This is a genomic window from Lyngbya sp. CCY1209, assembly GCF_055795065.1.
Window position 1 is genome coordinate 1 of sequence record NZ_JAYFER010000495.1, and the last position, 44,768, is coordinate 44,768.

The window sequence follows — 44,768 nt, forward strand, 5'->3', positions numbered from 1 at the left end:
GTGCTACGTGGGATTAATGTAGCACAGGCATCTTGCCTGTTTTCACAAGCTAGAAGCTTGTGCTACGTGGGATTAATTTTGAATCTGATTGACGTATCCCCACAGACTGTAATCCCGACTCAGCCAGCCGTGGAAAAACGCCATCTGGCTGGAATTTTCCTGAACCCGTTTGTAACGGTAAAGGATGCGTTCATTGACAATTTGCAGGGCGGTATATTTGTTATTTCCCCGCTGCAACGCCGCCCGAGTGGTGGCATCGAAAACGCCCGTTTGGGGCAGTCCCAAGGCCTGCTGGAGGAACGTGATGGAATTGTTAATCCCGAAGTTGACCGCCGTATCGAACATGACGATCGCCAACGCGGGATGCATCGCCGCCGCGCCGCTGCCGTCCCAATAGCTATCGTAAATTTCCAACATTTCCGCCTCGGACATTTGGGTAACATCCAGGGGCGGCAAACCTCTTCTGGCGCGATAGGCGTTGTATTCTGTCTGCAAAATTCCCCGATAAGTGCGACCGCCGATATCAGCCGGGTGATCGCTGAAACCCCCTTCAAAATAGAGAGTAAAGGCGAGGGCCGCATCGAACAACCGCTGTTCGTAGTCGCCCGCGGCGCGGGTTCGAGCCAAACTTTGGTGGCTGACGAGGGGGATGCCGACGGCGAGGGCCAATCCCAGACCGCCTGCGATTAGGCGAGACTTGAGATTGAGTTTTTTCAACGGGTTGGGTGTCAAGTTTTGCCAGTTCATCGGTGTATGCAATTCAAGGTAGGGTTTGGGGTTTTGGGAAGAATTGATCATTGGCAATTGATAATTGACAATTCAATTTCTTTGCTCTCGACTTCCGCCACCCCGGATGTTTTCAGGGTAAAAACGAGCGGGCGCGATCGATGCACACAAAACTAGACAACAGGATAGCAGGCGGGGAGCGATCTGCCTAGGTATTGGGTTCTGGAAATTGTCGCCCGACTTCGGAACCTTTTCCCGACTCCCTAATACCGACTCCCTAATACCGTTCCCGATCGCCTTCCGAACCCACCGCATCGGCGATCGCATCGAGTCCCCGTTCCTGCAATTTCTGCAACAACCCCTCCAAAATCCGGCGCACCATCCCAGGTCCCTCGTAGACCCATCCGGTGTACACTTGAACCAAGCTGGCGCCGGCTGTAATTTTTTCCCAGGCGTCCTCGGCGGTGAAAATACCCCCCACCCCGATGATGGGGATTTCGCCCCCGGTGTGTTGCCACAGGTAGCGGATCACCTCCGTCGATCGCTCCCGCAACGGTGCACCGCTGATCCCCCCCGCTTCTTCCGCGATCGGTTTTCCCGTTTGAGTCAGCCATTGGGTTTTGAGCATATCCCGGCGGATGGTGGTATTGGTGGCGATAATTCCGGCCAAACGGTGCGTTTTCGCCAGATCGACAATTTCCGCGATCGCCTCCCACTCCAGATCCGGGGCGATTTTCACCAGCAGGGGTTTTCCCTCAGTATTGGCATTTTGCAACACCCCCAGAATTTTGTCCAATTCCGTCGCCGCCTGAAGCGATCGCAACCCCGGCGTGTTGGGGGACGAGACATTCACCACGAAATAGTCTCCGCAGTCCCGCAACAGTTGGAAACTGCCTAAATAATCATCCGCCGCCCCCTCCAAAGGGGTGATCTTAGATTTGCCCAAATTGATGCCGACGGGAATTTTCGGGGACACCGAAGAAGGTTGGCTATTTTGCAGGCGGGTGGCGAGGGTTGCCGCCCCCTGATTGTTAAACCCCATGCGGTTGAGAACCGCCCGATCGTCCAAAAGTCGGAACAGTCGGGGGCGGGGATTTCCCGGTTGGGGGTGCAGCGTCACGGTTCCCAGTTCGGTAAATCCGAAGCCAAAACTCCCCCACAAACCCGCCGCCATGCCGTCCTTGTCGAACCCCGCCGCCAGCCCCACGGGGTTGGGAAAATCCAGGCCCCAGAGTTTCTGTTCCAGACGGCGATCGCTCAGAGAAAACCCCGGTTGCAATAGGGTTTCCAGCCGGGACACCGGAAGCCGGGATTTGTTGAGATCCAGCCAGTGCAGCAGTTGCATGGTTTGGTGGTGTGCCCATTCCGGATCGACCTTCAGTCCCCGGAACAAAATCGGTTTGAGCAGCGATCGATACAGATCCAATTTCCAGCCCTCAAATTGAACAACCCTTGACCCGCTAAAATTAAGGTATCCGAAATTTAAAATTAATAAAATCCGCTATAAAAATCCAGGTCGCCGTCCTGAAATTTCACTCGACTTGTGCCGTGCAGGTTTTCATCGTTTACCGGGTCACTTCATGGATTGCCAGCAACAGCCAACCGCGTCCGACGATCGCATCATCGCCCTCGCTCGAATCCTTCAAACCCTGCGAGAAGAAGAGAACGTCGATGTTTTACTCCAAACTACCTTATCCCATCTGCGATCGCAGTTCAACTACAACTTGATTTGGATCGGGCTCTACGACCGCCTCGAACATCAGTTGGTGGGCAAAGGGGGCGTCACCCCCACGGGGGAAACGGATCTCCTCCAACAGCGATTTTCCCTGTCTCCGGGGGATCTTTTGGAGCAGGTTGTCATCCAACTCCGCCACGTCGTCGTCCCCAGCTTGCAGTCCGAAACTCGGGGGGGAGAATGGCGGAGTATCGCCGCCCGGTTCGACATCGAAGGAACCCTCCTCTACCCCCTCCGCCACCGCGATCGCTGTTTCGGGGTCGTGCTGCTGGGATCGACATCCTGGGGCATTTCCCCGGGTGACGACGAGACGAGCCATTTATCCATCGTTTTGGGGACCCTGGCCACCTCGCTGTGCCAACTCGAAACCCGCTGGCAACAGCAACAACTCAAACGCCTGGACGAACCCCTGTTCAAACTCCTGTCGCGGCTCTCTCAACCCCTCACCCCCGATCGCGCCCTGGAAGCCGTGGTGGAGGAAATCCAGCGGTTCATCGAACCGAGCCGCACCAGCGTCTACTGGTACGCCAAGGAAGGGCGGTATTTTTGGCTGCGAGCCCGGACCCAGCAGAAATTATCCGTCGGCGGCAACCACCACGCCTCCTCCGGCATCACCGTCCAGGATCTGGGGGATTTTTACGGCGCCCTCAAAGCCAACCGCCTCGTCTCCATCGGGGAGGCCTACAGTTCCCTGAGCGCCGATACCACGGGGATATTGATGGAGAAAATCCGCGCCCGATCGCTCCTAGCTGCCCCCATCGGCTCGGGGGACGACCTGCTGGGCTTCGTGGCCGTGGAGGGGCAGCAAGCCCGGATCTGGCAGGAGTCCGAAAAGTTGGGGTTGCAGGCGATCGCACAATTATTATCCCTCACCGCCCCGGTTTGGGAGCGATCGGAGAAAATCCAGCAAATCGAATTCGACCGCGCCCTCGCCTGCGGGTCGATCCGGGCGATCGCGAATTCGGCCGAGGGGGATGCCATCTTTCAGGATATCGGCGATCGCTTGAGTCGGCGCCTGGGGGGGACGCGGGTGTTGCTGCTGCAAGGTGAACCCTCGGCGGGGTTCGAGGCGATTTACCAAACCGAACCGAGCCCCGAAAAGCGCCCCGTCGCACCCTTATCCGCGCCTTTGAGTCCCCTGTCGGAGGCCGAGTGGGAAACCCTGCACTTGGAAGGGGTGCTGGCGGTGGAAAATTGGGCTGAGGAGCGGATTTTGGCGGCTTGGCGGAAACCCCTGTGGGAGGGCGGGGCGCGATCGCTGTTGGTGGCCCACGGACACCTGTCCCGGCCCGACACCCACTGTTTGCTGGTCATCTGCCACGACAGTCCCCGCAGTTGGGACAGCCTGGAACGGGATCTGGTGCGGCACGTCGGACGGCAACTCACCGCCGTCGTCCAACAGTGGCACTTGCATCAAGAATTGCACCGATGCCAACAGGTTCAAGATGCGATCGCCCGCAGTTGGGATGCCCTGCACGACACCCAAGACATCCAATCCGCCACCGGGGGCCTTTTACAAGCGATCGCCGAGTTTTTGGAGAGTCCCCGGGTGTATCTGGTCGCCCGGTCGGAAGCGCCGGAAACCGCCACAATTGCAGCCGTTTGGACGGCCGATGGCGAACCCGTCCCCGCCGGCGTCAATATCCCGGTCGCCGCCGATCCCCTGATTCAAAGCGGCCTGTCGTCAGGCGAAATAATATGTGTAGACGCCTCCCGCCTGTCCCCGGAAACCAAAAATTGGCTTCCCGGAACTGTCGATCGCCAAATGGGCGCGATCGCATTACCCACAGCCCCCCAACACCTCACCCAGACGCTATTGTTGGCGATCGATCCCCGACATCATCCCGACGAAACGGACGGTTTGCAACCCCTGCTGACGCAACTCGCCTGGTCCTGCCGCTACCTGCAACTCGGCCGGCAGTTGGAAACCCGACAGCAAAGCTTGGCCTGCCTGAACTGGTACAAACACCGCCGCCTGGATTGGCTGTGCCGCACCGTCGGATCGGGGATCAAACAACTCCAGGAACTCGACAACTCCCCTCTCAACTCTCAGGAGGGACACAAACAGCAACTCGCCCACCTCCGCCAACAACAACTGCTGCGGCAGATCGGCAACGCCCTCGCCACCACCGCCTCGGCTATCAAACAGGAACAGTGGCAACTCCGCTACACCCGGGAACCGGTCCCCATCGCCAGTTTACTGCGACACATCCGCAGTCGCATCGACCCGGTACTCAGAAAGCGGGGGTTGATACTGCCCATCCGCCGGGACTGGCAGGGGACGATCGCGGGCGATCGCATCAAACTCGAATTGGCGATCGGAGAGTTGCTACAGTTAGTGTGTTACGGATCGCGAGAAGGAGACTCCATCCAAATCGCCGTTTCCCCCCCCGATCGCCGGGTCGCGGTCGTCACCGTCGAACCCGCCTCCCCCCTCGACCCCCGCCGGTTCGACGAATCAGTCCCCGACTGGCTGGAAATGCCCCCCCTGGCGCGATCGCCCGCCCGACACTGGCTCATCTGCCGCCGAATCGTCGAACAAATGGGCGGTCAACTCCAACTCAAATCCGACACCATCCATTTGATTCTGCCTTTGGCCGATTAGGTGGAGGGGCAGGGGGGCAGGGGGGCGGAGGAGGCGGAGGAGGCAGAGGAGGCAGAGGGGGCGGAGGGGGCGGAGGGGGCGGAGGGGGCGGAGGAGGCGGAGGAGGCAGAGGAGGCAGAGGAGGCAGAGGAGGCAGAGGAGGCAGAGGCGACATCTTATATCAGATTCGTACAACCTCCCCAATCATCTGAATATGATTTTTGCTATTAGCTTGGGAATTGATTCCCAAGCGGTGCAGATGTTCTACCCGTTTCTGCACTTCCCCCGCTTCCCCCGCTCCCTCCGCTTACCGAAGCTTCCTCCGCCCCCCCCGCTCCCCACACCCCACCGAGCACACCCCACACCCCATTCCCCTATGCTCATTTCTCTGCGAATTGACAATTTTGCCCTGATCGACCACCTGGATCTCGAATTCGGTCCCGGATTGAACGTGTTTACGGGGGAAACCGGGGCGGGTAAGTCCATCATCTTGGATGCCGTCGATGCCGTTTTGGGGGGGCGGGTCGATCGCCGCAGCATCCGCAGCGGGGCGGATCGGGCGATTTTGGAAGCCGCCTTCGAGGTGAATCCGGCCCTGATGGACTGGTTCGCAGAACAGGAAATCGATCTCGTCGATGGGTCCCTGGTGGTCTGTTCCCGGGAATTGACCGTCAACCAAGATAAATTTCGCAGCCGATCGCGCTTGAATGGTATTTTAGTCAGCCGTGGGACCGTCGATCGCCTCCGCGATCGCTTCGTCGAAATTACCGCCCAGGGCCAAACCGTGCAGTTGGGGGAACCCACCTTGCAGCGGGAGTGGTTGGATTTGTACGGGGGAGCCCCTACAATTGCCCTACGACAACAGGTAACACTCGCCCACGCCAAAGCCCGAAACGCCGCGATCGCCCTGGAAAAGCGGCAGCAGGGGGAACAGCAGCGGCTGCAGCGGCTGGATTTACTGCAATATCAAATTCAGGAACTCGAAACCGCCGAGCTCGCCGATGCGGACGAGTTGGAACACCTCCAGCAAGAGCACCAACGCCTCAACCACATCGTCGAATTGCAGCAGCAAAGCTATCAAATTTATCAAGCCCTCTACCAACACGATCGCGGGGGAGAGGCCGCCGCCGACCTGCTCAGTCGCGCCGAAACCCTATTACAAGATATGGTGGAATACGATAGCGAACTCAAACCCATTCTGACAATGGTGGAGGATGCTTTAGCCCAGGTCACGGAAGCCGGACAGCAAATCGGCCGCTACGGAGAGCAACTCGAATCGGACCCGGACCGCTTGCAGGATGTCGAAGATCGGATTCATGACCTCAAACAGATCTGTCGCAAGTACGGCCCGACGCTGGCGGAGGTGATGGACTATTTTGATCGCATCCGGGCCGAATTGGCGGAACTCGAAGACGCGGATCAGTCCCTCGAAGGGCTGGAAAAAGCCTACTGCGAGGCCCAAACCCGCCTGGAAGAGGCCTGCCACCTCCTCACCGCCGAACGCCACGAAATCGCCCGCCGCCTGGAAATTCACCTCATCCGGGAGTTGAAACCGTTGGCGATGGAGAGCGTCCGGTTTAAGGTGGAGATTATCCCCACCGAACCCACGCCGACGGGAAGCGATCGCATCCAATTTTGTTTCAGTCCCAACCCGGGTGAACCCTTGAAACCCTTGAGCGACACGGCGTCCGGCGGGGAGATGAGCCGATTTCTGCTGGCCCTGAAGGCCTGTTTTTCCCAAATTGAGGGGTCGGGAACTCTGGTCTTTGATGAAATTGACGTGGGGGTGTCGGGGCGGGTGGCCACTGCGATCGCACAAAAATTGCACCAACTCAGCCACCGCCACCAGGTGCTCTGCGTCACCCACCAACCCCTGGTGGCGGCGATGGCTGATCACCACTTCCGGGTGGCTAAAACGGTGATCCCCTCCGATGAGAACGGCCAACCCGCCTCCGACAAGCGGACGGTGGTTCGGGTCGCGTCCCTGGATACGGGGGGACGGCGGGAGGAGTTGGCCCAACTGGCCAGCGGGCGATCGGTCCGGGAGGCGATCGCATTTGCGGAGTCCCTGCTGACCCAGGCGGATTCCCTGCGTCAAAATGGGGCGAAGGCTTTACAATCGTGAATGATATTTGATTTCCGTCCGCAGATGACGCAGATGACGCAGATTTCTGATTTACTATTTTTTAATTTCAGATGCGAATTTTAGTCACGATCCCCCATTTTTATAATCCCGAAGGCGACGGTAGCCACGCCTCCCTCAACAAAGATCCGCGACCGAGATTGATGGGGTTGAGCATGAGTTTGACCGCCCTGCGGGGACTCTACAGCGACAGTCAGTGCGTCATCGATATCGGCAAATGCGCCACGTTTCCGGTCAACCACTGCGGGGGTAATGCGGTGGATATCGTCATTTGTACCACCCAGAATTGTCACCTGTTGCAACAACTGCCCTTGCCCCCAGGTTTTTACCGCCACCACGCCACCGATGCCGAGCCGATGAAATTGGGGTTCGAGTGTCAGGACGTGTTGCGGAATGAGTTGGGGAAATACGATTATTATTGTTATTTGGAAGATGACTTAATTTTACACGACCCCTGGTTTTTTGTCAAGTTGAGGTGGTTTAATGCCCACGCGGGGAATGAAACTCTTTTGCAGCCGAACCGCTACGAAATTTCTCCCTACGGGAAAGTCAACAAAGCCTACATCGACGGCAATTTACTGCCCCACGTCACCGCCAAGTTTCAAAACGTGCGCGATCGCCCCCAGTTGACCGGGAAAGTCATGGAACAGCCACTCCAGTTTCGGCGCACCCTCAACCCCCACGCGGGCTGTTATTTTCTCAATGCAGAACAGATGAAATATTGGGCCGAACAGCCCTATTTTTTAGACCGCGACAGCAGTTTTATCGGACCGTTGGAAAGTGCGGCAACGTTGGGGATTATGAAAACCTTTAAAATTTACAAACCGGCGGACGAGTACGCCAACTTTTTGGAAATTCAACATTTCGGTTCCAACTTCTTGAGCTTGATTGGCAAGCAGGTCAAATTGTCCGGAGAAGAATCCTAGAGAGCGATCGCGGCTCAACTCATATCAGATCCGATTATTGAGTCGCACCAACTTCCCAATCATCTTCAGATGATTTGATCGGGTAGGGGCCCCTGGCTTGCGCCCTCTGGAATTGATTCCCAAGCGGTGTGGAGATCCAACCCGTTTTGTTCCGGGCAATCAACCGGATTTTAGATCACTATTTTTCCAATTGCCGATAGGCTTGAATGGCAAAGAAGAAGAACCCCAGCGTCCCCAGGAGGGTCAGCACCGGCTCGATCAGGCTCGGTTTGAAAATTTCGTCCATCGGTCGATCGCCCCATAACGCGACAAGATTGATCTAACGCGACCCGAAACGTGTTTCCTGAGAAGCCAAATCGAATCGCTCCCGCATTGTACCAAAATCCGCAGGGAAAGTCTCTCGATCGCGGGGGGTGTCGCCATCCATCCCCACCCGGCAGACGAGTGAGGAATTCCGGAGAGATTCGGTTAAAGTGAAAAATATCAATGCTTGAACTCAATCGGTCCATACGCAACTTATGTCAGCCCAATCTTTCAATCAATCCTTTTCCGAAATTGATGTCAGAACCCTCGCCTCCTGCCTGCAAGCCTCTCCGGAGGCGGTGCAACTGATCGATGTCCGCGAACCTCAAGAGTTGGCGATCGCGAGGGTGGATGGATTTCTCAACTATCCGTTGAGCGAATACCAGCAGTGGGCCGAACCCATTTTGACCGACCTCGACCCCCACAAGGAAACCCTGGTGATGTGCCACCACGGACGGCGATCGGCCCAAATGTGTATGTGGCTCGTCGAACAGGGATTCACCGACGTCAAAAATATCGCGGGTGGCATTGACGCCTACGCCAAAGCGGTCGATCCGAGCGTCCCGCTTTATTAATCGGGAGTCGGGAGTCGGTATTAGGGAGTCGGGAGAATTGAAAGCCCCGAGGTTCCCCCAAGCAAGTTGACGCACGAGCGCTCATTGCCATAATTGACCGCGATCGAAAAAGAGTCCGCGTCTGCGGACTCTCCTAGTTCTGGGGGTCGGCTCGGGGGGCGATACGGAGCAGAAAGCTGTCGAGTTCGATCTGTTGCGCCATCGCCGCGGAGAAACCTGACCTAGTTTGTGACTGAAAGTTCGTCTACCAGTTTGACCCGTCCCCGCAGGGTGGAGCGCAGCAGGCGATCGATGGCCCGACGCTCTTCTTCGTCGAGGGACTCATCGAGGATCGCGGCCATGAGGCCGTAGCGGTCGGCGAGGGTCAGAGATTTGGTTTCGCAGACGGAAACTGTGATTTCGTTGATGGCACCGGGAAGGAGTTTGACTGGAAACATTGGCGGGGTTTGAACTCGACACTTTAATCATCGCCCGTTTTCCCGAGTTCATGGGTGATTCACCTTCTGAGGCTCCGTGACAATCCGAGGCACTTTGAGTGAGTCAACTGACGGGTCAACTGCGATCGCCGTCACATCTTAACCCAATTTTTAGATTTAGGGAAGCCAGAACCCCCATGCATGGAGGGTTTGACCCCCCCGGGGGGGCATCTCGGAGACGGGGGGAGCATTTCTCGGATAAAATAGCCAAAATTGTGAGGCGATCGCATCCATCCCAGTCATGCAGCTCTTGACACGGTTTTCGCGGAAATTTTGGGTCGGGATGACGGCGATTTTTTTGCTGTCGCTATCGCTGAGATTTTGGGATCTCGATCGCTTCAATACCCTCGTTTTCGACGAGGTGTATTTCGCCAAGTTCGCCCACAACTATCTCACCCGCACCCCCTTTTTTAATTCCCACCCCCCCCTGAGTCAATATCTGATCGCGATCGCCCTCCAAATCGGCTCTATTTTTAATTGGGGAAGCGATGCTGTCCACGATGCGGCGGGTTATCCCCTCTCGCCCTGGAATTACCGCTGGATGAATGCGGCGATCGGTTCGACGATTCCGGTGCTGGTGGGCGCGATCGCCTACCAACTGACCCGCCGCTCCAGTTTCGCTTTCATCGCCGCCGGTTTCATGGCGTTGGACGGTTTATTTTTGGTGGAATCCCGCTACGCCCTCAACAATATTTATATCATATTTTTCGGCTTATTGGCTCAACTTTTATTTTTAATTTCATTGAGTTGCAAAAATCAGCATCGCCCGGTTTGGCTGATTCTCGCCGGGGTTTGTTTCGGGGCATCCGTCGCCGTCAAGTGGAACGGGTTGGGATTTTTATTGGGGATTTATTTATTATTGATTGTGGCAGGGTTGATGAAATGGCGATCGCCCGCTTTTTCCTCCCCCCTGGAACGGCTGACGGAATTGAAACCGATCCACATTATCCTGAACTTGGCGATCGTTCCATTTTTAACCTACACCCTACTTTGGATTCCCCACCTCCGACAAAATCCCAAATATAACCTGTGGGAATTGCACCAAAAAATTCTCACCTTCCACCAAAATTTGGGGGGTGATACGGACATTCATCCCTACTGTTCCCAATGGCACACCTGGCCCGGGACGATCCGGCCGATGGTCTATTTTTTTGAACGGGTAAACAGCCCCGAAAATATCCCCCCGTCGCTCAATAATATTTCGATTCCGGAATTCCCGATAATTTACGACGTGCACGGCATGGGAAATCCCGTTTTGTGGTGGTTTTCAATATTGGCAATTGCCGGATTTGTCGGGGTCGCCTTGAGCGATCTTGTTTCGCGCGATCGCATTCTCCCGAAGCCGGAATATTGGGTCATCCTGTACGCGATCGCCAACTGGGGCGCCAATTTTCTCCCCTGGGCGATGGTGAGTCGCTGCCTGTTCATCTATCATTATATGGGGGCGGTGGTGTTTGCGATCATGGCGGCGGCTTGGTGGTGCGATCGCTGGCTGCACAGCCGCCAACCCGACCGAAAAATCATGGGAATGACCGCGATCGTTCTGGTGGTGATGGCGTTTCTCTACTGGCTTCCCATCTATCTCGGTTTACCCCTTTCCCCGGAAGAATGGAAGCTGCGAATGTGGTTGAATTCATGGATTTAGGGTTTGTCATCGAGTCTAGTAGTGGACTGTTTCATCTTAAATGAGGCGATCCGATCTGAATCCACAGGCAAGATGCCCGATGCTCCGTTTTGAATTTTGCCTCATTTGAGCCGAAACGGTCTACTACTAGACTACAGGAAAAACCGATCAATTCTCCGTGTTCTCTGTGCCTCTGTGGTGAAATTTTATGAATTTTTAAATCTGAAAATTAGACTCTAATCCTCTTGAGAGGATTTTCGCTGTTAGCTTGGGAATTGATTCCCAAGCGGGTTTCTTCTATCGTTCTAGTATAACTCCGATTTTAATAAGATGCCAATGAGGATGGAAAACAAATCTTCAAGATCGGCGGGGACTCGGTACAAGTTCAGGTCTTGTTCGATTTGTTTTTGGCGGCGATCGAACCGGGAAAATTGCCAAATATCGCCCGTCGAGACGGCACCGTACAATGGGTTTTCGCCTTCATCAATCCAGCGATCGAGGGCGATCAGTTCCACCGCAAGCTGGGTCAGTCCCCGCGCCAGATCCGCATTTTTTGCCTCGATAATCAGCAGACGATTTTCCGAACGAAGGTAATAGTCGAGGGAGCCTTTAAGCTGCTCGGAAACATTGATAGAATATTCGATCCTGAGCTGGGCTTGGGTGTAGTCGATCAACTCCAGAACCACCGGAGCAATGAGGATTTCTCGCCGCGCCGCTTCGCTGGTGAGGCTGACAAAAGGGAGGCGGCGGCGAAGGTTCTGTTTGAGGTTGGCGATGGGGATGGCGTTGGATTCCAGATCCGCTTTGGGGAGGGTGAGGGTGTCGCGGCGGAGCGAGACTCCGAATTCGGCCAGAATGTCTTCCGGCTCGTAGATCATCTCAAAATAGCTGCGAAATGTGTAGGATTTTCCGGTTTGGAGGATGTTGGGTTTCGCCATTTTGGATTTTGGGGTGAAGCCTGGATTTACCCATAATCTAATTCAGGTTGGGCGACTCCTGTGGCAAAATGTTTAAGAACCACCAATCTGGCCACACTGTCCACGATCTGCCATGACTGCAACCATTCCGACCCTGGCGACCCAGTACGACCCCTTTTCCACCGAAGCCAAATGGCAGAAATATTGGGAAGAAAAGCAGGTTTTCAAGGCTGACCCGGCGAATCCGGGCGAACCCTACACCATCATGATCCCGCCGCCGAACGTGACGGGAAGCCTGCACATGGGCCACGCCTTCAACAACTCCCTCATCGACGCCCTGATCCGCTATCATCGGATGCGGGGCTACAACGCCCTCTACCTGCCCGGAACCGACCACGCCAGCATCGCCGTGCAGACCATTTTGGAACGGCAACTGCGGGAAGAGGGAAAAAACCGCTACGATCTGGGGCGGGATAAATTCCTGGAACGGGCTTGGGAGTGGAAGGAACAGTCCGGCGATCGCATCGTCAACCAACTGCGACGGTTGGGCGTCTCCTGTGACTGGACCCGGGAACGCTTCACCCTGGATGAAGGACTCTCCAAAGCCGTGCTCGAAGCCTTCGTCCGCCTCTACGAAGATGGGTTGATTTACCGGGGCGAATATCTGGTCAACTGGTGCCCCGCCAGCGAGTCGGCGGTGTCGGATTTGGAGGTGGAAAATAAGGAAGTCAACGGACATTTGTGGCACTTCCGCTATCCCCTCAGCGACGGCAGCGGCTTCGTGGAGGTGGCGACGACCCGCCCGGAAACGATGTTGGGCGATACGGGAGTCGCGGTCAACCCGAAGGACGATCGCTACAAAGATTTGATCGGCAAAACCCTCACCCTGCCGATTATGAACCGGGAAATTCCGATTGTCGCCGATGAGTTGGTCGATCCGGAATTCGGAACCGGATGCGTGAAGGTGACGCCCGCCCACGACCCCAACGATTTCGAGATGGGGAAACGGCACGATTTGCCGATGATTAATATTATGAATAAAGACGGCTCCATGAATGAGAATGCGGGGCCGTTTGAGGGGCAGGATCGCTTCGTCGCCCGCAAAAATGTGGTGAAGCGGTTGGAAGAAGATGGGGTTTTGGTGAAGGTGGAGGATTACAGCCACTCTGTTCCTTATAGCGATCGCGGAAAAGTTCCCGTCGAACCGCTATTATCAACTCAGTGGTTCGTGAAAATTCGCCCCCTGGCCGATCGCGCCTTGGATGCTTTAGATAATCACAATAGCCCCGCTTTTGTACCCCAACGGTGGACGAAAGTTTATCGCGATTGGCTGGTGAGGTTGGAGGATTGGTGCATTTCCCGACAACTGTGGTGGGGACATCAGATTCCCGCCTGGTATGCGGTGAGTGAAACCGGGGGAGAAATAACCGATTCCACGCCCTTTGTTGTCGCCCGGACCGAAGCCGAAGCGAAAAAACAGGCGATCGCAAAATTCGGCGAAACCGTGGAACTCCGCCAAGATCCCGACGTACTCGACACCTGGTTTTCTTCCGGATTGTGGCCGTTTTCGACTCTGGGATGGCCGGAAAATACCCCCGATTTACAAACCTATTATCCCACAAATACCCTCTCCACCGGCTTCGACATCATCTTTTTCTGGGTCGCCAGGATGACGATGATGGCGGGATATTTTACCGACCAAATGCCCTTCCAAACCGTCTACATCCACGGGTTGATCCTGGATGAAAATGGCAAAAAGATGTCCAAATCAGCAGGAAACGGCATCGATCCGTTATTGCTGATCGACAAATACGGAACCGACGCCCTCCGCTATACCCTGATGCGAGAAGTGATCGGCGCCGGACAGGATATCCGCCTAGAATACGATCGCGAAAAAGACGAATCCCCCTCGGTGGAAGCCTCCCGCAACTTTACGAATAAGTTGTGGAATGCCGCCCGGTTCGTGTTGATGAATTTGAAGGGACACACCCCCGCCCAGTTGGGGGCGCCGGACATCATTCAGCTAGAATTGAGCGATCGCTGGATTTTGTCCCGCTTCAACCAAACCGTCAAGCAAACCTGCGATTACATGGAAGCCTACGGCATGGGAGAAGCCGCCAAGGGGCTCTACGAGTTCATCTGGGGCGACTTCTGCGACTGGTACATCGAACTCGCCAAATCCCGCCTGCAGGGGGACGATGGGGCCTCCCGGCGAGTCGCCCAACAGGTGTTAGCCCACGTTTTGGAGGGGATTTTGAAGCTATTACATCCCTTCATGCCGCACATTACTGAAGAAATTTGGCACACCCTCACCCAAACCGGCGAGGAGGATTGTCTGGCGGTTCAAGCCTATCCAAAAGTGGAGGAAGATGCGATCGATCCCCAACTGGAAACGAATTTCGACCTGATCATCGGCGCCATCCGCACCCTGCGAAACCTTCGCGCCGATGCGGACATCAAACCGAAGGTCAAAGTTACGGCAATTTTACAAAGCGAAAATGCCACGGAACGGGATATTTTAGAAGGGGGAGAAACCTACCTAAAAGACCTCGCAGGCGTGGAAAATTTGCTAATTGCCGAGGCTTTGAAAGGCGATGAAGGTCAAAGTATTGCCGGTGTGGTGGGCACGGTGCAAGCCCTGATTCCCCTAGCCGGCGTAGTGGATTTGGAAGCCCTGAAAAAGCGCACGGAGAAAAAACTGGCGAAAATCCAGAAGGAAATCGACAGTTACAACAAGCGGTTGAGTAACCGCAACTTCGTGGAAAAAGCCGATCCCGCCGTGGTTCAGGGTGCGCGGGATGCCCTCGCAGAAGCCGAAAAACAGGCAGAAATCCTGCGAAATCGTCTGAGCGGTTTCTAATTGTAAACAAGTCGAAGGGCGCAAACCTTGCGCCCCTACCCATCCCCCAATTAAATCTGTGTCATCTGCGTAATCTGCGGAAGATCCAACACCCCGAATTTTGGCAACCTGAGACGGTTGCCCCCACAGAAAAGGAAAACAATAAATAATTATCAATTATCAATTATCAATTATCAATTATCCCCCCACCCCCAATGAATCATTATCAAGTCGGTGGCAGTTTAAGTACAGAAGCCCCCAGCTATGTGGAACGGGGGGCCGATCGCGAACTTTACGAAGCATTAATTCGCGGGGAGTTTTGCTACGTTTTGAACTGCCGCCAGATGGGGAAATCTTCCCTTTTGGTGCGGACTTCCTACCGGCTACAACAGCGGGGGTTCAAATGTAGCAGTTTGGATATGACCTGCATCGGCAGCGAGAACGTGACGCCGTTGCAGTGGTATAAAGGCATCCTGACAAAGCTGTGGTTCGGGTTCAAACTGTCGCGGAAGTTCAAGGTCAAAACCTGGTGGCAGGAACGGGAAGAACTCTCTTTATTGCAGCGGTTGAGTCAATTTATCGAAGAGTTGTTGAATCAGTTTCCGGAAGAACGGCTGTTTATTTTTGTGGACGAAATCGACAGCATTTTGACCCTCAATTTTCCGGTGGATGATTTTTTCGCGTTGATCCGGTACTGTTACAATCAGCGGGCGGTGAATCCGGAGTACAATCGGATCACGTTTGCGATTTTTGGAGTCGCCACGCCTTCGGATTTGATTCGGGACAAAAAACGGACGCCGTTCAATATCGGGACGGCGGTGGAACTGACGGGATTTGACGACAATTGTATTGACGCTTTGATACCGGGTTTGGAGGGAAAATTTGCCGACCCGAGGGCGATTTTAAAGGCGGTGTTGGAGTGGACGGAGGGCCAGCCGTTCCTGACGCAAAAATTGTGCAACCTGCTGGTTTCGTTTGCGGAGAATGACAAAAAATCGAGTTTTGGAATTCTGCCCGGTTCCGAAACTTTTTTTGTGGAATATATCGTGCAGACTCGGGTGGTCAAAAATTGGCAATCCCGGGACGAACCGGAACACTTGCGGACGATCCGCGATCGCATTTTGCGAAATGAAAAGTGGGCGGCGCGGCTGCTGGGGATGTATCAGGCGATGTTGCGGGGCGAGGCGATCCGGACAGACGACAGCCGGGAACAGATGGAGTTATTGTTATCGGGAATTGCGACAAAACAGGAGGGTTTGATAAAGGTCAAAAATCCCATTTATCGAGAAGTTTTTAATTCGGAATGGGTGGGACGAAAATTAAACGAGTTGCGCCCCTATTCCCAGGCGATGGATGCTTGGATTGCCTCCGAAAAAACCGATAACTCTCGTCTTTTAATTGGTCAAGCGTTGCAGGATGCGAAGAACTGGTCGAGGGGGAAAAGTCTGGGGGATGACGACTATCAGTTTTTGGCGGCGAGTGAGAATCGCGATCGCCGAGAAGTGCAGCAAAAATTGGAGTTGGAACGCGCCCGGGCCCTGGAAAAAGCCTCGCAGGTTCAGCGGCGGTTGCTGGCATTTTTGGGGGCGACTTCGGCGGTGATTTCCGGGCTGGCGATCGCCACATTTTTACAATATCGCCAAGCCTTAGAAAGTGAAAGATTGGCAAAAATTAGCGCAATAAAAGCGACGATTTCATCCTCCGTCGCCCGTTTCGAGTCCCACCAAAGACTCGATTCTGTCTTCGATTTATTGAAGGCAAAAAGACAGCTAAAAACCCTCAAGAATTATTCCCCCCAATTGAAAGAAGATATCGAGTCAAATTTGAAGCGATCGCTGTTTTGGGTTCACGAAGTCAATCGCATCGATGACACGCCGTTTTCGCTGCTGGATGTGGCGTTCAGCCCGGACGGGCAATTGGTCGCCGGGGCGGTGAGTAAGGGACAGGTAAAAATTTGGAAAGCGGACGGAACGCCCGTCACAACTTTGGACAGCCACGCCACCGTCTTTACCGTCGAATTTCACCCCAATTTACCGTGGGTTGGCGCGACCCATTTGGACGGGACGGTGAAGCTGTGGAATTGGGAAACGGGGGAAGTCAAACAAGCGATTAAAGCCCACGAGGGGCCGGCGTGGAGTTTGAGTTTCAATCCGGACGGAAAAACCTGGGTTTCGGCGGGGGGCGATCGCCAAATTAAAGTCTGGGATATAAACGGGAATTTGTTAAAAAATTGGACAGGACACGAGGGCATGATCTGGGATGTGGACTTCAGCCCGGACGGTGAAAAAATCGCCACGGCGAGTATCGACAATACCGCAAAATTATGGACTTCGGACGGCCGACTCCTGCAAACCTTCGAGTCCGAAACCGATGTTTGGAACGTGGCGTTCAGTCCCGACGGCGAAACCCTCGCCACCGGGGATGAGAAGGACGTGAAACTGTGGAAATCGGACGGCACATTCATCAGAACCCTGGCTGGACACGGACAGCGGATCGAAGATTTAGTCTTCAGTCCGGACGGACAGAGAATCGCCTCCGCAAGCCAAGATCGGACCGTGCGAGTTTGGCTGGCGGACGGCACGTTATTGAGAACCTTTTCCGGACACACTGGCATCATCCGGGGGGTGGCATTTTCCCCCGTCAATTCCAACTTAGTCGTCTCGGGCAGCGAAGATCATTCGATCCGGCTGTGGCATCCCCAAACTTCCCTCGTCACGGCGTTTCATTTCAATGCCGAAATCTGGGATATCGCCTTTTCCCCCGACAGTGAAACCTTGATCGCCAGCAACGGGCCGACGGTTTATTTGCGCGATCGCGGCGGAAAAATTACCCAAACCCTCGAAGGCGGAAGCGGCACTTTATTCGGCTACGATTTCAGCCCCGACGGGGAAATTATTGCAGTTTCGGGTTCCGATAAAACCGTGCAACTTTGGAATAAAAATGGCACTCTTTTAAATACCCTGACCGGACATCAAAACCAGACCTGGGATGTCAGCTTCAGTCCGGACGGCCAAAAATTGGCCTCCGTCAGCGAAGATGGGACGGTCAAACTGTGGACGCGGGACGGAAGCCTGCTGAAAACTCTCTCCGGCCACCGGGGACGGGTCTACCGGGTGATTTTCAGCCCCGACGGCCGAAAGTTCGCGTCGGCGGGGTCGGATGGGACGGTGCGAATCTGGAACGCGGACGGGACCCCCTTCAAAACTGTCATCGCCCACGACAGCGATATTTTCGGGTTGGCGGCGAGTCCGGCGGGGGAATTTTTCGCCACCTCCAGCATGGACCAGACCGCGAAACTGTGGCGGTGGGACGGGACGGCGGTGAGGACGTTTGAAGGTCACGAAAATGGCGTGCCCGGTGTCGATTTCAGCCCGGACGGGCGCCTGCTGGCGACGGGAAGCACCGATCGCACCGTGAAATTGTGGACGGTGGAGGGCGAGGAAATCAAAACCCTCTACGGCTGCTGCGGCGGCTTCTGGACTGTGAAATTCAGTCCGGATGGCAAAACCATCGTCACCGCCAGCGACGATCGCACCGTGGCGATGTGGGATGTGGAGGCAGTTATCAACCTGGATGAACTGGTCTACGCCTGCGATTGGATGGGGGATTATTTGCGAACGAATGCGAAACTTGAAACGGGCGATCGCGACCTGTGCGACGGTCGATAAAATTGACATTTATGGGCGGTTGAATTACCCTAGACTTGACCGTTAAAAATCGTGGCATCGGATTTGAGTTCTGCCAGTGCCGTCGAGGGGGGAACCAACTGTTTAATATCAAATCTTGATAATTGCTCAGACATTGAGAGGATGGAGAATTTGGGGAGAAAGATGAAAAATCCGACTCCCGACTCCCGACTCCCGACTCCCTCGATCTCAGATGTTTTGTGGTTAATTATCGGGATCTGATATAATGAACGACTCAATCTCGATTTATCAAGTCGGTGGCAGTCTCCAAGCCGACGCTTCCAGCTACGTCACCCGTCAGGCGGATGAAAACCTCTACGAGGCTTTGAAGCGGGGGGAGTTTTGCTACGTCCTCAACTGCCGGCAGATGGGAAAATCTTCCCTGATGGTGCGGACTCGCGACCGTTTGGAACGGGAAGGGGTGCACTGCACGACCTTGGACATGACGGTGATCGGCAGCGAAAATATCACGCCGCTGCAATGGTACAAGGGGATTTTCGTCGAACTGTTGCGGGGATTCGGACTGTCGCGCAAAATCCCGTTTAAAAAATGGTGGACCGAACAGGGGGAGATTTCGTGGATTCAAAAATTAAATCAATTTATTTGTGAGATTTTGTTGCCGGAGTTTGCCGGGGATAATTTTTGCATTTTTATCGACGAAATTGACAGTATTTTGAGCTTATCATTTTCCGTGGATGACTGGTTCGCCTTCATCCGATTTTGTTACAATCAACGCGCCACGAACCCGGAATACAACCGCCTCACCTTCGCCATTTTCGGAGTTGCCACCCCGTCGGATCTGATCCGCGATCCCCGCCGCACCCCCTTCAATATCGGCACCGCGATCGAGCTGTGCGGGTTTAGGGACATCGAAGCCCTCCCCCTGATCGACGGTTTGAGGATTCCCGGAAAAGATCCCCTCAAACTGCTGAGAGCCATTTTAGATTGGACAGGCGGACAACCATTTTTAACTCAAAAAATTTGCGGAATCTTATCTGAAAAATCTGTTCAATCCGGCGGTAACGGCTTCAAAATAACGGCAACCGAAATTGAGATCGTCGAAACAGTCGTTCAAAACTATGTCCTTCAAAATTGGCAAACCCAGGACGAACCGGAACATTTACGAACCATCACGAATCGACTGTTGAGGGACGAAAATAAAGTTGCCAATTTGTTGGGTCTGTATCAGCAAATTTTGAGCGGTGCGGAAATCGAAGCGGACGGAAATCCGGAACATATGGAACTGTTGTTGTCGGGGGCGATCGCCAAAAAAAACAACCATTTAAAAGTCAAAAATAAAATTTACGAGCGGATCTTTACCGAAGAATGGGTGCAGAAAAAATTACACCAACTGCGCCCCTATTCCCAAGCCTTTGAAGCCTGGATCGATTCCGGTCAAACCGACGAATCCCGCCTGTTGCGGGGACAGGCGCTACACGACGCCCAACAGTGGGCGGCGGGCAAAAGTTTGACCCCCTCGGACTATCAATTTTTGTCCGCCTCCGCCGAATTTGAACAGGTGCAACTGCGGCAAACCCTGGAAATCGATCGCGCCCAGGCGATCGCGGCCCAACTCGAGGAACAGCAAAAACGGCTGTTGCAAGAACAAAAAACCGCCCGACAGCAACAATTTTTTATCGCCGCCCTCAGCATCGCCCTGGCCGCGACTTCGGCCCTGGGAATCGCCACCTTCTGGCAATATCGCAAAGCTGCTGCCAGCGAACGGCAGGCCCGGATCAGCGAAATCAGCGCCGTCCTCACCTCCGCCAACGCCCTGTTCGAGCAACAGCAGCGCCGGGACGCCCTCATAGCAGCCCTGAAAGCCCGAAAAACCCTCCGAACCCTCAGACGCCCTCCAGAGGCGATCGCGGGGGATGTAGAAAACACCCTGCGCCGCACCTTCTTCGGGGCCGACGAATTCAACCGCATTTTCGCCCACGACGACATGATCTGGCGGGTCGCTGTCTCCCCGGACGGCCAATATATCGCCAGCGCCAGCAACGATGACACCGTGAAACTCTGGGATCGCGGCGGTCGCCTCCTGCAGACCTTCACATCCGACGGCGGGGACGTTTTCGACGTCGCCTTTTCCCCCGACGGGCGCCACATCGCCTCCGCCCACGCCGACGGAACCGCCCGGGTGTGGACTCTCGACGGACGATCCGCCGCCGTTCTCGGGGGACGGGGGGACGGCCTGCGCTCCGTCGCCTTTTCCCCCGACGGCCAAACCCTCGCCACCGGAGGCCGGGATAACGCCGTGAAATTGTGGCGGCCCGGAGCTTGGGGATGGGCCGACGCCGTTGCCCGCGCCACCTTGGACGGCCACACCGACACCGTGGAAGCGATCGCCTTTTCCCCCGACGGGACCACCCTCGCCACGGCCAGCAAGGACAAGACCGTGAAACTGTGGCGGTCTGACGGCACCCCCATCCGCACGTTGGAAGGCCACGGGGATTTCGTCTGGGATGTCGCCTTTTCCCCGGACGGCGAAACCCTCCTGTCCGGCAGCAACGACGGGACGGCAAAATTGTGGAGTCGGGACGGTACCGCGATCGCCACCCTGCCCTCCCAGGACGGCTGGGTGTGGGGCGTCGCCTTCAGTCCCCCCGACAGCCCCGCCCGCCGCCTCGGCATCGCCTTCGCCACCGCCGATTTGGGCAACAACATCAAGCTGTGGCGGGAAGACGGCACCCTCGTACACGTCCTGGAAGGACACGGCGATCGCGTTTGGACAGTCGCCTTCGCCCCCGACGGCAACACCCTCGTTTCCGGAAGTCAGGACAAGACGATCCGCCTGTGGCGCCTCGATCACCCCGTGCTGACGGTGTTGAGGGGACACGACCGCAGCATTTTGGAGGCGGTTTTTTCCGCCGACGGCAGTTTTTTGGTCACGGGCAGCGACGACCGCAGTTTCAAACTCTGGCGGCCCGACGGCCAATTGTTGGCGACCGTCCCCGCCCACGAAGGCGGCGTTTTGGACGTGGCCCTGGCCCCCGACGATCGCCTGCTGGCGACGGCGGGATACGATGGGGCGGTCAACCTGTGGGAACTCTCCCCCACCCGCACCCAGGCGACGCGACTCGCCACCCTGCCCGACCACGGGGAGGCGGTTTGGGAGGTTGACTTCAGCCCCGACGGCGAGTTTCTGGTCAGCGGCGGCAACGATCGCATCCTGAAAGTCTGGGGGCGAGACGGGACTTTGCTGCGGAGTTGGCCTTCTGGGGGGCAGAAAGTTTGGCGGGTGGCGGTCGCCCCGGACGGACGTCGCATCGCCTCCGGCGGCACCGACGAAACGGTAAAAATTTGGGGGTCGGACGGCACCCGGCAACGCACCCTCGGCGGCCACGTCGGCACGGTGTCGGGCCTGGATTTTTCCCCCGACGGCCGCCTGCTGGCCTCCGGCGCCCGGGATGATACGGTCATCGTTTGGGATCTCGACGGCAACCGAGTCGCCCGCTTTCCAACCGACCACGGCGGCACGGTGTCCGACATCGACTTTTCCCCCGACGGTCAGATGTTGGCGACGGCGGGGACGGACGGCAGCGCCAAACTGTGGACTCTCGACGGCGAAAATCTGGCCGTCCTCAACGGCCACCGCACCCGGCAAACCCAGGTTTTATCGGTGGCCTTCAGCCCCGACGGCCAGCGGTTAATTTCCACCGACGCCGACGGTATCGCGATCGTCTGGAATCTCCAATCCGCGATCGATTTTCAAAATATCGTCAGCGGCGCCTGCGAGTGGGTGGAGGATTACCTGCACAACTCCCAAATCGAAGTGGGATGCGGGGAATAATTAACAATTAACAATTCTCAATTCTCAATTCTCAATTAATCCACGATCGCTCCTCGCTTTTGTAGGTCAAATTTCGCCGCTTCTGAAAGTCCGATCGCCCCCGTCAATTGGGCGCGATCGACCTGGGTATTCGTTAAATAAGCACCGCTCAAATTTGCCTCCCGTAAATCGGCTCCGCTCAAATTCGCCCCTTTGAAGTTGACCCCGATCAGGTTGGCTTCCGTCAGGTCGGCACAACTCAAATCCCGTCCCTCGCCGCCTTTGTTGCAAACCTCCCAAACCCGATGCCATTTTTTATCGAATTGGGTGGTTTTATCGACCAACGTTCCGCTCAAGTTGGCGCCCCGCAAGTCGGCTCCCAAGAGCACCGTACCCCGCAGATCGGCCCCGATCAAATTGGCGTTGGTGAGCCGCGCCTCTCGGAGGTCGGCGCGGCTCAAATTCGCCCCGATCAATTTAGTTTGGGTCAAATTCGTCCGCCTCAGATCGGCCCCGGTCAGCTTGCTATACGTCAAATTGACGCCGCTGAGATTTGCCCCCACCAGTTTCGCCTTTTCGAGGGACGTTCCCACCAACTTTGCCCCGTTCAAATAGGCGTCGCTCAGATCCGCACCTTTCAGGTCGGCACTGCTCAAATCCGCGTTGATCAAATTGGTTCCGATCAGTTCTGCCCAACTCAAATTGGCTTCGGTAAGGGTCGCATTCATCAAGTTTGCCGCGCTGAGATCGATACTGTTCAGATCGACCCCCGGAAGCTTGACTCCAATCAGAATTACCCGATGAAAATCTCGTTCTCCCCGAGCATAATCTTCCAAAATTGTCCCGGTGTTCATCTTTTCTTTAGCTCCTACTTCCGACCCGATCGCCGGCTTCCATGCCAACTTTTTTCGTGCGATCGGCACCCCGCCAAATAACGGATGGGCTGTCCCATCTTTTTGAGGCAAATTTCGACCCGCCCAGATTGGCAGGGAGGATCGCAGCACTTTTTTTTGCCCCTTCAACCGTCAATTTATCAAAATAACCTTGACGCGATCGCCCCCCGTCAATTCGTCACCGACGGAGGCTATCTCAACCGGAGGGTTTCGGCAGTCAATAAAAATACCATATCCGACGAATTAAACCGTATCTGCATCGAAAATGGGAGAGTCAAATCACGGGAATTGACCCCGACCTATTCCCGAGTTGACATCACCTCGCCTGTTTCGGCTTCGGTCAGATTCGGATCGGATCGGGACGATTTCCGACGGGCGCGACGGGCGGATCGGATCAGTTTGACCCGGTACGGATCGGCATCGGAACGCCAGTAAACGCGATGTCCCCTGATTTCGGCGCAGTGTTCCTCCAAACATTTTAGCCAATCTCGGCGGGTTTGAATGGCGGCGGGGTCGTCGAGGAGGCCCCAATTCTCTTCCTGGGCGGTGAGGTTGGCGAATTTCTGATACTGGGGATAGTCGGGGGTGACGAAGGCTTCTTTTCGGTGCAGAATGGGCGGATTGTTGCCCTCGTAACTCCGATAGCTGACGTGCAGATCCCGCAGGTCGATCGCCATCCGGGTCCCCAAGGCGGGGTGGGGGTCCGCGTCGAAATCCGGGTAAAATAAATAGGTGATTTTCGGGCTTTTAATGTGAAATTGCACGATTGTTGCCCCCTCCAAACGCCCGATGGTCCGGTTCGCGCAACCCTCGTAAACCCTCAGCAACGGGTCGAGTTTGTCCAGGGCACTGACGTGCACCCAGAGGGATTTTTTCCGCCGCTGGCCGACGGGGGAGGTGTAACAACATTCGGCGATAATTTCCGGGTTGCCCGCACTAAAAAGCATCACGTCAGCCAGCGTACAAGCCCGCTTGTAGGTTCCAAACAGCCCCTTGATATCATTTTTGACCGGCTCGGAAAATTGGGACAGTCTGGGGCGTTTTCCGAAGTGGCTGAGGGCGAGGTAAACCAACAAATCCTGGCGACGGCGATCGGCCACCCGCTCCCACTCGTCCCGATCCGTCGCCTGCAAAACCACTTTGAACGCCCGCCGGAGCGACCCCAATTCCGCCTCAATTTCCGGGGCTTCTGGCAGTTCGTCCCCCACCGGTAGCCGGCCGCGATCGCCCACGAATGCCATCAGCGGTTGCAGTAATTCTTGATAGTCTTCAAACCGTTTGACGGACAGACAAATTCGCGGGGAAGAAATCCGCGATCGGAATCGGGAAGCGCGAAAATTTTCCGCCTCCGCCCCATCCCGAAACACGAAATAAATCCCCAAATCAACCGGAATAGAATCCACATTCAAAACCTGGTCGATGTAGGTTTTGAGTTCTTCCTGCTGATAATATTTTTGAAAAGTATTGCGGCTGGTAATAATGCCATCACTATAAGCCATGATGCCGCGATCGCTGTCATCGATCAAAATTTGCGCCGCCACGATCAATAACCGCCCCGTCAATTCCCAGGCTTTGATCAGCGCCTCCCGCCGTTCCACCTGACATTCAATCACATTAATAATGTAGCCCAAATTAACAATTTCCGAGGCAATTTTGGGCGTGTCGGGGGAATAGTACGGGTCCCACCCAGCCGACTGATAACCCCGTTCTTTGATGTGGCGGATGTCGCCGCCGTAGCCGCAACCGTAATCGAAAAAGGTGGTATTTTCCCGGAATAATTCCATCTCCAAAGCTCGGCGGACGGGGCGAGAGAGGGTTTTGCGGGCGATCGCGGCTTTGTGGCGTTCGATGCGCGGCGGCGGAGTTCCATCGGCAACCGTTTCGGTTTGGGAACGGTGGACGACGGCGTGATCGCGGATTTCCAGCCCCCGTTTGGCGAGGAGTTCCAGCCACCCCCGCCGGGTTCCGATGGTGCGGTAGAGTCGGGTGGATTCGGCGGAATTGCGCCCCAGGAGCCCCAAAGCCTCCTCGCTGCGGGTGAGGCGGGCGAAGATTTCATAGTTGGGATAATCCGGGGCGACGAAGGTTTCTTTCCGGTGCAAAATGGGGGGATTTTCGCTCTCGGCGTAGTTGGAAGAATTGACCTGACCCGTGGGAACCCGGACTTGGATACTGGCGGCGAGGGCTGGGTGGGGATCGGTGTCAAAATCGGGGTAAAACAGATAGGAAATAACCGGGCGATCGCTGTTAATTTTAATCAGCGTCAGCGGCGGTATCGGATCGAGGGCATTGCGGGCTAACCGTTCGTAAACCCGCAGCAGGGGCGGCAGTTTGCCGATCGCGGAACTGTGGACGTAGAGGGCGGTGGGGAGTTTTTTGCCAATAGAACTCCGCTGGCAGTAAAGGGCGATCGCTTCCGGTTGGTGGAGTTCGAGTAACAGTTCGTTGACGGCTTCGCAGGCGCGGCGGTTCGTTCCGAAAGTGCGATCGAGTTCCCGCCGCAACGCCGGGGACAATTCCGAAAGCCATCGGAGGCGCGGCGGCAGGGGGGTATGAATCGCTTTGAGCGCCAAGTAGACGATCAAATCATCTGCACTCGGGCAAAAATCCGGCTCCGTTTCGGGGCCGTCACGGGCCAGCAAATTCCACGTTTCACCCGGATCTTGCGCGACATCTTGGCTGCTCATCAGACGGACCTCAGCGAGAGGAGTTGCCTAGCAGAATTGTTGATAGTCTAGCATCAACTCCGAGTTTTTAGAAACCCCTGCCGGTGAGATGTAGAAACCGGGTTTCTATCAGAATTCGCAAACTCCAACCCCAGCGTCTCCGAGAAACCCGGTTTCTTGCCACTTCTAAAATGGATAAGTTTTGTAACATTTCCGAGGGTGCGGTGTCGGTTTGGGGGTATGCTACGGGATAGCGGGTTCAGTTCGCGCCATGCAGGGATACCACCAAGCCCCGAACGATTTTGTCGTCTTGGATACCGAAGGAAACGACACTTTAACCGAAGTGGGAATTGTGGGCGATCGCGGGGAGGTGTGCTATCACGCTTTTGTCAAAGGGAAACATCGGGAACCGAGGTTCAGACTCAACACCCACCCCCTCAGTACCATCGTGGAAGCGATCGCCGCCCATTGTCAAGATAAAATCATCGTCTGCCACCACGCCGAACACGACGATCGCATTTTGCGACGCAGTTTTGAACGGGTGGGAATCCCCTATCCCGATTTCACGTTTATTTGTACCCGGAAGCTGGCACGGCAGCAGTTACCCAACCTTCACAGCTACAGCCTGAGTTACTTGTGCAAAAGTTTGGACGTGCGATCGCAGGGACGGCGTTTCGACACTCGCCAAGCACACAGCGCCGATTACGACGCACAATTCACCTACCAACTTTATCGTTATTTGTACACCTTACAACCACCAACCATGTCTCAAACTCTAGCCGAACTATACAAGAACACTCCCAACCCGTTCAGCAGCATTCGAGTCAACACACCCTTTGAAGAACATCCCGACTATCCGGAAATTTACAAGGACGAATTTGAAACTCTGAAAGCCGTCCTCCACGAGATTAAGGGGGCGCCCAACAATCAAAGCCAGGGTGCGATCGTTTTAGGAGAACCCGGCTCGGGAAAAACTCACCTGATGATGAGGCTGGCACGGGAGGTACTGAAAACCAACCGCCTATTCTTTATCCGCCACCCCAATAATGAGAAGGCAGTCAATTACCATGTCTATGCTCGAATCTTAGAATCATTTTCCGAGGAAATCAAAAACACAAAACTCACCCAGCTCGAACAATTCTTTGCCAAAAGTTTTGTGAACATCCTCAGTCAAACCGACTGGGCAAACACTGCGAGAGGTCGCCAGATCATTGAAAAGTTGAAAGATGATAATTTATCTCTATACGAACGGGTAGGAACACCTGGAACTGATCGCTATCGCAACAATTGGGATATTATCGAAAAACGCATCTTGACTTGGTGGCAGGAGCAGTCCGGATTGTCCACATACTACAGTTCCCAGATTTTGAAAGGGATTATTCGGTTCTGTCGGTATACAGAAACCAGCCGAAAAGAGATCATTCGTCATTGGCTGGCGGGAAATAGTGATGCGGATTCGGAAGAATTAAAAAGCGTCGATCTCAAGCCCTGGCCCGATGATTTCAACCGCGAGGAGTTTGCCCTGGAAGCGATACAAACTTTGGGTAAGTTATCTCTTTTGGATGAACCGCTGATCCTGATCTTCGATCAATTAGAATCCCTCTTTGAGGAACGCAACCGTTTGACATTGGAGAGTTTCGGCTCGACGGTGAAGGAAATTCTAACTCACGTTCCCAATAGTTTCATTATCCTCAACCTATTTCCCGATCGCTGGCAGCGTTTCCAAGAAATATTTGACGGTTCAGTTGTCGATCGCGTATCCCAAACCGTCGTCACTTTAAATCGCCCGGACGAAGTACAACTGTTTCATATTCTCAAAACCTTATGGCAGCAAAAATCACCCCTTTATCCAAGGCTTGAGCTTGAGAGATTATTCGGAATCCATGAACTAGAAGATGTCTTGAGTCGGTCTTCAATTCGTGCCGTCATCAAACGAGCATCTGAATATTACCGTTATAAAGTTCAAGGCGGTCTGCCTCCGGGGAATGGGATTGAACCCCAATCCAATCCAAATCAAATTGAACCCCAATCCAATCCAGAACAAGTAGAAGTTGCCAACGCTTTCCAAGAACTCAAGACAGCTTTAGAAGAACTCAAACAAGAATTTCAGGAACGAGGTAAAAATTTAAAAGCATGGGAAAAATATTTGGAAATACAACAGCATGAAGTAGAAAATAGAGAAAGTAATGCGGCTAAAAAAGAACAGGAACTGATAGAAAGAGAAAGGGCTACAACGGCGAAAATCGAAGCATTGGAAATAGAAAAAAAGAACTTGAAACAACAAATTCTAGGTCTGGAAGAACAAATACGAGACTTGAGAATTTCACAAAATCCAGACAAAGATTCCGATATTAAAAATCAGTTAGATGAAACGATACAAGAGTTGCATAAAACCCAAAAAGAGTTGGTTCAAGTTACAAGTCAGTTGGATGTAGCGAGACGAGGATTGAATGACAAAAAACAAGACTTGATCCGAGTTAAAGATCGCTTGGATGAAACGATACGAGATCTGAATAGTACCAGAAAAGAGTTGTTTGAAACGAAAATAAAATTCGATGATGAGAGAACCAATTGGAAACATGAAAAAGAAAAGTTGGAACAAAGAATTATTGTTGGTGGTGATGAGCCGGACGAACCTTTTGTTATTGGTGGTAATGAGGAGTATTTAGATGAATATTGGGAATTAGATGAATATTGGGAAGATTTATTGGAGAGATGGTACAAACGTTATGAAACGCACCGCATTATCAGCGATGAAGATGATGTCGGTAAACTCAACGAGATCGTATCAGCTTTTTCCACTCGATATTATCTAAGCACAAACCAGTTATTTTTAAAGCATCTGGTCATTCCAGAAAATTTGCAAATTACAACCAGAACCAGAACTCATGTCATCGCTTTTTTACACTTATCTGGAAAAGCCTTCACTTCCAGAATACAAAACTTAAACGATTACTTTGTTCGGACGCATCAAAATATCAGATTTCGCTTGATACGAGATCAACAATTGAACCCGATCAATCCTGGGACTAAGGGATGGACTGCAATACAAACGTTACTGGCAGCAGACAATGGAGAATATGTGGTAATGGATCGGCACGATAGAATAATATTTGAATGTCTCCATAAACTGATTGTTGATTGTAAAAACCGGGAGTTGCCCCCTAAAATTAAACTGGTTGATGTTGTAAACTGGATGACCTGCAACCTGAGCGATTACTGGCTGATTCAGTGCCTCACGCAATAACGGAGCGATCGCCTCCCATTTACAGTTCCGGAAAGGGTGATAAACCTCGAAACCCCGATGAAAAGGGAATTTCCACACCCCACACCCCACACCCCACACCCCACACCCCAGCGCTATATCTTACTCCCCTCGCCCAAAATTGGGAGAGGGGTCGGGGGTGAGGGCCAAAACTACCGATCCTCGATCGCCCGATTCAAATTCCAAGCCGCACTGATCAGAGAAAGGTGGGTGAACGCCTGGGGAAAATTGCCCAACGCCTCGCCGCTGGCGCCCGTCTCCTCCGCGTAGAGCCCCAGGTGGTTCGCGTAACTGAGCATTTCCTCGAAAATCAACCGGGCCCGGTTCAGTTGGGTGGGATCGACCCGTCCCGCGCGGGTGAGGGCCTCCACCAGCCAGAACGTGCACAGGTTGAAGGTCCCCTCCTGGCCGGACAGTCCGTCGTCGGAATAGGCCAGATTGTAGCGGTAGACCAAACTGTTGGACACCAGGCCCCCCTGTTTGGGAGTTTTGGCGATCGCATTCAGGGTTTTCAACATTCGCGGGTCGTTCGGTGCCATGAAAAAGATCAGCGGCATGATCAGGGCCCCCGCGTCGAGGGCCTCGCTGTCGTAGGATTGCACGAAAGCCTGACGGGTGTCGTCCCAACCCCGGTCCATGATCTCCTCGTAGACGCGATCGCGCACTTTCAACCACCGCAGGCGATCGGCGGGAAACGATCGCTTTTCGGACAGCCGCAGGGCGCGATCAAAAGCCACCCAAACCATCAATTTGGAATACAAAAAATGCTTGCGGCCCCCCCGCGTTTCCCAAATCCCCTCGTCTTCCTGGTCCCAGTTGTCGCACAGCCAATCGATCATCCGCCGCAAATGGGTCCAGAGGTCGTGAGAAATCAGCGCCCCGTATTTGTTGAACAGATACACCGAATCCATCAATTCGCCGTAAATATCCAACTGCAATTGATTCGCCGCCTCATTCCCGATCCGCACCGGCGCCGATTTCCGATACCCTTCCAAATGGGGCAGAATTTCCTCATCGAGTGTGTAACAGCCATCGACGCTGTAAACGACGTGCAGCAGGTCGTCTCCGGGCTGTTTTTGACACCGGGATTCGATCCAATTCATGAACTGTGCCGCCTCTTGGGTGAACCCGATTCGCAGCAGTGCGTAAAGGGTGAACGCCGCATCCCGAATCCAGGTGTAGCGATAATCCCAGTTGCGGCTGCCGCCCATTTCTTCGGGTAAAGAACAGGTGGGGGCGGCGATAATCGCCCCGGTGGGCTCGTAGGTGAGGAGTTTGAGGACGAGGGCCGATCGCTCCACGGTTTCCTGCCACCGGCCCCGGTAGGTGCACTGGGACAGCCAATTTCGCCAGTAGACGACGGTTTCTTCAAACAGGTCTTGGGCCGTCGCCCGGGACAGCGGCAGGGTGCAGGTGAAGTCATCTCCGGTTTCCTGGAGGACGAAAACCGCCCGTTCGTCGGCTTCCAGGGTAAATTCGGTAAAAACGCCGCGATCGCAGGCCTCCAGGGGCGTGTAGGTCGCCAATCCCAGGGACAAATCGGGACCGGCCAACCGGGCGCCGCTGGCGGTGAGTCGCACTTTCGGGGGCTTGCGGGCGTAGTCGAAGGCGGGGAAACATTCCATCCGAAATGTCATCGATCCCCGGATGGCTTTCACCTGCCGCACCAGCCACCGATAACCGCGATCGCGGACGGTTTTTCCCACCGGCATAAAATCGATAATTTCTCCCACCCCGCAGGGGGCGAGAAACCGGGTGACTAAAATGTTCGTTTCCGGCCAGTAAAATTGTTTGTGGGTGATCGGGGCGTCCGTGGTGGGATGGATTTGGAAATGTCCTCCTTTGTGGCGATCGAGGAGGGCGGCGAACACGCTGGGGGAGTCGTGGCGGGGAAAACAAAACCAGTCGATGGAACCGTTGATGCCCACCAGGGCGGTGGTGTACATATTGCCGATGATGCCGTAGTTTTCGATGGGTTGATAGGTCATGTTTCTCCCGTTACGCTTTGCCCTCCGGGGGGTCGCCTTGCCGCGATCGTCATCCCCCAAAAGGTAGATTTTTGGGTTGTTTTTGCGGTTATTTTTATCAAAAACCGTCTCCGTATTATATCATATTTAACCCCACTTAACATCAAATATTGTCGTTGGTTGTAGCCCTTTGTGGTCTTCCCAGAGTCCCTCTCCGGAACCGAATTCATGGGGCGATCGCCGCCCAAAACTGGCCATACCACCGCCAACGAGTCCGAAAATTGTCAAAAATTCCGTTCCGTGCTATGAACAATAATTGACCCTAATTTTACAGCATGAAACAATCATGGCGGAAATCAACGGAACCCAAGGCCCCGACAATTTAATGGGAACTCAGGAGGTCGATACAATACTGGGTTTTGGGGGAGATGATACCCTTTTTGGCCTGCAAAATAACGACTTCATTCAAGGAGACGATGGCAACGACTTGATTTTTGGCAATCAAGGGGGCGATTTCCTCCGGGGCGGTGCGGGTGCAGATACCCTCTTTGGGGGTCAGGACGATGATAATCTAACCGATTCATCCCCGCCGGATTCGGCTTCCAGAAACTTTCTGTATGGCAATAAAGGGAACGATACACTCTTTATTAATGAAGGTTTTTTATACGGCGGACAAGGTGACGACTCAATTATCGGCGGTAGTGGTGTGACGAACCTTAGCGGAGATTTCGGCCGAGATACTTTAGTCGGCGGCTCCGGCAGGGATATTTTTACCATCACGCCGAAAGATCAGGTTTTCAACTCCGCTGACGCCGACAGAATTCAAGGCTTCGATCCGAATAGCCGGGATATTCTTTTCTTAGAAACCGGATCGGGTTTGACCGCAAATGATGTGACGCTCACTCCCGATGTCGCATCAAACAGCACCGCTATCATTATCGCGGCAACCGGTCAAGTTTTGGCCGTATTGGAGAATACGCTGCTGACCAAAGAAGATATCCCCAATTTGATTCAGCCGTCGGGTAATCCGTTGGCGATCAACAATTTTATGGAGTTGTTTTAAATTCTCGATGAGACGCGAAACCCGGATTGTCCGCGTCAAATTGAGTTAATGTCACCGGTGAGGGGAATTGAAAACCGGCGGAATTCCCCTCTCGGCAGAACGCAAAAAACGTCACCGATCGACGAGATTAAGGGAATTGCCCGATCGCCGGAAGCGATACAATACCGCCGGCTGCAAAAACATTGTCCGATTCAAGCGATCGCCGGAGGATTGGGAATATCGAACCGAACCCGGACTGTTCCCCCTCAGTTCCATCGCCTCCCCGGGCCCGAGAACGCGATCGCCATTATTGACTTGAAAATACACCGTATCGGGGGAATCGTTGCGAATCACCGTTTGTGGCGGGCCTGGGGGAGAAATCTCCCGGCGGACGACGCTCCCATTCGGACATTGCCACTTATTTTCCGTGCGAATATCCGCGCATCGATTCAAGGAAATGCTCGAATTCGCGCAGACTTGGGAGGAGATTAGCTGACTGTTGCGAACCTGCGATCGCGTCTCCAGGTCGAAGTTCGCAGCAAACGTTCCCTCTTCCAAAATCCGATCATTTCCCTCCCGAATTTGATACTGAAATTGGTTCAAACCCGGCCGGACTCGAAACCGACTATCGCCGTGTTTGTTGCCAAATCGGAACGAAATTTTTTCCGAGGATTTGTTCTGCTCGTAACCTCGATCCGTATAGGGCAATCGATTCGGATCTAAACCCGTCGTCACGTTGGTAATGCGGACCCGCCGCCGCCGTCCCGTCGGCGTCGAGTCGGAGATAAACCAGGCCGTCATATCGGGGGGTTCATCTTTTCCCGGACACTCGCCAGTATATTCTACCATCAGAGCACTGACTCGGTTCATTGTCCCTTCGCCTTCAAAAACAAATCCCGTTTCTCGAACCGGAGTTTGCGATCGTGACTGTAGGGCCGTCAAACCGGAAACCAGAGTCGCCAATGCGATCGCGAATATCCCGGCCGGAAGCGGGCTATCGCCATTGATTTTTCTCACCGATCCCCACCCTCTCGTCACAACTATAGCGTGCAATTTTATCGCTCCAAAAACTGGGTATACCATAAAAAATAGAAACCGTCAAAACCGGCATTTGACAGCGGCGGGTATCGGTTCGCCGGGGAGAACCCCCAAACCGGAAACAAAAGAGAGTTGACCGGCATTTCGGGCGACGTTGTTGAAAATCAAAGCCAGATGGGATAACCTCAAAATGACTGAAAATTAGACCGGAATTCATGATCGCGATCGCGGAACTTTCCATCATCATCGCCCTCCTCTTGCTGGCCAGTATCCTCGCCAGCAAAGCCGCCAGCCGCTTCGGTGTCCCCAGTTTGCTGCTATTTCTGCTGATCGGAATGCTGGCGGGTTCGGAGGGGTTGGGCGGCATCCAATTCGACAATCCCGAACTGACGAAGGCGATCGGAGATGTGGCCCTGATCGTTATTTTATTCGCTGGGGGATTGGATACCCAGTGGTCAAAAATTCGCCCCGTGTTGGCGCCCGGACTCACCCTCGCCACCGTCGGTGTCGGCATGACGGCCCTTTTGTTGGGGACGTTCGCCTGGTTCGTTCTCGGTTCCTTTTCCAGCTTCGATATCGGCCGGCAAGGGATCACCTGGACGGAGGGATTGTTGCTGGGGGCGATTATTTCCTCCACCGATGCGGCGGCGGTATTTTCGATTTTGCGATCGGGTAATTTGGGCCTGCGGGGGACCCTGCAACCGTTACTCGAACTCGAATCCGGCAGCAACGACCCGATGGCGGCGTTGTTGACGACCCAAATGGTGGCAATTGTGGCGACAGGGGAAGTTTCCCTGTGGCGTCTGGCGTTGTCGCTGATTTTGCAAATTGTCGCGGGGGTGGCGTTGGGATACGGTTTGGGTCGCGGGACGGTGTGGGCGATTCACCGCCTGCATCTGACCGCCGAGGGCCTGTATCCGGTGATGACGTTGGCTTTGGTGTTACTCACCTACGGCGTGAGTACAAATGTGGGGGGGAACGGATTTCTCGCGGTTTATGTGGCGGGGGTGGTGGTGGGAAATTATCCCCTTCCGGCGGCGGGAAATAATATTATCAGCTTCTACGATACCCTATCCTGGCTGATGCAAATTGTCATGTTTCTCACCCTCGGATTGTTGGTGTTCCCTTCTCAATTGCCCTCCGTCGCCGCCGTGGGAATCACCATCGGACTGTTTCTGATTTTTGTCGCCCGTCCGATCGCGGTTTTTTCCTGTCTGGGATTGCTGCAGATGCCGGTCAAAGAAAAACTGTTCGTGTCCTGGGTGGGGTTGCGGGGGGCGGTTCCCATCGTCCTGGCGACGTTCCCGCTGACCAGCGGTATCGCCGACGCGGATAAAATGTTCAATCTCGTGTTTTTTATGGTTCTCATCTCCCTGCTGATGCAGGGTTTGTCGCTGTCACCCTTGGCGAAAAAGTTGGGTCTGATGGCATCGGCTGAGGAGGCATAATTGAGCGAAAATTGAAAATATAGCCGTGTGAAATGATTCGTCAAATTTCGCTCCACTCAAAGCCCCCAGAATTGGGGGTTTGGGGGCGAGACAATTTTCAAATGGTTAAGGAGTCACCCTAGAATCATGATGAAATTATCTCTTTTATTTACGATCGCGATCGCTTTCTCAATTTTGACGGGTTGCGAATCCCCGCCAACCGGGGGGCCAATCGCCTCGGAATCTTCCGGCCCGACGATAGAACAGTTGACCCGGGCGGCGGAACCCGTTGATATTACACAAATTGAAGCGATCGCCGGCCATACAGTCTACGTCCCGGTTTATTCGCACATTTACTATCGCAATACCCAGCAAGTTTACAACCTGGCGACCACGTTGAGTGTCCGCAATACCGACCTGGAAAATCCGCTGATCGTGACGGCAGTCAAATATTACAATACCGAAGGAAATTTGGTCAACAGCTATCTCGAACAGGCGTTAAAACTGCCCCCCCTGGGTAGCATGGATTTTTTCGTGGAACAAAGCAACACCCGGGGGGGATCGGGCGCCAACTTTATCGTGGAGTGGATATCCGAAACAGCCCTATCCGAACCCGTCATCGAAGCGGTGATGGTCGGCGTTTCGGGGACTCAGGGATTGGCGTTCACCAGTCGGGGGAAAACAATTAACAATTAACAATTAACAATTTTATTGGATTTTAAGAAAGGAATTTTTTGGAAAAAACTTGCAAATTTTTGCCCTCAAATTTCAACTGAATTTCCCATCTTGATTATCGATTATCAATGATCGATTTTACCGGACTTGAAGCCGGGGCGATCGCGACCGAGCGGGAGAATCATTCCGGCGGGCAGATGCTAGTCGCCCGAAATTCAAGGCGGATAGCCGGTCAAAAAGAGCCGTGATAGTATATTTGCAATTGATAATAATCCGTTCAACTCAATGCCACCACTGAGTCAGTCCGCCCAAGGGGTAACTACATTGGAACCGATCTTGGAATGGTTGGGGAATGTCACCCGAAACTTACATCAACTGAAAACCGCAGAGAGTATCCTGGATTACGGACTCGCCCAGGTCCGCGCCGGCTTCAAAGCCAATCGGGTGTTGATGTATCGGGGGCGACAAAATGGCGGTGCGGTGGTGGCGGAGTCCGGCGGACTCCGCCACCCTTCCAACCCGGAACCCTCGGCGGACAATGGCTGGTTGTTGGCTTTAGAAACTCGGTGGAAAGATCGCGATCGCCGGCCAGACCTCTGGGCGATTTCCGATCTCGAAAAAAGCGGCTTAGAACCCTGCCACATCCGATCGCTCCGAAACCTCCAAATCCAAGCCCTGTTGGTCGCCCCGGTGTGGGTGCGATCGCCCGTCCCCACCGACGACGAACCCCAACTGTGGGGTCTGTTAATCGTGCAAAACTCCTGCAAATCCCGGGTTGGGACCCCCATCCACCGCCACGCCATCCGACACGTCGCCACCCAAATGGGATTAGCCTTAGAACGGTTGGAAATGCAACGCCACCTGGAAGCGAGTCGCAACGAACTATCCCGCTGGCAGGGGGCTTTAGAGGGGGCAGGGGATGGGGTTTGGGATTGGAATGTCGAAACCGGCGAAGTCTTTTTTTGCCACCGCTGGAAAGCCATGCTGGGCTACGATGAGGGCGAACTGGAGGATACCTTGAGAGAATGGGAAAGTCGCATTCATCCCGACGATCGCGATCGCGTCCGGGACCAGATGCGCGACCATTTCAGCGGACGCACCCCCACCTACCGAAGCGAATATCGGATTTTGGCGAAAGACGGGAGTTGGAAGTGGATTTTCGATCGCGGCAAGGTCGTCACCCGGAAAGCCGACGGCAGACCGCGGCGGGTGGTGGGTACCTCCGTCGATATCACGGAGCGCAAACGACTCGAAGAATCTCAGCGGGAAAGCCAACAAAAATACCATACCCTATTTGAAATTCTGCCCGTGGGGGTGTCAGTCGCCGACGCCGAGGGCAACCTGATCGAAGCCAACCCCGCCGCCGAGCGGATTTTGGGCATTCCGCGATCGGAACACGACCGGCGCACCTGCGACGCCCCCGTTTGGCAAATCATTCACCCCGACGGCACTCCGATGCCCCGAGACGAATATGCGAGCGTGCGGGCCCTGCGGGAAGGGCGAGTCGTCGCCGGGGTGGAAAAGGGAATCGTGCGTCCGGACGGCGGGATCTCCTGGATATCCGTCAGCGCGGCCCCCATCCCCCTGCCGAATTACGGTGTCGCCATCGTTTACATCGATATCGGCGATCGCAAGGCGGCGGAACGGGCCTTAAAGCAACAGTCCCGCCGAGAACGGACTTTCAACGAAGTGGTGAAAGCCCTCCGCCAATCCCTCGACTTGGACGCCATCTTCGAGGCGGCGACGGTCGAAATTGCCAGCCTGTTGAAGGGCGAAGTCTCCATCGTGCAGTATTTGCCCGAACGGCAGTGCTGGCGGAATCGGATCGTCCGGAATCAGGGCAGCAGCTATCCCAAGCAACTCGAAACCGACATCCCCGACGCGGGCAACCCGTTTTCGGCGCGACTCAAACAGTTGCAGGTGGTGCAGATCGACAATACAGCGACAGTCGCCGACCCGATCAACCGGGAACTGGCCCGGGCCTTTCCGGGGGCCTGGTTGCTCGTCCCCATCCCCGTCAACGGGGAAATTTGGGGCAGTTTGACCCTAGCCCGACCCTACCAAGCCACCCCCTGGGACCCGGAAGAAATGGATCTGGGGCGGCGGGTGGCCGATCAACTGGCGATCGCAATCCACCAAGCCAACCTCTACCGGCAACTCCAAGACTCCCACGAACAATATGCCCTGGTGTTGCGAAGCATCGGCGAGGGAATCTGGGACCGGGATTTGACCAGCGATCGCGTCCGGGTGTCGGACCGCTACTGGGAAATTCTCGGCCACGACCCCAAACGCCAACCCGACACCAGCTTCGAGGCGGAAATGGGGCGGGTTCACCCCGACGACCGGGGGGCGCTCTACGGCGAATTTCAGGTGTCCGTCGAATCCGGGCGATCCTTCCGGGGCGAAATGCGGATGCGGCACCGACGGGGACACTACATCTGGATCGCCGCGAAAGGGCGGGCGATCCTGGACGGGGCAGGCAACCCCGTCCGCATCCTCGGTACCATCGAAGATATCGGCGATCGCAAGGCATCGGAAGCGGCCCTCCGCCAAAGCATTTCCCGCTATCAATCCCTGGCCGAAGCCATGCCCCAATGTTTGTACCGCAAAGATGGCGAGGGGAAAGTCACCTACGTCAATCCGGCTTTGGTGAGATGGTCCGGGATGGCCGAGGCGGATCTGTTAGGCAAAACCGTCTACGATGTCTATCCCCCGGTTTTGGCTGCCCAATATGCCGCCGACGATGCCCGGGTGTTGGAAACGGGTCACATTTTGGATACCGTCGAACAACATCGGGTCCCCCATCGAGATGAGCTCATTTATGTGCAGGTGGTGAAATCTCCCATCCGGGACGGAGACGGCAATATTGTCGGCACCCAGGGCATCTTTTGGGAAGTGACGGAACGGATTCAACTCGAAACCGCATTGAAGGCGTCGGAAGCCCTGCTCGATTTGTTTTTTTCCCAATCCTTGGACGGGTTCTTTTTTATGATGTTGGACGAGGCGATCGCCTGGGAGCAAGTCGATGACGTGGAAGCCGCTTTGGATTACGTTTTGACTCATCAAAGAATGACCCGGGTCAACGATGCCCTGCTGGCGCAATACGGTGCCACCCGCGAGGAATTTTTGGGTCGGACTCCGGCTGATTTATTTGAACACAACCCCCGACATGGGCGGGACGTTTGGAAACGCCTGTTCGATACCGGACACCTGCAAATCGAAACCGACGAGCGCAAATTCGACGGCACGCCGATGATCGTCGAGGGAGACTACGTTTGCATCTACGACGACCGGGGCCGGATCGCCGGACATTTCGGCATCCAGCGGGACATCACGGCCCGTAAACGGGCGGAAAATGACCTGCGGGAGCGGGAAGAGGCGTTTCGCGCCCTAGCCGAAAATTCGCCGGATTGCATCATGCGCTGCGATCGCCACTACCGCTTTTTGTACGTCAACCCCACCGTCGCCAGTTTGGCGGGGTTGCCCGATACCGCCTTTTGGGGCAAAACCTCCGAGGAGTTGGGATTTTCGGCGGATCTGGTCGCGGTTTGGCACGAGGCGATCGATCGCGTCTTTGCCGCCGGAGAGGAACAGTCCCTGGAATACGAAATGTCGCTGCCGGATGGAAATCACGTCTTCTACTCCCGCATCGCGCCGGAACTCGGGCCGGATGGGGAGGTGGCGTCGGTGTTGGTCGTCGCCCGGGATATCACCGATTTGAAACGGGCCGAAAATGCCCTGCGACAGCAGGTTGAACAGGAACACACCCTGCGGCTGATCGCCGGACGCATCCGAGAAACTTTGGAACTCGACGCGATCCTATCCGCCGCCGTCACCGAAATCCAGCGATCGCTCGCCACCGACCGCGCTATTATTTTTCAACTCACCTCCGACCGTGCCGGGGTCGTCATTCAAGAGGCAGTTAAGCCCGAATATCCCGTCACTGCCACCCTGTGCTGGGAAGACGAGTGTTTCCCTTCCGAGTGCTACGACTTTTACCGGCAGGGACGGGGGCGCATCGTCCCCGATGTCGCCCGGGACGACTGGGGGAGTTGCCTGGTGGAGTTCATGGGGGAAATCGGCGTGCTCTCCAAGATGGTCGCCCCCATCGTGCAGCGGGGGGAGGATAATTCGGCGATCGTTTGGGGGTTGATCGTCGCCCACGCCTGTGGCGAACGGCGGCGGTGGAAGCCGGAGGAACTGGCATTGTTGGAACAGGTGGCCGACCAGTTGGCGATCGCGATCCAACAGTCGGAATTGTACCGGCGCTTGCACGCAGCCAACGAGGAACTCGAACGCCTCTCCAACACCGACTCCCTCACCCAAATCGCCAACCGCCGCCACTTCGACGAGCGACTCAAACAGGAGTGGCGGCGCATCCGGCGGGAACGGATGACGCTCTCTTTGGTTTTGTGCGATATCGATTATTTCAAGCAGTACAACGACACCTACGGCCACCCGGCGGGGGATGCCTGTCTGGTGGCCGTCGCCCAAACTTTGCAGCGTTGCATCAACCGGGAAACGGACTGTCTGGCTCGCTACGGCGGCGAAGAATTTGTCGTTATTTTACCTTATACTAATTTGAAAGGGGCGGTTTTCATCGTCGAGAAAATGCAGTCGGCGATCGCGGATCTCAACCGGGAACACAAAGCCCACAAATCCGCCTCCCACGTCACCCTCAGCTTCGGCATCACCGCCACCGATTTTCACAATATTACCCCCATTAAAACGTTGTTAGACCGGGCCGACGCGGCTCTTTATCAAGCTAAAGAACGGGGCCGAAATCAGTACGCGATCGCGCCGGATTCTGACGAAAAATTAACAGTTAATAATTAACAATTAACAATTAATAATTTTTAATTCCTCAAAACGACTTCTAGAACCCGTTCGACGATATCATCGGGAACAATTAACAATTAATAATTAATAATTAATAATTAATAATTAATAATTTTTAATTCCTCATCACCACTTCTAGAACCCGCTCGACGATATCATCGGGGTGGGCGCGATCGCCGTCGTTGGTCAAAACAACGACCGTCATTTCTTCGTCGGGAAGGTGCCATAACGTCGATGAATATCCCTCGACTCCCCCTGCGTGTCCCCACACGTCGCCCCATTCTTCGGTATCCCAACTGTTCACCCCCAGGCCGTAAAAACCCCCTTCGCCATCCTCCATCCAATCGATCATTTTATCGAAGCTGTCTTCGTCGAGGAGGTCGTCGGTCATGAACAGTGTTTCCGCAAATTTGCCGACATCCCGGGCGGTAGAAATCAGGCCCCCGTCGCCCAAACCGGCGCCGAAATTGAGTGGGCTGGTGCAGTCTTGAACGCCGTCTTCGTCCAAATCTTCGTAACCTTCCACGAAGCCGCCCGGAAGGGTTTCTCGGGCTTCGGTGAACGTATGTTTCAGGCCAATTGGTTCCAGGATGCGATCGCGCATTTCCACATACAGCGGATTTCCTGTCACCGCTTCGACGATCAATTCCAACAAAATATAGTTGGTGTTGGAGTAGCAACGTTCTTCCCCGGGGGGATTCAAAGATTCGAGATCGTAGGCGAATCGGATCGCCTCTTGGGGAGTCCAAATGTCTTTGTAATCTCGTCCGGCGGCGGCTTCTTGAAATTCCTCCGTTTCGAGATAGTCATCCAAGCCGCTGGTATGGTTCAACAGGTGGCGGATGGAGATGCGATCGCTATTTTCCAGGCGATCGCACATTTCCTCCGGCAGCCAGTCCGGGAGGCGATCGCTCAAATCCAATTCTTCTTCTTCATGCAATTGTAAAACCACCGTCGCCACGAACATTTTGCTGATGCTGGCGATCCGGAAGCGATCGCGGGGTTTGATGGAGCGGCGCTTTTTTTGATTAGCAATTCCCGAGGCAATTTCGTAGTGGCGATCGGGCGTTCCCAAATACAAAACCGCCCCCGGAACCTTCTGGTCGTGGATGGCTTCATCCAACAAAAATTGCAGCGTTTGAGTCAGTGGCATTATCAGTCTTAACCCTCAGTTTTCGATGATATTTTGATGGTTATTCTCGCGTTTTTCAAGCTGAAATTATAGAATTAAAAATGGTCAATTCTTCCCCATTCCCCATTCCCCATTCCCTATCCCCTATTCCCCACCCCCCGGCCAGGGAATGGTCTTCACCGTCGCCAGGTGTTCGGAGACGGCCACCGCACCGTATTGGTTGAGGTGGCTGGGGTCGGAAAAATAATCATAGTTCCGAAGCCACCTGGATGTCAAATCGACGAATACCAGCCCAGTTTCTGCGGCCACCGCTTCCATGTGGTCGCGGAATTTTTCCTCGTAGGCACTGCGAACCGGGTCCAAATATTCCTCCGTCAGGGGCATATTCACGAACACCACCGGAATTTGAAAGGATTGGACGTAGGCGACCGTATTTTTTAACGCCTGGGTTTGTTTTCCTTCCAATTCAAATCCTTGATAATCTCCGTCATAATATCCCGAAACCGTGGGATGATTTTGATAGTAGGTTTCGGGGTCGAACCGGACAGACAGGGGCAAAAAACCGTTCGCTTCAAATCGGGGCGATTCATTCTGATTGTCTCCCCCGGTTTCTGTCACGTCAGCCGTCTGTTTTGGGGGTTGGAAGGCGCGGCCGTTGGCGATCGCTTGCAAGATGGCTTTCAGGCGATCGCGCCGTGCGTAGGCTCCCGAAGCCCGGGAAATTTGCTCCTGAGTCGCCTCCCCGAGTCGATCCAAATTCAACTGTCCTTTCAGGGCCGTCGCCGCCAATTCCAGCAACGTTTCTTGCAGGGTGGGGGGCGCTTCCAACTCGGGGGGCGCGACAATTTCAAACGTACCCTGGCTGATTTGTTGGTAGCCTTCAGAAGTGGAAATCGCCTCGTAGGTGCGATCTTCCCGGCCGCTGTTGAGGGCCCGCACGCCGTCGGCGATAACGATCAATTGGGGCAGTTGTTCCGGCGGCAAAATGCGCCGGATAATTAAATCCACCACCTTCACCGTCGCCCCGTTGACGCCGAAATTGAACACCTTCAAAGGCCGATGACCTGGCTCAATTAACCCCCGTTCCAAAACCTCCGGATCGACCCCGCGCAGGGCGCGGGAACTGCCGATAATTAAAATATCTGGGGGGCGCTTGTGGGTGGCGATATAGTGTTGGTAGCGGGCGAGTTGTTCGTCGAGTTGCTGACTTCTGAACGTGGGGTAGAGGAATCGGGATAAGCGACATTTGGAAGAGGTTTCTTCTCCCTCTTTACACTCAGCCGCGATCGCCGCATCGTTCCCGGGGCGGGCCGTAAACCCGGAGGCGTTGAAGGCACCGTCGGAGTCGGGGGGCGGTTCCGAATTGAGTGCCAAAGCCTGCAAACCGGACAGCCAACCCGTCTGGCGGTTCTCGGCGACGGCGGAAACTTCCAGCGCTTCTGTCGTTTGGGGAACCGTCGGGGCGGGCAGTTCGGCGATGGAGTCCAGGCCCGCTCCCAGGAGACGATCGCCCTGCCAGACCAGCAGCAACCCCACCGCCGAACAGGCCGCGGCCAATCCTATCTTCAAATAGTGGCGCGATCGCGAAGTCTCCGCCACCGCCCCCCCCGCCGGAGTGGCGAACAACCCGGTGGCGATCAGGCCTTGTTGGAGGAACCCCGCCAGGCGGTGCAGTTTGGGCAGGGTGTCGGATTCGACGGCAAACGGTTCGTCTCCCCGGTCGAGGTGGATGGCCGGAGACCAAACCAACTGCCCCGCCCGTCCCGGAGTCCCCGCCGCCTCGGAGGGCGCGAACGTCTCTTCCGTGGGGAAATCCGTCGGTTCGGCCGGGGCGGGTTTCAGGGCGATGCCGTAGCGCCAGAGGGGATATTTCTGTCCGGCCCGACGGCCGTAAATGCGGACACCGGCGATTCCTTCGATTTCGAGCGATCGCAGGAACCGGGCGATGGGGAGGGCGACCCGGGACTGGGAGGGGCAGGTGGGGGCCTCGCTCATGACGTGGAGGAGCTTCCCCTTGCGGAGGGCCAAAATCCGAATTCCCCCCGTCGCCAGCTTCGCGTCCAGATCGGGGTTGATCAGCCGTTCCAGCAGGAATTTCAGGGCGTCGATATCCCCCCGAGCCGCCCGGGTGGCGGTGGGGGTTTGCAGGTCGGGGTGTCCGAACGCCGGCAGGTTGAGCCAGTCGATCCAGACGGGGGTTTCGGCCTCCTGGCCGTCCGCCCGCAGTTCCAGACCGTAGAGGGTGGCCGCCCGGATGCCCTGGGGCGCGATCGCGTCTAAAAGCGGTTGTAGGGCTTTGAGGACCGTCGATTTGTCCGGTGCCTTCCGGCGGCGGCGCTTTTCGGGTTCCCGGGCTCGGTGGCAGAACAGGTGCAGGGTGGATTCTTTGCGGGTGGCCCGCACCTGGATGTGGCGCTCGGCGAGGTTTTGATTCAGCAGCCGGGCGATCGCCTCGTCGTCCCCCCACCGCGCCCAGTCCCGGAGGATGCGATCGGGGGGGGTGAGGTCGATCCGCAGCATCCAGTCGGGGGTGGTTTCCCCGCGAACTTGCAGGAGGATGCAGGCGTCGCGGAAGTCTTCGAGTTGCAATTCCCGCAGCCGTCCGGCGATGGGTTCGGCCAGCAGGGACGGGTCGGGGCTGTAGGCCGATTCGCACAGCACCCACAGCCGCCGTCCGGCCGATTTGCCCCGCCGGTCGCCCCGGATGTTGACTTGGACGCTCACCCCCAGCCCCCCGAGGATCTCGCTGAGGACGCGGGCGATCGCGTCCGGGTTGCCGCGGCGGGCCAGATTTTCGGTGGAGACGGCCAGAGCGGGGGTGGCGGGCGGTGACGGCGGCGCGGGTTCCGGGGTGGCCGGGGGTTGACTCTCCTCCTCGGACGCTTCCCGCACGGGGGTCAAAATGACGGATTCCGCCGCCGGGGCGGGGGACATCGGCTCGGCTTCGGCTTTGCGAGGAGCGAACCACTTCAGCAGGGGGTTGGATTCCCCGGGGAGTTCTTCCGCCCGGGGGGAGTCGTCCGGTTCGGATGCGGGGTATTCCAATTTAACCGTCCAGTCCGGGCGTTTGGCACCGGCGGAACGGCCGCAGAGGAAGATTTTGTAAATTTTGGGGGCATCGGGGGGGAGGAGTGATTCCAGGCGGGTGCGCTCCAGGGCCCGTTCAAAGTCGGACACCACCCGCTTTTCCGGGGGACACCGGGGCGCTTCGCACAAAACGTGCAGATGATTCCCCCGCAGCCGAGTCTGCACCTGAACTTCGGCCGAACCGACGGCATCCTGAGACCATTGGGTTAATGCTGACCAATCCCTTACCAAGACACTTTCACGCTCATCTCGACTATTATCCGCGCGACGGTCGAATTTGTCGCCCGTTTCCCCCGGCTCGACCCGCTCCGCCCGCCATCGCGGGGGGCGGTGGTCGGGGACGTCCAACTCGCAATTAGGGGTCGAGAGAGAAGTCGCCTTCTCCCCCTCCCATTCAGAACCGTGCATGAGACTTTCACCTCACACGGCTC

24 protein-coding genes are annotated in these 44,768 nt (G+C 55.3%); 14 read left to right on the forward strand and 10 right to left on the reverse strand.

The genetic code is table 11. The features are described from left to right. Window positions 1-72 precede the first annotated feature (72 nt). Together AC0QHF_RS15490 and AC0QHF_RS15495 are read right to left on the reverse strand one after the other, a co-directional pair. Window positions 73-747 (reverse strand): glycoside hydrolase family 108 protein, encoded by a 675-nt coding sequence (locus AC0QHF_RS15490; RefSeq protein WP_324705151.1) that lies wholly within the window; start codon window positions 745-747, stop codon window positions 73-75. A 256-nt stretch (window positions 748-1,003) separates the two neighbouring features. Further along, window positions 1,004-2,152, reverse strand: coding sequence for a quinone-dependent dihydroorotate dehydrogenase (locus AC0QHF_RS15495; protein ID WP_324705127.1), 1,149 nt, complete (start codon window positions 2,150-2,152; stop codon window positions 1,004-1,006). A 154-nt stretch (window positions 2,153-2,306) separates the two neighbouring features. On the opposite strand from AC0QHF_RS15495, the gene AC0QHF_RS15500 reads away from it, so the two are divergent. The 5 genes from AC0QHF_RS15500 (at window position 2,307) to AC0QHF_RS15520 (ending at window position 8,992) form a co-directional block, all read left to right on the forward strand. Beyond that, the gene (locus AC0QHF_RS15500) at window positions 2,307-5,066 is read left to right on the forward strand and encodes a sensor histidine kinase (RefSeq protein WP_324705128.1); all 2,760 of its coding nucleotides are present in this window, start codon (window positions 2,307-2,309) and stop codon (window positions 5,064-5,066) included. After that, entirely contained in the window at window positions 5,067-5,276 is a 210-nt protein-coding gene (locus AC0QHF_RS15505) for a hypothetical protein (RefSeq protein WP_324705129.1), read from the forward strand. A 145-nt stretch (window positions 5,277-5,421) separates the two neighbouring features. Continuing rightward, complete coding sequence (recN, locus tag AC0QHF_RS15510; protein WP_324705130.1) at window positions 5,422-7,170, forward strand: DNA repair protein RecN; 1,749 nt, start codon at window positions 5,422-5,424, stop codon at window positions 7,168-7,170. Between the two features lie 71 nt (window positions 7,171-7,241). Continuing rightward, window positions 7,242-8,114, forward strand: coding sequence for a calcium-binding protein (locus tag AC0QHF_RS15515; protein WP_324705131.1), 873 nt, complete (start codon window positions 7,242-7,244; stop codon window positions 8,112-8,114). A gap of 518 nt (window positions 8,115-8,632) precedes the next feature. Continuing rightward, the gene (locus AC0QHF_RS15520) at window positions 8,633-8,992 is read left to right on the forward strand and encodes a rhodanese-like domain-containing protein (RefSeq protein WP_324705132.1); all 360 of its coding nucleotides are present in this window, start codon (window positions 8,633-8,635) and stop codon (window positions 8,990-8,992) included. A 221-nt stretch (window positions 8,993-9,213) separates the two neighbouring features. Here AC0QHF_RS15520 and AC0QHF_RS15525 read toward each other — a convergent pair whose 3' ends face one another. Next, window positions 9,214-9,429: a hypothetical protein gene (locus tag AC0QHF_RS15525; RefSeq protein ID WP_324705133.1), complete on the reverse strand. Its 216-nt coding sequence runs from the start codon at window positions 9,427-9,429 to the stop codon at window positions 9,214-9,216. A 280-nt stretch (window positions 9,430-9,709) separates the two neighbouring features. Between AC0QHF_RS15525 and AC0QHF_RS15530 the strand changes: the two genes are divergently transcribed. Then, window positions 9,710-11,113, forward strand: coding sequence for a dolichyl-phosphate-mannose--protein mannosyltransferase (locus AC0QHF_RS15530; RefSeq protein WP_324705134.1), 1,404 nt, complete (start codon window positions 9,710-9,712; stop codon window positions 11,111-11,113). 284 nt (window positions 11,114-11,397) lie between these two features. Here the strand turns inward: AC0QHF_RS15530 and AC0QHF_RS15535 are convergent, their stop codons facing one another. Then, on the reverse strand, window positions 11,398-12,030 hold the full coding sequence (locus tag AC0QHF_RS15535) for a hypothetical protein (RefSeq protein WP_324705135.1): 633 nt from the start codon (window positions 12,028-12,030) through the stop codon (window positions 11,398-11,400). Window positions 12,031-12,142: 112 nt separating this feature from the next. Between AC0QHF_RS15535 and AC0QHF_RS15540 the strand changes: the two genes are divergently transcribed. The 3 genes from AC0QHF_RS15540 (at window position 12,143) to AC0QHF_RS15550 (ending at window position 22,327) form a co-directional block, all read left to right on the forward strand. After that, window positions 12,143-14,869, forward strand: a complete 2,727-nt coding sequence (locus AC0QHF_RS15540; protein ID WP_324705136.1) for a valine--tRNA ligase — start codon at window positions 12,143-12,145, stop codon at window positions 14,867-14,869. A gap of 194 nt (window positions 14,870-15,063) precedes the next feature. After that, a complete protein-coding gene (locus AC0QHF_RS15545; protein WP_324705137.1) occupies window positions 15,064-18,516 on the forward strand; it encodes an AAA-like domain-containing protein in 3,453 nt (1,150 codons plus the stop codon). Between the two features lie 244 nt (window positions 18,517-18,760). Further along, window positions 18,761-22,327 (forward strand): WD40 domain-containing protein, encoded by a 3,567-nt coding sequence (locus AC0QHF_RS15550; protein ID WP_324705138.1) that lies wholly within the window; start codon window positions 18,761-18,763, stop codon window positions 22,325-22,327. Window positions 22,328-22,362: 35 nt separating this feature from the next. Here AC0QHF_RS15550 and AC0QHF_RS15555 read toward each other — a convergent pair whose 3' ends face one another. Further along, window positions 22,363-23,310, reverse strand: coding sequence for a pentapeptide repeat-containing protein (locus AC0QHF_RS15555; protein WP_324705139.1), 948 nt, complete (start codon window positions 23,308-23,310; stop codon window positions 22,363-22,365). Window positions 23,311-23,498: 188 nt separating this feature from the next. Beyond that, complete coding sequence (locus AC0QHF_RS15560; protein ID WP_324705140.1) at window positions 23,499-25,886, reverse strand: DNA phosphorothioation-associated putative methyltransferase; 2,388 nt, start codon at window positions 25,884-25,886, stop codon at window positions 23,499-23,501. 250 nt (window positions 25,887-26,136) lie between these two features. Here AC0QHF_RS15560 and AC0QHF_RS15565 point away from each other — a divergent pair, with 250 nt between their 5' ends. Further along, on the forward strand, window positions 26,137-29,112 hold the full coding sequence (locus AC0QHF_RS15565) for an exonuclease domain-containing protein (protein WP_324705141.1): 2,976 nt from the start codon (window positions 26,137-26,139) through the stop codon (window positions 29,110-29,112). Between the two features lie 170 nt (window positions 29,113-29,282). Here AC0QHF_RS15565 and AC0QHF_RS15570 read toward each other — a convergent pair whose 3' ends face one another. Next, entirely contained in the window at window positions 29,283-31,118 is a 1,836-nt protein-coding gene (locus AC0QHF_RS15570) for a glycoside hydrolase family 15 protein (protein WP_324705142.1), read from the reverse strand. A gap of 466 nt (window positions 31,119-31,584) precedes the next feature. On the opposite strand from AC0QHF_RS15570, the gene AC0QHF_RS15575 reads away from it, so the two are divergent. Continuing rightward, window positions 31,585-32,160 (forward strand): calcium-binding protein, encoded by a 576-nt coding sequence (locus AC0QHF_RS15575; protein ID WP_324705144.1) that lies wholly within the window; start codon window positions 31,585-31,587, stop codon window positions 32,158-32,160. A 111-nt stretch (window positions 32,161-32,271) separates the two neighbouring features. Here the strand turns inward: AC0QHF_RS15575 and AC0QHF_RS15580 are convergent, their stop codons facing one another. Continuing rightward, on the reverse strand, window positions 32,272-33,156 hold the full coding sequence (locus AC0QHF_RS15580) for a hypothetical protein (protein WP_324705145.1): 885 nt from the start codon (window positions 33,154-33,156) through the stop codon (window positions 32,272-32,274). 236 nt (window positions 33,157-33,392) lie between these two features. On the opposite strand from AC0QHF_RS15580, the gene AC0QHF_RS15585 reads away from it, so the two are divergent. The 3 genes from AC0QHF_RS15585 (at window position 33,393) to AC0QHF_RS15595 (ending at window position 40,115) form a co-directional block, all read left to right on the forward strand. After that, a complete protein-coding gene (locus AC0QHF_RS15585; protein ID WP_324705146.1) occupies window positions 33,393-34,625 on the forward strand; it encodes a potassium/proton antiporter in 1,233 nt (410 codons plus the stop codon). 126 nt (window positions 34,626-34,751) lie between these two features. Beyond that, on the forward strand, window positions 34,752-35,300 hold the full coding sequence (locus AC0QHF_RS15590) for a DUF3124 domain-containing protein (RefSeq protein ID WP_324705147.1): 549 nt from the start codon (window positions 34,752-34,754) through the stop codon (window positions 35,298-35,300). 264 nt (window positions 35,301-35,564) lie between these two features. Then, window positions 35,565-40,115, forward strand: a complete 4,551-nt coding sequence (locus AC0QHF_RS15595; RefSeq protein ID WP_324705148.1) for a PAS domain S-box protein — start codon at window positions 35,565-35,567, stop codon at window positions 40,113-40,115. Window positions 40,116-40,233: 118 nt separating this feature from the next. On the opposite strand, the gene AC0QHF_RS15600 is transcribed toward AC0QHF_RS15595, so the two are convergent. Next, window positions 40,234-41,271 carry a serine hydrolase domain-containing protein gene (locus tag AC0QHF_RS15600; RefSeq protein WP_324705149.1) on the reverse strand — a complete coding sequence of 346 codons (1,038 nt, stop codon included), beginning with the start codon at window positions 41,269-41,271 and terminating at the stop codon, window positions 40,234-40,236. Window positions 41,272-41,394: 123 nt separating this feature from the next. Further along, entirely contained in the window at window positions 41,395-44,745 is a 3,351-nt protein-coding gene (locus AC0QHF_RS15605; RefSeq protein ID WP_324705150.1) for an SGNH/GDSL hydrolase family protein, read from the reverse strand. Window positions 44,746-44,768: the final 23 nt, after the last annotated feature.

What these genes read in the sequence shown, in the direction of transcription:
- AC0QHF_RS15490 (WP_324705151.1), bottom strand. Translation starts at nt 747, where the DNA reads ATGAACTGGCAAAACTTGACACCCAACCCGTTGAAAAAACTCAATCTC.
- AC0QHF_RS15500 (WP_324705128.1), top strand. Translation starts at nt 2,307, where the DNA reads ATGGATTGCCAGCAACAGCCAACCGCGTCCGACGATCGCATCATCGCC.
- recN (WP_324705130.1), top strand. Translation starts at nt 5,422, where the DNA reads ATGCTCATTTCTCTGCGAATTGACAATTTTGCCCTGATCGACCACCTG.
- AC0QHF_RS15515 (WP_324705131.1), top strand. Translation starts at nt 7,242, where the DNA reads ATGCGAATTTTAGTCACGATCCCCCATTTTTATAATCCCGAAGGCGAC.
- AC0QHF_RS15520 (WP_324705132.1), top strand. Translation starts at nt 8,633, where the DNA reads ATGTCAGCCCAATCTTTCAATCAATCCTTTTCCGAAATTGATGTCAGA.
- AC0QHF_RS15525 (WP_324705133.1), bottom strand. Translation starts at nt 9,429, where the DNA reads ATGTTTCCAGTCAAACTCCTTCCCGGTGCCATCAACGAAATCACAGTT.
- AC0QHF_RS15530 (WP_324705134.1), top strand. Translation starts at nt 9,710, where the DNA reads ATGCAGCTCTTGACACGGTTTTCGCGGAAATTTTGGGTCGGGATGACG.
- AC0QHF_RS15535 (WP_324705135.1), bottom strand. Translation starts at nt 12,030, where the DNA reads ATGGCGAAACCCAACATCCTCCAAACCGGAAAATCCTACACATTTCGC.
- AC0QHF_RS15540 (WP_324705136.1), top strand. Translation starts at nt 12,143, where the DNA reads ATGACTGCAACCATTCCGACCCTGGCGACCCAGTACGACCCCTTTTCC.
- AC0QHF_RS15545 (WP_324705137.1), top strand. Translation starts at nt 15,064, where the DNA reads ATGAATCATTATCAAGTCGGTGGCAGTTTAAGTACAGAAGCCCCCAGC.
- AC0QHF_RS15550 (WP_324705138.1), top strand. Translation starts at nt 18,761, where the DNA reads ATGAACGACTCAATCTCGATTTATCAAGTCGGTGGCAGTCTCCAAGCC.
- AC0QHF_RS15560 (WP_324705140.1), bottom strand. Translation starts at nt 25,886, where the DNA reads ATGAGCAGCCAAGATGTCGCGCAAGATCCGGGTGAAACGTGGAATTTG.
- AC0QHF_RS15565 (WP_324705141.1), top strand. Translation starts at nt 26,137, where the DNA reads ATGCAGGGATACCACCAAGCCCCGAACGATTTTGTCGTCTTGGATACC.
- AC0QHF_RS15570 (WP_324705142.1), bottom strand. Translation starts at nt 31,118, where the DNA reads ATGACCTATCAACCCATCGAAAACTACGGCATCATCGGCAATATGTAC.
- AC0QHF_RS15585 (WP_324705146.1), top strand. Translation starts at nt 33,393, where the DNA reads ATGATCGCGATCGCGGAACTTTCCATCATCATCGCCCTCCTCTTGCTG.
- AC0QHF_RS15590 (WP_324705147.1), top strand. Translation starts at nt 34,752, where the DNA reads ATGATGAAATTATCTCTTTTATTTACGATCGCGATCGCTTTCTCAATT.
- AC0QHF_RS15595 (WP_324705148.1), top strand. Translation starts at nt 35,565, where the DNA reads ATGCCACCACTGAGTCAGTCCGCCCAAGGGGTAACTACATTGGAACCG.
- AC0QHF_RS15600 (WP_324705149.1), bottom strand. Translation starts at nt 41,271, where the DNA reads ATGCCACTGACTCAAACGCTGCAATTTTTGTTGGATGAAGCCATCCAC.
- AC0QHF_RS15605 (WP_324705150.1), bottom strand. Translation starts at nt 44,745, where the DNA reads ATGCACGGTTCTGAATGGGAGGGGGAGAAGGCGACTTCTCTCTCGACC.